Genomic DNA, 57671 nt, shown 5'->3' on the forward strand with positions numbered 1-57671 from the left:
CAGCGGTCAACACGAACTCGACGGAAGAGCGTCCCGAAAACGACATCCTGAAACCGTAGCAACTTAACGCCAGGATTTCCGGCGCACGACACTAGGTGTTCTGTCCCGGGAGGTTGTGGACTGGCGCGACTTGGGCACGCGGTGGGAACGGTGCCCGACAAGAGATTTAGAAAACAAGAAAGGCCCCGGTCATTGACCCAGGCCTTCATCGTGGAGCGGGTGACGAGAATCGAACTCGCGCTCTGAGCTTGGGAAGCTCATGTTCTACCATTAAACTACACCCGCGTAACGTACTGGCTGACCAGCGACGCATCGTCCCACACTGTACCCCATCGCAGACCCCCCGAGGTGTGACCCCGGGCGTGGGTCGTGGTGGGGGTTCGGTCGGGTGGGGAGTGGATGAGGGTGTGACGGGCGGGAGTTGGGGGCGTAGCGTGGGTGGTCGGAGTGCCGCGTGCGTCGGCGTCTGGTTCATCCCCTAATGTGGCTTTCTCGTCCACGGCTTGATGGGGAAGGGACTTGATGGACTCCTTGGAGCGCACCGTCGTCCGCTGTGCCGAAGGGCACGTTTTCGCTACCGCCTCGTTCCCGATGCAGCAGCTCGGGCCCGGGCGGATCGGTCCGGGGCGGCTTATCCGCTGTCCTCGTTGTGCGCGGTTGCGACATGCCGTGCCTGTGGGGTTCGAGGAGCGGTAGAGAAGCGGCGGGAGAGCGAGCGACAGGCGCGCGGGCGGCCCGATGAGGGTGGGTCCGCGCGTTCTGCGTATCCTCGGTGGGTGCTTCTCTCAGACAAGGACATCCGGGCCGAGATCGACGCCGGACGCGTACGTATTGATCCTTTCGATGCGTCGATGGTGCAGCCGTCGAGCATCGATGTGAGGCTCGACCGCTATTTCCGGGTGTTCGAGAACCACCGCTATCCGCACATCGATCCGGCCGTCGAGCAGGCCGATCTGACCCGTACCGTCGAGCCGGACGGGGACGAGGCGTTCATCCTGCACCCCGGTGAGTTCGTGCTCGCCTCGACGTACGAGGTCATCTCGCTGCCCGACGATCTCGCGTCGCGGCTGGAGGGCAAGAGTTCGCTCGGCCGGCTCGGGCTGGTGACGCACTCGACGGCCGGGTTCATCGACCCGGGGTTCTCCGGGCACGTGACCCTGGAGCTGTCGAATCTGGCGACGCTGCCGATCAAGCTGTGGCCGGGGATGAAGATCGGTCAGCTGTGCTTGTTCCGGCTGAGTTCACCGTCGGAGTTCCCGTACGGCTCCGAGCGGTACGGGTCGCGGTACCAGGGGCAGCGGGGGCCGACCGCGTCGCGGTCGTACATGAACTTTCACCGGACCCAGGTGTGATGCCCGATGAGCGATGACGTGCGGGAGAACCTGACGTACGACGGCTTCGGACATGCCGTGCGGGAGTTGGCGCAGGCCGTGGCCGACGACGGGTACGAGCCGGATGTGGTGCTGAGCATCGCGCGCGGCGGGGTCTTCGTCGCCGGTGGGCTGGCGTACGCGCTGGACTGCAAGAACATTCACCTGGTGAACGTGGAGTTCTATACGGGTGTGGGCACCACGCTGGAAATGCCCGTCATGCTGGCGCCGGTGCCGAATGTGATTGATTTCTCGGACAAGAAGGTCCTCATCGCCGACGATGTCGCCGATACCGGGAAGACGCTGAAGCTGGTGCGCGACTTCTGTATCGATCATGTCGCCGAGGTGCGCTCGGCCGTGATCTACGAGAAGTCGCATTCGCTCGTGAAGTGCGAGTACGTGTGGAAGAAGACCGATCGTTGGATCAACTTCCCGTGGAGCGTGGAGAAGCCGGTCGTGCGGCGCGGTGGGCAGGTTCTCGACGCCTGAGGGGTGTCCGAGAGGACCCCTGACGTACGCCTGACGGATGCCTGGAGGCAGGCGGAGTGCGACAGAACCCCCGGGGCCCCTTTGGTGGCCGCGGGGGTTCTCGTTCTTTCTAGATCGTGCCCAGTTTGAGGATCGAGACCAGGGCGAGCAGCTGGATCGCCGACGCGCCCAGCGCCTTCGGCCACGGCAGGTCGTGGGACTTGCTCACCATCGAGGTGAACAGGGCCGCGGCCGCCAGCCAGGTGAGCCAGCCCAGGATCTGGACCAGGGAGTTCTCGCCGCCCAGGAAGAGCGCGAAGATCAGGCGCGGGGCGTCCGTGATCGACATGATCAGCATGGAGAGGCCCACGGTCGGCTGCCACGCGCCGTCGCCGCCGAGCTGGCGGGCGAGGGTGTGGGTGACCGCGCCGAGCACCAGACCGCCGAGCACGAAGCCGACGCCGGTGATGATGACGTAGGGGATGGCGTTGCCGACCGGTGCGTTGATCGCGTCGTCGCGGGCCTGGTCGAAGCCGAACAGGGCCAGCAGGCCGTAGAGGAACGTGACGACGAGCGCCGGGCCCCAGACGGGGTAGTCGCGCATCTGCCAGAACGTCGGGCCGGGGCGCGTCACGATGCCGCTCAGCAGCTGCTTCCAGTGCAGGCGCGGGCCTGCGGGCTGGGCGGGGGCCTGGCCGGCGCGGTAGGTGTTGCCGTCGCCGTACGGGTCCTCGTTGATGCTGAAGGCCTGCGTGTGACCGGGGCTGTTCGCGTACGGGTCGCCCTGGTGCTGCTGCTGGGGGTGGTGGGGCTGCGGGTACGGGTCGGCGAAGTACTCGGGCTCGTCGGCCCCGCCGCCGTTGTAGGCGCCCGCGTTGTAGCCACCGCCGTTGTAGCCGCCGCCTTGGGGCGGGGCGCCGTTGCCTCCGGTCTGCGGCCATTGCTGCTGTCCGTACGGCGGTGGTGCCTGATTGCCGTACGGCTGCTGCCGCTGTCGTTGTTGCGCTTGCTGCGGGGTGCGGTTGTCCCGGCCGCGTCCGATCCTGAATCCAGCCACGCAATCGAACGTACCTGGTCCGCACGGGTCGGGTGGGCGGGGCGGGGGAACTGGGCCGCCTTTGCCGCCTACCTGTGACATCCCCTAAGGGAACCCTGGGGGGTTGTCCTCAGCCCGCCGTGAACAGAGCGCTGGTGAACGTGATCAGTGGGCGGTCCGGGGTGGCCGCCGGGTACAGCGCGATCAGGTCCGCCGTCTCGCCCCGGTGTGTGCGGACCACCGTGTCCGGCTTCTTGTCGCCGTCGAAGTCCGCGTACCGCTGGAGAAGGGTCGTTTCTGCACGGGACGTGGCGGGGCTGCCTGCCGTCTTGCGCAGGGGCGCCGCCGGGAGCGCGCCGGACGGCGCCTCGTAGCGGTACGCGCCGCCCGGGCGCCCCGGTCCGTCCGGGCTGCCGAGCAGCAGCGTGCCCTTGCCGCTGGTGCCGGGCTCATGGGCGCGGGCCGTGTACACCAGGTCGTCGTACCCGTCGTCGTTCGTGTCCGTCCGGGGCTCGGGGGCGGACAGCGCCGGGCCCGCGCCGGGAATGGTGCCGCCGGCGGCGCGCGGGCGGCCGTCCCGGGTGAACGGGCCCCGCAGGAAGCTGAACCGGCCCGCGCTCGCTGTCACGGCCAGGTCCGGCTTCCCGTCGCCGTCGAAGTCGCCGCAGACGGGGTGGTCCGGCCAGGCGTCGCCGAAGCGGGCCCGGTCCGGGATCCGCAGGGTGACCGCCTTGCCGGTGAGGCCCGCCGGGGAACCGAAGAGGATCTGCAGCGGTACCGGCGGGCGGCCGATGCCGTTGTACGGGGGGTCGGTGGCCACGATCAGATCGGTGAAGCCGTCCTGGTCCAGGTCGCACGACGCCTCGGCGTCGAACGCCGACGGGAGGGTGTCGCCGATCTTGGCGGCGTTCGTGCGGGCGCTGAGCAGCTGGCGTACCGAGGGGTCGAGGCCGCGGGTGGCGGAGCCGTACACGATGCCGATGCCGGCGTCGTCGTCGTGGCTGTCGGCCGCCGGTTTCACCAGGTCGTCCAGGACGAGGTCGCGGTGGCCGTCGCCGTTGAAGTCGTCCGGGGTGTGGCTGCCGGTGCCGTGCGGGACCGCGTGGCGCTCGGCGCCCGCCAGGCCGGCCAGGGCGGTGGGAGGGGCGTCGCCGTTCTTGGGGGCCGAGGAGGCGGGGGAGCCGCCGCAGGCCGTCAGCAGGAGTACGCAGAGGCCGCCGGCCGCCGCGGTCGTCGCCGCGCCGGTCGTCCGTCCGGTCCGCGCCGTCGTTCTCGCCCTTGCGATGCGTATCCGCACGGGATACCTCCGATGCGTATCCCCGCAGGAATACCTCGTACGTCCTGGCCGTCCCGGCCGTCTCTTCCACCCCGGCCGCCCCACATGATGCGTCACCGGAGCCGTAAAGCAGAAGCGGCCGGTCCTGCCCCCGAGGCAGGTCCGGCCGCTTGTGCAACGCGGTGGCGCGGTTCCGGTTACCGGCTACTTCACCGGTTCCGGCTCCGGCGCGTCCGCCGTTTCCGGCTCGCCCGCCGGGTCGGACGGGGTCTTCACGGAGTCGAGCAGCAGCTGCGACACGTCGACGACCTGGATGGACTCCTTGGCCTTGCCGTCGTTCTTCTTGCCGTTGACCGAGTCGGTCAGCATGACGAGGCAGAACGGGCACGCGGTGGAGACGATGTCCGGGTTGAGGGAGAGGGCTTCGTCGACGCGCTCGTTGTTGATGCGCTTGCCGATCCGCTCCTCCATCCACATCCGGGCACCGCCGGCGCCGCAGCAGAAGCCGCGCTCCTTGTGGCGGTGCATCTCCTCGCTCCGCAGGCCCGGGACCTTCGCGATGATCTCGCGCGGGGGCGTGTAGATCTTGTTGTGCCGGCCCAGGTAGCAGGGGTCGTGGTACGTGATCAGGCCCTCGACCGGGGTCACCGGGATCAGCTTGCCCTCGTCGACGAGGTGCTGGAGCAGCTGCGTGTGGTGGATGACCTCGTACTCGCCGCCGAGCTGCGGGTACTCGTTCGCGATGGTGTTGAAGCAGTGCGGGCAGGTGGCGACGATCTTCTTCGCCGACTTCGCCTTCTTCGTCGAGTCGTCCTCGTCGTCCTCGCCGAACGCCATGTTCAGCATCGCGACGTTCTCCTGGCCGAGCTGCTGGAACAGCGGCTCGTTGCCCAGACGGCGGGCCGAGTCACCCGTGCACTTCTCGTCGCCGCCCATGATCGCGAACTTGACGCCCGCGATGTGGAGGAGCTCCGCGAAGGCCTTCGTCGTCTTCTTGGCGCGGTCCTCCAGGGCGCCGGCGCAGCCGACCCAGTAGAGGTAGTCGATCTCCGAGAGGTCCTCGACGTCCTTGCCGACGATCGGGACCTCGAAGTCGACCTCCTTGGTCCACTCGACGCGCTGCTTCTTGGCAAGCCCCCAGGGGTTGCCCTTCTTCTCCAGGTTCTTGAGCATCGTGCCCGCCTCGGACGGGAACGCGGACTCGATCATCACCTGGTAGCGGCGCATGTCGACGATGTGGTCGATGTGCTCGATGTCGACCGGGCACTGCTCCACGCACGCACCGCAGGTGGTGCAGGACCAGAGGACGTCCGGGTCGATGACGCCGTTCTCCTCGACCGTGCCGATCAGCGGGCGCTCGGCCTCCGCGAGGGCCGCCGCCGGGACGTCCTTGAGCTGCTCCTCCGTGGCCTTCTCGTTGCCCTCCATGTCCTTGCCGCCGCCGGCCAGCAGGTACGGGGCCTTGGCGTGCGCGTGGTCGCGCAGCGACATGATCAGGAGCTTCGGGGAGAGCGGCTTGCCCGTGTTCCAGGCGGGGCACTGCGACTGGCAGCGGCCGCACTCCGTACACGTGGAGAAGTCGAGGATGCCCTTCCAGGAGAACTGCTCGACCTGGGAGACACCGAAGACGGCGTCCTCCGCGGGGTCCTCCCAGTCGATCTCCTGGCCGCCCGAGGTCATCGGCTGGAGCGCGCCGAGTGCGACCTCGCCGTCGGCGTTCCGCTTGAACCAGATGTTCGGGAAGCCGAGGAAGCGGTGCCAGGCGACACCCATGTTGGTGTTGAGCGAGACCGTGATCATCCAGATCAGCGAGGTGCCGATCTTGATCATGGCGACGAAGTAGATGAGGTTCTGCAGCGTGCCGAGCGCGAGTCCCTTGAAGGCGAGGACCAGCGGGTACGAGACGAAGTACGCGGCCTCGTAGCCGCCGACGTGGTGGATCGCGCCCTCGAGACCGCGCAGGGTCAGGATCGCCAGGCCGATGACGAGGATGACGTACTCGACGAAGTACGCCTGCCAGGCCTTCGAGCCCGCGAACCGGGACTTGCGCCCGGCGCGCGAGGGGAGGTTCAGCAGCCGGATGGCGATCAGCACGAGGATGCCGACCGTCGTCATCAGGCCGATGAACTCGATGTAGAGCTCGAACGGCAGCCACTCGCCGATGATCGGCAGCACCCAGTCGGCCTTGAAGAGCTGTCCGTACGCCTGGAGCAGCGTCGGCGGCAGCGTCAGGAAGCCGATCGCGACGAACCAGTGCGCGAAGCCCACGATGCCCCACCGGTTCATCCGGGTGTGGCCGAGGAACTCCTTGACCAGGGTGATCGTGCGCTGCTTGGGGTCGTCGGTGCGGCTGCCTGCCGGTACCGGCTGTCCGAGGCGGACGAACCGGTAGATCTGCGCGACCGCTCGGGCGATGAGCGCAACGCCGACGACGGTCAGCACCAGCGACACGATGATCGCGGCGAGTTGCATTTGGGGGCTCCTCGGGCCTGCGAGGGTGGGATCCAGCGATGATCGCTGATTACTCAGATGCTTACTAAGCAGTAACTTAATCAGTCTGTGCTGACACTATCCACTTATTCCGCCGTCCTGTAGCCGGGCAGGCGGTGATCTGTGTCGCTCAGGTCAGCCTTGCCGTGCCGGACGAGGCTCCGGGCCGCGCGGCGCAGGGGTGCGCCGACCGCTTCCGCGAGGATCGCCAGGTCCAGGCCCGGCCGGTGGTGCTCGGCGTAGTGCTGGTCGAGGAGGTCCGGCTCGTCCCACGGCATCGCCGAGCGGTGGCGGATCTGGGCCAGGCCGGTCAGGCCGGGCTTCAGTTCCCGCCGCCAGTCTCTCGCACCGGCCGGCCGGCCCCGTACGTCGCCCGGGGTGAGCGGGACCGGGCCGACGAGGGAGAGCTCGCCCCGTACAACATGGGGGAGCCGGGAGATCACGTGCAGCCGCAGTCGGCGGGTGCGCAGCGACCGCAGGACGAAGGGCCTGCCGCCCGCCCCCACCCGGGCCGACTGCGTCAGTACGCCCCCCGAGCCGCGTTGGGCGAGGAGGGTCAGGGCGGCCGCGGCGAGCAGGGGGGCGGCCAGGAGCAGGAGGGCCGAGCCGAGCACCAGGTCCAGGGCGCGCTTCGCGGTGGGGCGGGGGAGGGTCGCCGGCGCAAAGGCCCGCAGGGCCTTCCGGGCGGCCGGGAGGCGGGGGGAGCGCGGCGGCTGCCAGGTGCGCCTTGCGGGTCCTGGTCGCCGCCGCGGCCCGTGACGCTGCCCTTGCCACTGCGTCTGCATCGTGCGCACCTGCCTGGGTCGGCTGACGGGGTCGGCGGATCGTGTGCCGGTTTTGCGCGGCTCACGGCATTTTGTGACAGAACGATCCCATGAGGCGATGATGGGGAGGGGTGTGTGACCCATGGGGGTGGGCAGGTGTCGCCCGTACGCGGGCCGGATACGCCGCTGATCGCCTGTATGTGACGTGTGTCCGCCGTCATATGGCGTGGCGTTTCCCCTGATGGCGAGGGGGGTGTGCACGATAGTTGAGTCGACTCGACTCAGGTCTGTTGACTCCGGGGCGGGTGTCATGCATCCTTGAGTCAGATCCACTCAAGTAGTCAGTTGGAGGAATTGAAATGGCACGTGCGGTCGGCATCGACCTGGGCACGACTAACTCCGTCGTCAGCGTTCTCGAAGGCGGCGAGCCCACCGTCATCACCAACGCCGAAGGCGCCAGGACCACGCCGTCCGTCGTCGCCTTCGCGAAGAACGGCGAGGTTCTGGTCGGCGAGGTCGCCAAGCGCCAGGCAGTGACGAACGTCGACAGGACCATCCGCTCCGTCAAGCGCCACATGGGCACTGACTGGAAGATCGACCTGGACGGCAAGACCTTCAACCCGCAGCAGATGAGCGCCTTCATCCTGCAGAAGCTGAAGCGCGACGCCGAGTCGTACCTGGGCGAGAAGGTCACCGACGCGGTGATCACCGTCCCGGCGTACTTCAACGACTCCGAGCGTCAGGCCACGAAGGAGGCCGGCGAGATCGCGGGCCTGAACGTCCTGCGTATCGTCAACGAGCCGACGGCCGCCGCGCTGGCGTACGGGCTCGACAAGGACGACCAGACGATCCTCGTCTTCGACCTCGGTGGCGGCACCTTCGACGTGTCGCTCCTGGAGATCGGCGACGGCGTCGTCGAGGTGAAGGCCACCAACGGTGACAACCAGCTCGGTGGTGACGACTGGGACCAGCGTGTCGTCGACTACCTGGTGAAGCAGTTCGCCAACGGGCACGGCGTGGACCTGTCCAAGGACAAGATGGCTCTCCAGCGTCTCCGCGAGGCCGCGGAGAAGGCGAAGATCGAGCTCTCGTCCTCGACCGAGACCACGATCAACCTGCCGTACATCACGGCGTCGGCCGAGGGCCCGCTGCACCTGGACGAGAAGCTCACGCGCTCGCAGTTCCAGCAGCTGACCGCCGACCTCCTGGACCGCTGCAAGAACCCGTTCCACAACGTCATCAAGGACGCGGGCATCCAGCTCTCCGAGATCGACCACGTCGTTCTCGTCGGTGGCTCGACCCGCATGCCGGCCGTCGCCGAGCTCGTCAAGGAGCTCACGGGCGGCCAGGACGCCAACAAGAGCGTGAACCCGGACGAGGTCGTCGCCATCGGTGCCTCGCTCCAGGCCGGTGTCCTCAAGGGTGAGGTCAAGGACGTCCTGCTCCTCGACGTCACGCCGCTGTCCCTCGGTATCGAGACCAAGGGAGGGATCATGACCAAGCTCATCGAGCGCAACACCACGATCCCGACCAAGCGTTCCGAGATCTTCACGACGGCCGAGGACAACCAGCCGTCCGTGCAGATCCAGGTCTACCAGGGCGAGCGCGAGATCGCGGCGTACAACAAGAAGCTCGGGATGTTCGAGCTGACCGGTCTGCCGCCGGCCCCGCGCGGTGTGCCGCAGATCGAGGTCGCGTTCGACATCGACGCCAACGGCATCATGCACGTCGCTGCCAAGGACCTCGGCACCGGCAAGGAGCAGAAGATGACCGTCACCGGTGGCTCTTCGCTGCCGAAGGACGAGGTCAACCGGATGCGCGAAGAGGCCGAGCAGTACGCGGACGAGGACCACCGTCGTCGCGAGGCCGCCGAGTCCCGTAACCAGGGTGAGCAGCTCGTCTACCAGACGGAGAAGTTCCTCAAGGACAACGAGGACAAGGTCCCCGGTGACGTGAAGACGGAGGTGGAGGCCGCGCTCACCGAGCTGAAGGAGAAGCTCAAGGGCGAGGACACCGCCGAGATCCGTACGGCCACCGAGAAGGTCGCGGCCGTCTCCCAGAAGCTGGGCCAGGCGATGTACGCCAACGCCCAGTCCGAGGGCGGCCCGCAGGGCGACCCGCAGCCGGGTGCCGAGCAGGCCAAGGCTGATGACGATGTGGTCGACGCCGAGATCGTCGACGACGAGAAGGACTCCAAGGGCGGTGCGGCGTGACCGAGGAGACTCCGGGCTTCGAGGAGAAGCCCGACGTCCCCTCCGGCGCCACCCCTGACGACGCCGAGCCGAAGGACGCCACCCCCTCCGCGGAGGAGGCGGCGTCCCCGGCCGGGGACGCGAACCAGACAGCAGGTCTGACCGCTCAGCTGGACCAGGTCCGCACCGCGCTCTCCGAGCGCACGGGCGACCTCCAGCGGCTCCAGGCCGAGTACCAGAACTACCGCCGCCGCGTTGAGCGGGACCGGGTCACGGTCAAGGAGATCGCAGTCGCGGGTCTCCTGTCCGAGCTCCTGCCCGTGCTCGACGATGTCGGCCGGGCCCGCGAGCACGGTGAGCTCCTGGGCGGGTTCAAGTCGGTGGCCGAATCGCTGGAGACGGTCGTCGCCAAGCTCGGACTGCAGCAGTTCGGCAAGGAGGGCGAGCCCTTCGACCCGACGATCCACGAGGCCCTGATGCACAGTTACGCGCCGGACGTCACCGAGACGACCTGCGTGGCGATCCTGCAGCCCGGGTACCGGATCGGCGAGCGCACCATCCGCCCCGCGCGGGTGGCGGTGGCCGAACCCCAGCCCGGGGCGGCAACCGGGGCGACCGGGGCCGCGAAGGAAGAGAAGAGTGACGACGAGGAGAGCGGTGGCGGCGAGGAGGTCTGACATTCCGTCCGACCACCTGGCAGCACACCGCCCACCCACCCGTCCGGCCACCCGGCCGGTCGTCCGGAAGGAGGGACGTCGATGAGTACGAAGGACTTCGTCGAGAAGGACTACTACAAGGTTCTCGGCGTCCCGAAGGACGCCACCGACGCCGAGATCAAGAAGGCGTACCGGAAGCTCGCCCGCGAGTTCCACCCGGACGCCAACAAGGGCGACAACAAGGCGGAGGAGCGCTTCAAGGAGATCTCCGAGGCGAACGACGTCCTCGGTGACACCAAGAAGCGCAAGGAGTACGACGAGGCGCGCGCCCTCTTCGGCAACGGTGGCTTCCGCGCCGGACCCGGCGGGGCCCAGGGCAACTTCAACTTCGACCTGGGGGACCTCTTCGGAGGTACCCCGGGCGGGGGCCAGGGCGGCGCCGGCGGTTTCGGCGGCGGCGGCGGCCTGGGCGACGTCTTCGGCGGCCTCTTCAACCGGGGCGGTGGCACCGGTACACGGGTGCAGCCGCGCCGCGGCCAGGACATCGAGTCCGAGGTGACGCTCAGCTTCACCGAGGCGGTCGACGGGGCCACGGTCCCGCTCAGGATGTCCAGCCAGGCGCCCTGCAAGGCGTGCTCCGGCACCGGCGACAAGAACGGCACCCCCAGGGTCTGCCCGACCTGCGTCGGCACCGGCCAGGTCTCGCGCGGCAGCGGCGGCGGATTCTCGCTCACCGATCCCTGCGTGGACTGCAAGGGCCGGGGCCTCATCGCCCAGGACCCCTGCGAGGTCTGCAAGGGCAGCGGCCGGGCGAAGTCGTCGCGCACCATGCAGGTCAGGATTCCGGCGGGCGTCCTCGACGGCCAGCGGATCCGGCTGCGCGGCAAGGGAGCCCCGGGCGAGCGCGGCGGACCGGCCGGCGACCTCTATGTCGTCGTCCACGTCGACGCCCACCCGGTCTTCGGCCGCAAGGGCGACAACCTCACGGTCACCGTGCCCGTCACCTTCACGGAGGCGGCGCTCGGCGGCGAGGTGAAGGTCCCCACGCTCGGCGGACCGCCGGTCACCCTGAAGCTTCCGGCCGGTACGCCGGGCGGGCGCACCATGCGGGCCCGCGGCAAGGGCGCGGTCCGCAAGGACGGCACCCGCGGCGACCTGCTGGTCACCGTCGAGGTGACGGTCCCCACCGACCTGGGCCCCGAGGCCCGGGACGCCCTGGAGACCTACCGAAAGGCGACCGCGGACCAGGACCCGCGGGCGGAGCTGTTCCAGGCAGCGAAGGGAGCTTGAGGTGGACGGCCGGAGACGTAATCCGTACCAACTGACCGATGAATCCCCGGTGTACGTGATCTCGATCGCGGCCCAGCTCTCGGGCCTGCATCCCCAGACACTGCGCCAGTACGACCGCCTCGGCCTGGTCTCGCCCGACCGCACGGCCGGACGCGGACGGCGCTACTCGGCCCGCGACATCGAGCTGCTGCGCACCGTGCAGCAGCTGTCGCAGGACGAGGGCATCAACCTGGCCGGCATCAAGCGCATCATCGAGCTGGAGAACCAGGTCGCGGCCCTCCAGCAGCACGTCGCCGAGCTCTCGGCAGCCGTGGACGGAGCGGCGGCGGCGTTGCAGCAGCGCGAGGCGCAGGTGCATGCCTCGTACCGCCGCGACCTGGTGCCGTACCAGGATGTGCAGCAGACCAGCGCGTTGGTGGTCTGGCGGCCGAAGCGGCCGAAGGACTGAACGGGACCCCTGTCCCGTACGAGGAGCCCGTCACCCCGGAACGCCGGGGGTGGCGGGCTCCTCTGTCACGTGCGGCGGCACGGGCCCCTGTGCCGTGCGCGGCGGTACGGGTTCGGCGATTCCGGACTGGACGAGGAGGGCGCCGAGGTGGGTGCGGCTCGTGGCGTCGAGTGTCTGCATGAGCTTGGCGATGTGGGCGCGGCAGGTCCGGACGCTGAAGCCGAGCTTCCGTGCCACGGCCTCGTCGTGGTGTCCCTGAATGAGGAGGCGGGCGATGCTGAGCTGCACTGCGGTGACGGGAGTGCCCGGGGCGGCGGTCTGAAGTTGCTCGGTGATCGGAGTGGCCTGGGCCCACAGTACCTCGTACACCTGCACCAGGTAGCGGACCAGCGCCGGATGCCGGATCTGGAGAGCCACGTCGCGGTCGGCCGTCGCGGGAATGAACGCTACGGCGTTGTCGAAGATGATGAGCCGGTCGATGGTCTGTTCCATGGTTCTGACCTGCACCTGCCCTGGCGGCATGTGCTCCAGATATGCCTTGACGGGGACGCTGTAGCGCGCTGGGTGCTGGTATATGTGGCGAAGCCGGGCCCCCCTGCTGACAGCTGAGAGGCCATTGGCCAGACCCTGCTTGATCTGGTCGGGCGATCGGTGACCGCCCGGCTGAGCTGTCAGGACTTCCGTATCTGCGACGGCGGCCGCTTCCTGGAGGGCGGAGTCGATCAGCCTCTTGCCTTCCAGCGCGGTGATGGACAGGTTGGGGTCCTCGCTCGCGATGGCCGCCAGGGGTGCCAGCGAGTCGACCAGTGCCGCGCTGCGGCGTACCTGCTCGTAAACGTTGCGTGTGATGGGCTGCAGCAGATGGGCGAGCGCGGCTGAAGGCGTGGCAGGGCACAGCATCGTCGGATCACGTGGGTCCGGGTGAAGCAGGGCCATCTCCATGAGGCAGGGAGCCGGTGAGATCTCGGCTCGTGGGAGGCGCCCGCGTCGCAGGGATTCGGAGTAGAGGCGGATTGCCGGCTCGCACAGTTCGGAGTTGCTGTGCGGGTGATTTGGTATGCCCGTTTCCGTGCCCATCTGGACCCCCCCATTCTTTGCAGTGCAACAAGATGACGGTGGTGAAACCATAGCGACCGGGAGAGTGTTGGGCTGTCGGGGGAGCCGGGAACTTCCCCGGTTGATTCAGGGCACGGCCATGCTCTCCCCATTGCATGGCTGTGCTCCCGGCTCGGGGGGTGGGGATCTTCGGGTGCCGGCCGGTCAGGAATCCTGTTCCAGGATTCCTGACCGGGCGATCAGATATCCGAGTTGAGTCCGGCTCTTGCTGCCGAGGGCAGTGTTCAGTTTGGCTATATGGGTCCGGCAGGTACGCACGTTCATGCCGAGGCGCCGAGCTATCGAGTCGTCGACGTGTCCCTCTACGAGGAGTTGGGCGATGGAGCGCTGGACACCGCTTATGCCTTCGGGGGTGGGGTCGTACCGTACGTCTTCGAGGAGGGGGGTAGCTCGCTGCCAGAGCTGCTCGAAGACCCTGATGAGGTACGCGACCAGCCCGGGATGGCGCAACTCCAGTGCCACTTCCGCATCTTCCTGGGCGGGGATGAAGGCCACCGTGTGGTCGAAGACCAGCATGCGCTCGACAAGTTCTTCGAGGGTGCGGATCTCCACCTTGCCCTCTGCCAGACGCTCGGCGTAGGCGTACGTCCCGTGATGGTGCCGGACGGTGTGCTGATAGAGCGTGCGGATGCTGACGCCGCGGTCGATCACGGCCTGGCCGCGTTCGACGCCCTTGCTGAGGATGAGCTCGCTGCGACCGCCACCCGGCTGGATGGTGAGGACTTCGCTGGTGCATTCGGCCGTCGCGACATCGATGGCGGCATTGATTCTGGCATTGCCTTCCAGCACGGTGATGGCGTGCGTGGTCGGTGCGTCCTGGGCGCTGATGTCCATGAACGGTTCGAAGGATTCGGCCAGTTCGAGGGAGCGTCGGCGTCGGTCCTGGATCTCTCGCTCGATGGGGTGAAGGCGCTGCGCGAGTGCGGCCGACGGAGGTACGGGGCGGAGCCACTCGGGGTCGTCGGGGTCCGGGTGCAGTAGGGCGAAGTCCATCAGACAGGGTGCGGGCGCCACGTCTGAACGAGGTATGCGTCCGGAGCGCAGCGCACTTGCGTAAAGGCGCTGCCCTGCTTCGCAAAGGTCGGTGATCCCATGAGGATGTCCCGTATTCGGTCTACTTGTGGCCATATCTCCACCCCCCATGTTCTTGAACCAGCAGGAACATGATGCATCGACCCGGTGGTGTTCGGGTCCCTGGGTGAGACATCGTCTTACGTGCGGGGGAGATGACCCATCAAGTGAGGACGAAGCCGAAATGTATAAGCGAATGCTTCGCTCGGTGCTTGCCACTGCGTTTGCGGGGGCCTTGGCCTACGGCGTGCTGGGTGCCACTGACATTACTTGGGAAGTCGCGCCCGACACGGCATCGAGTCATGTCGCAGCTGCCCCTGTCGGTGACATCACGTGGGGCGGCGTAGGGCCGGAGGACGCAAAGGGTGACATCACCTGGGGTTTCACGTCGACTTCAGCGGGCGTCTGACATGACCACCCCGCCGGACGACCGGACCTTCCGGCGTGAGATGGCAACCGCCTACCGCTCAGGGTGGCATTTCATCGACCTCGTCACGGCACTGCCCCACCGTGGTGATTCGTTGATGGTCACTCTGTTCGGTGATCCGGTCGTCGTCGCCCGTGAGGACGACGGGGAGCTGCGCGCCTACCGGTGCCTGCGCAAGCCGCGCGGGGCGCCGCAGCCCGTGCGGTGCGCCATTCGGTACGACATGATTTTCGTGAACCTCGCGCAGCGTGACCACCAGCTGTTCGAACCTGAAGCCATTTCCGCCACCCCCCGCAGTGCCTGAGCGATCCCCCGTCGTTCCACGTCGCTCAGACACTCCCCCACACAACGGCGCCACCGTGACCTGAACACGGTGGCGCCGTTGTGCTTCTCCCGGAGACATTCCGGTCGGAGCGGTACAGAAGGTGTCGAAATCGGCATCTGTGCGGATGGGGGCGCGGGCCTCCATGCTCCGCCCTCCCATTCCCAGGGGCGTTCATGAGCGGACACAGCAGACACGGCGGACACGGCGGGCGCGAGGCCGAAGAACTGCCGGGGCGGCGCGGAGGCGACGGTGACGGCGCCTACCTCGACAAGACGTCGCTCCACCGCGAGGTGGAGGTCTCCTTCGATGACGCGGTGCACTGGAAGGTTCTTCTGACGGTGTGGCTGAGGGCCGCCGGCGTGGCGTTCGGCGTCCTCCTCCTCTTCGGCTTCATCGCGCTCATCGCCCTGGCCGGCGATCCGGGGAGCGGTCTCGGGATCATGGGGGTCGGTCTGCAGATCGCCATGATCGCTTTCGTCGCCGTCTTCCTGGCGTCGAAGGTCTCCGAGCCGATCGGTGAGTGGCGGGTCCTGCTGGCCGACCGGGGAGTGCACGCCGAGTCGGCGTACACCGAGATCGCGCGGGTCGTGCAGGAGCGCCGGCTGCCGGTCGTCCCGGTGTTCCGGCGCATCCGCTCCGGGGGGCAGGACCCCCGCGTGACCCACCGGATGGCGCTCCGGGACGGGAGCTACGTCGCGTACCTCTCGGTGTTCGCGTACGGCACCGGGCTCTACGTGGGCTGGGTGATGTGGCGCGACCGGCGGGGCACCGAGCTCGTCGGGCGGTTCGTCTCCGACTTCGTCAGGGGCTTCGACGGCACCGACATGGAGAAGGTCATGATGCGGACCGAGCCGCCGCGCGCCCTGCGGGAGGCGTTGCACGCCGCCGCCCGGGAAGGGGTGCGCGCGGTCGTGGACGGATGCGCGGCAGCTCCCGGAGCGGCCTTCCCGCACGGTCTCCCGCAGATCGAGGAGGACGTCGCCGCGCCCGTCCCGGTCCAGGCGCAGGAGCCGACGCCGATGGCGCCGCCGCCCGTGCCGCGCCGCCGGCCCTGGGCGGAGGGCGGCAGCTGACGGTGTGCGGTGGGCTCAGCCGTGGCCGAGTGCCCGGTCCAGGGTGATCTCGATGACGACCCGGTCCGGGTTGGGTGACGGCGTGCGCTCGTAGCGCTCCATGTGGCGGCGTACCGCGGTCTCGACCCTGTCCTGCTCCGTGCGCACCCTGGCGACGCCCTCCAGGGTGGCCCAGCGGCGCCGGTGCACCTGACAGGCCGCGACGCGGGCGCCGTCCGGGCCCGCGGCCAGGATGTGGGCGACCTTGCGGCTGTTCCTGTTGGTGATGATGCGGGCGAGGCCGGCCTCGGGGTCGTACGTCACGCACACCGGCACCACGTGCGGGGTGCCGTCGGGGCGGGGTGTGGTGAGCGTGCACAGGTGGGATTCGCGCCAGAACGCGAGGTACTCCGGGCCGGGGTTGCGTACGTCGACTGCCATGGGGCCAGCGTAGGCAGCGGTCGTACTGCGGTGGCGGGCGGCCGGGGCGGCCGGTTCACTCGGATGGGAAGAAGGTCGAAGAGGGGCCCTTGGGACCGTCCGTTTTTGCCTTGAGTGGAATAGACTCAACTTTATGCACGTTGATCGTGTCAGTAGTGAGGACGGACCAGTCACCGCAAGGAGGAGAGAGCGCACGTGGACGCCGAGCTGACCAACAGGAGCCGGGACGCCATCAACGCGGCCACCAGCAGGGCCGTGAAGGACGGGCACCCCGATCTGACCCCGGGGCACCTGCTGCTCGCGCTGCTCGCGGGTGAGGACAACGAGAACCTCGTCGATCTGCTGGCCGCCGTCGAGGCGGACCAGGTCGCCGTACGTACCGAGACCGAGCAGCTCCTGGGCGCGCAGCCCAGCGTGACCGGCTCGACCGTCGCGCCGCCGCAGCCCAACCGTGAGCTGCTCGCCGTCATCAACGACGCCGCCCGGCGGGCGAAGGAGCTCGGCGACGACTACATCTCCACCGAGCACCTGCTCATCGGCATCGCCGCCGAGGGCGGCCGCGCCGGTGAGATCCTCGACGGACAGGGCGCCGGCGCGAAGAGGCTGCTGGACGCATTCGAGAAGAGCAGGGGAGGGCGCCGGGTGAGCACACCGGACCCGGAGGGCCAGTACAAGGCCCTGGAGAAATTCGGTACGGACTTCACCGCGGCCGCACGCGAGGGCAAGCTCGACCCGGTCATCGGCCGGGACCAGGAGATCCGTCGCGTCGTCCAGGTGCTTTCGCGCCGCACCAAGAACAACCCCGTGCTCATCGGTGAGCCCGGCGTCGGCAAGACCGCCGTCGTCGAAGGGCTCGCCCAGCGCATCATCAAGGGCGACGTCCCCGAGTCCCTCAAGAACAAGCGCCTCGTCTCACTGGACCTCGGCGCCATGGTCGCGGGCGCGAAGTACCGCGGTGAGTTCGAGGAGCGCCTGAAGACCGTCCTCTCCGAGATCAAGGAGAGCGACGGCCAGATCATCACGTTCATCGACGAGCTGCACACCGTCGTCGGCGCGGGCGCCGGAGGCGACTCCGCCATGGACGCGGGCAACATGCTCAAGCCCATGCTGGCCCGCGGCGAACTGCGGATGGTCGGCGCCACCACGCTCGACGAGTACCGCGAGCGGATCGAGAAGGACCCCGCCCTGGAGCGCCGCTTCCAGCAGGTGCTGGTGGCGGAGCCGTCCGTCGAGGACACCATCGCGATCCTGCGCGGGCTCAAGGGCCGCTACGAGGCCCACCACAAGGTGCAGATCGCGGACGCCTCCCTGGTCGCCGCCGCGACCCTCTCCGACCGCTACATCACCTCGCGCTTCCTTCCCGACAAGGCGATCGACCTCGTCGACGAGGCGGCCTCCCGGCTGCGCATGGAGATCGACTCCTCGCCCGTCGAGATCGACGAACTCCAGCGCGCCGTCGACCGGTTGCACATGGAGGAGCTGGCTCTCAACAACGAGACCGACCCCGCGTCCAAGCAGCGGCTGGAGAAGCTGCGCCGCGACCTCGCCGACAAGGAGGAGGAGCTGCGCGGCCTCAACGCCCGCTGGGACAAGGAGAAGCAGGGCCTGGAGCGCGTCGGCGACCTGAAGGAGCGCCTCGATGAACTGCACGGCCAGGCCGAACGGGCCCAGCGCGACGGCGACTTCGACACCGCGTCCAAGCTGCTGTACGGGGAGATCCCCGGCCTGGAGCGGGAGCTGGCCGAGGCCGCCGAGGCCGAGCAGGAGGCCGCGAAGGAGCCCAAGGAGACCCTGGTCAAGGACGAGGTCGGGCCGGACGACATCGCCGATGTCGTCGGCGCCTGGACCGGGATCCCGGCCGGCCGTCTGCTGGAGGGCGAGACGCAGAAGCTGCTGCGCATGGAGGAGGAGCTGGGCCGGCGCCTCATCGGGCAGACCGAGGCCGTGCGGGCCGTCTCGGACGCGGTACGCCGTACCCGGGCCGGTATCGCCGACCCCGACCGGCCCACCGGATCGTTCCTCTTCCTCGGCCCCACCGGTGTCGGCAAGACCGAGCTGGCGAAGGCGCTCGCGGACTTCCTCTTCGACGACGAGCGGGCCATGGTCCGCATCGACATGAGCGAGTACGGCGAGAAGCACAGCGTGGCCCGGCTGGTCGGCGCCCCGCCCGGGTACGTCGGCTACGAGGAGGGCGGCCAGCTCACGGAGGCGGTCCGCCGCCGCCCGTACAGCGTCGTCCTGCTGGACGAGGTGGAGAAGGCACACCCCGAGGTCTTCGACATCCTGCTCCAGGTCCTCGACGACGGCCGGCTCACCGACGGACAGGGCCGGACGGTGGACTTCCGCAACACCATCCTGATCCTGACGTCGAACCTCGGCAGCCAGTACCTGGTCGACCCGTTGACCAAGCCCGAGGAGAAGAAGCAGCAGGTCATGAACGTCGTACGGGCCTCGTTCAAGCCGGAGTTCCTCAACCGGCTCGACGACCTGGTGGTCTTCTCCGCCCTGTCCGGCGACGAACTCGCCCACATCGCGGGGCTCCAGATCGACCGGCTGGCCAAGCGGCTGGCGGACCGGCGTCTCACCCTCGACGTCACCCCGGCCGCCCTGGCCTGGCTGGCCGAGGAGGGCAACGACCCGGCCTACGGTGCCCGGCCGCTGCGCCGCCTCATCCAGACGGCGATCGGTGACCGGCTCGCCAAGGAGATCCTCTCGGGCGAGATCACGGACGGCGACACGGTCCGCGTCGACCGGGTCGGCGACGGCCTGATCGTCGGCGCGGCGACCTGATCGTCGGCGCGGCGACCTGACCGGAGCACATGTGGCGTAACGGCGGCCCCGCTCCCCACCGGCTGGATATCAGCTTGTGGCGGATCGGGGCCGTCCGGGCTTGCCATGCCCCGCCCGGCATGGGAGAGGATGGCAGCCAACCGCACGAAGGGAAATTACGGTGAGCATCGATCCGTCCTCGATTCCTAACTTCGGGGGCCAGCCCGAACCGCAGGCGGCAGGACCGGAGGGCCCCGTCGTCCCTGACCAGGACCTCGTCAAGCAGCTCCTGGAGCAGATGGAGCTGAAGTACGTCGTCGACGACGAGGGCGACCTCGCGGCGCCGTGGGAAGACTTCCGCACGTACTTCATGTTCCGTGGCGAGGGCGAGCAGCAGGTCTTCTCGGTCCGTACGTTCTACGACCGCCCGCACGACACGGACCAGCGCCCGGTCCTCCTCGACGCGATCGACGACTGGAACCGCCGCACCCTGTGGCCCAAGGTCTACACGCACACCCACGAGCCCGAGGAGGGCTCCGAGGACACCGGCACCTCGGTCCGGCTGATCGGTGAGGCGCAGATGCTCATCGGCACCGGCGTCAACCTGGAGCACTTCGTCTCCTCGACGGTCAGCTGGGTGCGCGCCTCCATCGAGTTCGACAAGTGGCTGCTGGAGCGCCTCGGCCTCGCACCGGCCGAGTCGAAGGCCGAAGGCACGGAGCAGGACGCTCCCGAGGCCTGAGCCACGCACGACGCCCGCACGGCGCGGGGGCGGTCCCGGCGGACCGCCCCCGCGCCGTGCTGTGTCACAGGCCCTTGAGCCGCTGCGCCGCGTCCCTCAGTACCTCGGTGCGTTTGCAGAACGTGAAGCGGACGAAGGGCGCGCCCTGATCGCGGTGGTCGTAGAAGACCGCGTTCGGGACGGCCACGACCCCGCACCGCTCCGGCAGCGCCCGGCAGAACGCGATGCCGTCGCCGCTGCTGTCGAGGGGGCGGATGTCGGTCGTGACGAAGTACGTGCCGGCCGGGCGGTAGACCCCGAATCCGGCCTCGGCGAGCCCGTCGCACAGCAGGTCCCGCTTGGCGCGCATGTCGGCGCGGAACTCGTCGAAGTATGAGCCCGGCAGGCGCAGGGCCTCGGCGACGGCGTACTGGAGCGGCCCTGCGGAGACGTAGGTCAGATACTGCTTCGCCGAGCGCACCGCCGCCACCAGCTCGGGGCTCGCGGTGATCCAGCCGACGCCTCGTTCGTATCCCCATTCGCGTGTCATGCAACGGGCGCACCATGGGCAACTCCAGCACCAACGTCGTCAGTGAGCCGGCGGCGTTCTACTGCCGCATGTCCCGGGCGGACGCTGACGAGGCGGACCGGCGTCGACCGGCAGGACGCGTCTGCCGCGAGATCGCCGAACGGCGTGGCCTCGACATCGATTCCGCACACGTCTTCGTCGGCAACAGCCGCTCCGCTCGGAGCCGTAAGCGGAAGCGGCCGGGATGTGACCGCCTGCTGGAGGACGCCCGGAACCGTCCGACTCGTTGTCAGGGGTAGGTGATGACCCTTCAGGATGATTGAAGCGATTCACTGAATTCGAGATCGCGTCACCCGAATCTGTTCAGTCCGTTGTCAACACGGAGTGGCGGGCCCATAGTGACGCTGAACCGATTCATTCTCTCCTGAGGAGCGTCTGTGCGTCAGCTGATCGCTGCCGTGGTCGCTGCATCAGTCCTCGTCGCGGCGGCACCCGCGATGGCGACGGCAGCGAGTCCACCCGCCGCCCCCGCCCCCGCCCCCGTCCTCGCCCCGAGCGTCGGCGACCTGACGACCAACACCCTGGACGACCCGCTCGGCATAGCGCTGACGGCACCGACCCTCGGCTGGCAGCTCGACTCCGAGCGCCGCAGCGTCACGCAGCGGGCCTACCAGATACGAGTCGCCTCTTCGGCCGGCCGGCTCGCTGACCCCGACGTGTGGGACAGCGGCAAGGTCACCTCCCGCGAGTCGGTCGACGTCCGCTACGGCGGCCCCGCGCTGAAGCCGCGTACCGACTACGCCTGGTCCGTCCGGGTGTGGGACGACCGGGGCACCGCCTCCGCCTGGAGCGAGCCGGCCCGGTTCGGTACCGGTCTGGGCGACCGGCCGTGGACCGCCGCGTGGATCGGCGCGGACAGGCCGGCGCTGAGCACCGAATGGACCGACTACACGATCGACTTCACCGCCTCCGGCATCAGCGGTGCGCTCGGCGTCTACTTCCGCGGTCAGGACACCGAGAACGCGTACATGTGGCAGATCAGCGACGAGGCGGACGCGCTGCGCCCGCACGTGAAGCGCAGCAGTGGCTACTCCGTCCTCCCGGCGACACCCTTCCCGGCCGGGTTCGACTTCGCCGCCGAGCACGACTACGCGATCGCCGTCGACGGCGGCACGATCACCACCACCGTCGACGGCAAGCAGCTCGACCGGCGCACCGACGCCACGCTCACCGGCCCCGGCACCGTGGGCTTCCGTACCAGCGGCACGGAGCGCGGACTGGTCCGCGACGTCACGGTCACCAGCGAGGACGGCACGGTTCTCGTCGACACCGACTTCCCGGCCGGCGACCGCACCTTTGCCTCCGGCACCGTGACCGCCGACGGCCTGCGCGTCGACAGCGCGGGCGGCGAGGCATGGCTGCGCCGCGACCAGGCGGTCCCGCTGCTGCGCAAGGAGTTCGACCTCGGTGACAAGGAGGTCGCCCGGGCGCGCGTCTACGCGTCGGCACGCGGCGTCTACGAGCTGCGGCTCAACGGCGAGCGGGTGGGTGACGCCGAACTCGCACCGGGCTGGACGGCGTACGACAAGCGCATCGACTACCAGACCCATGATGTGACCGAGCAGGTGCGCGGCGGGGCCAATGTGCTCGGCGCCGAGGTCGCACCGGGCTGGTACTCCGGCAAGGTCGCGATGTTCGGCACCGACGTCTACGGCAAGGACACGTCGGTGATCGCCGAGATGCTGGTCGAGTTCACCGACGGCACCAGCACCGTCGTCCGCACCGACGACACATGGACCACCGCCGACGGCCCGACCCGGGAGGCCGACCTGCTCGACGGCGAGTCCTATGACGCGCGGGTGGCGAAGGAGGTCGCCGGCTGGGACGCGCCCGGCTTCGACGACGCGGGCTGGAACGCGGTGGACGTCCGCGACGAGCCCACCGGCGTACTCGAACCGCAGACCGCGGTCGACGTGCGGGTCACCGAAGAACTGAAGACGGCGAAGCGGATCGACTCGCCGGCCGAAGGCGTCCACCTCTACGACCTCGGGCAGAACATGGTCGGCCACGTACGCCTGACCCTCAAGGGCGCGCCCGGCCGAACGGTGAAGATCCGGCACGGTGAGGTCCTCAACCCCGACGGCACGCTCTACACCGCGAACCTGCGCAGCGCGAAGGCGACCGACTACTACACCTTCGCCACGGACGAGCCGGAGACGTTCGAGCCGTCGTTCACCTTCCACGGGTTCCGGTACGTCGAGATCTCCGGTGTCGACGAGGCTCCCGCGGCCGAGAACGTGGTCGGTGTCGTCGTCGGCACCGACGGCGACCTCACCAGCACCCTGGACACCAGCTCCGACCTGGTCGACCAGCTGCACAGCAACATCGTCTGGGGCATGCGCGGCAACTTCCTTTCGGTACCGACCGACACCCCGGCGCGTGACGAGCGGATGGGCTGGACCGGCGACATCAACGTCTTCGCCCGTACCGCCGTCTACGACATGGACGCGCGGTCCTTCCTGACCAAGTGGCTGCAGGACCTGCGCGACACCCAGCGGGCCAACGGTTCGCTGCCCGGCGTCGCACCGGTGGTGCCGGGCCGCTTCGACGGCGGCTACGAGTCGGCCGGCTGGATGGACGCCGGTGTGCACGTGCCGTGGACGCTGTGGCAGGCGTACGGCGACACCGAGGCCATCCGTGAGAACTACGACATGATGAAGCGGTACGTCGACTTCCTCGACGCCGACTCCACCGGCCATATCCGCTCCGCGGGCGGCTATCTCGACTGGCTCAACCTCGACGACCCGACCCCGGCCGACGTGCTGGACACCGCGTTCGTCGCCAAGAGCACCCGTGAGTTCGCGCAGATGGCGGCCGCCATCGGCAGGGACGGTGACGCGGCGGCGTACCAGCAGCGCTACGAGGCGATCCGGTCGGCCTACCAGGCGGCGTTCATCGGCGCCGACGGCACCGTCAAGGGCGACAGCCAGACCTCGTACATCCTGACGCTGACCAACGACCTGGTGCCCGCCGGCCGGCGCGACGCTGTCGTTGACCAGTTCGTCCAGACCCTGGAGCGCCGCGACTACCACCTGTCGACCGGCTTCCTCGGCGTGGACGGACTGCTCCCGGCGCTCACCGAGGCGGGCCGCTCCGACATCGCCTACCGCCTGCTGCAGCAGAAGGACTACCCGTCCTGGGGCTATGAGATCGGGAAGGGCGCGACCACGGTCTGGGAGCGGTGGAACTCCATCAACCCCGACGGCTCCTTCAACGACGTGGGGATGAACTCGTTCAACCACTACGCGTACGGCGCGGTCGGCGAGTGGATGTACCGGACCATGGCGGGCGTCTCGGCGGCCGAGCCGGGCTACCGCAAGGTGCTCATCGCCCCCGAGCCCGGTGAGGGCGTCGACCGCGTCGACTTCAGACACGAGACGCCGTACGGCACGGTGCGCAGCGCGTGGGACACGACCGCCGGGCCGATGAAGCTCGACGTCACCGTGCCGGCGAACACCACCGCCCAGGTGCGCATCCCGGCGGCGAACCGCTGGGCGGTCACCGAGGGCGGCACGCCGATCGGCGAGGTCGACGGCGTGACGTACGTCGAGCAGGCCGACGGGGACGTCGTACTGGAGGTCGGCTCGGGGAAGTACGCGTTCGCGGTCGACCCGGTGCTCGGGGACCTGGGATCCGCCCGGGCGCAGGGAGCGTCGTTCTCCGACGATGTCGACGCGCTCCAGGTGCGCGGCCTCGGCGCCATCGCCAAGCGTCATCTGCAGGTGCGCACCGGGCTGATGCGGGCAGAGCTCGCAGCCGCGTGGCGCCTGCAGGGCCAGGGCGTGGACGAGCGGCTGACCGCTGCCGCGGCGCACCGTGCGCTGGCCGGCACGGCGGACCTCGACCGGTGGACGCGGACGTACGCCGAGCGGGGCACGATCAACAGGACGGCGGCAGGAGCGCTGCGCGATTCGCTGGCCGGCATCGAGCGGAGTCTCTCGCGGGCCTCCTCGCGCCTGGTCGGGGCCGTGGCCACGCTGGCCGTGCCGGCTGACGAGGTCCTTCCCGGCGAGGTCGTCCGCGTGAAGGTGGTGCTGAACAACGCCGGCAAGCGTCCGCTGGCAGGCGTCGATTCGTCTCTGCGGGCACCCGCCGGCTGGACGGTGAAGTCCGCAGGCCCGCACAAGCCCACCGCGGGTGCGGGCAGCACACTCGAGCACGCCTACGACGTCACGGTCTCCAAGGACGCGGCGGCCTCCACGGCCGACCTCACCGGCTCGGTGTCCTACCAGTACGGCGGTGGTACAGCGACGCTACCGCTGTCGGCGGGGCTGTTGGTCGCCCCGGGCGTCGCCATCGGCAGCGTCTCGACCTCGCCCGACCCGGTCGGCGCCGGCGAGGAGGCCACCGTCAGCACCGTTCTGACCAATCGCACCGACGTGGCGCAGTCCGGCAAGCTCACCCTCGGCCTCCCGGACGGGTGGTCCACGACGGACCCGGTCGCCTACCACCTGGACCCGGGAGAGGAGACGACCGTCGAGGCCGCGGTGACGGTGCCGCTCACCGTCGTCGGGCGGGCGGCCACGGTCAGCGTGGCGACCGGCCCGACCGCGGCGGAGCGGGCGACCGGCACGATCGCGGTCGCGCTGCGCACCCCGCCCACGGAGTCCACCGATCGCGTCGACCTCGGCGACGGCGCGTCGGAGTCCGCTCACGGGCTGACGGCGTCGCAGCACTCGGGGACGAGTGTCGAGGCCGGGCTGACGCGGCGCTACACCCACTCCTCCTACCCGGGTGGCTGGTTCGAGTTCGATGCCGCCGTACCGTCCGACGGTCGCTTCGTGGTCCGCATCGTCGAGACCTTCGACGGGGCTCGGCGCAAGACCTACGACGTCAAGATGGACGGTGAGGTCGCGCACAGCGTCGACCTGACGCAAAGCGAGGAGGGTCAGAGCACCATCGTCCACCAATTCGTGGTGGCCCCCTCGGCGAGCACGTCGGACGGCACCGTGCGGTTCCGGTTCCAGGACACCGGCGCCGACTACGACCCCTCGATCGCCGACGTCTGGGTGCTGCCGGTGGGCTGAAAGCCGCTGGTGGCCGCGGTCGTGCGTCGCACCTGACGCTGTCGCCGGTTTCTCGCCCGGAGCGCGACCATGTCGGTTGAGGTACCCCGAGGCACTCGGGGTACCTCAACCCGCTCGCCCGAGCGACTTCGCCCACCCGCAAGAGGTACTGGGCTCAGAGCGCCGCCACCACAGACAGTCCTCCTCCCAGGCGCGGGAGGAGAAGGCGGCGCAATGGCGAGGTGACGACGAACGCAACGACCGGCCCCGCCACGGCCGTCAGCGCGCGAATGCGTTCCGGAGCCGCTGCGCCGCGTCCCTCAGTACCTCGGTGCGTTTGCAGAACGTGAAGCGGACGAAGGGCGCGCCCTGATCGCGGTGGTCGTAGAAGACCGCGTTCGGGACGGCCACGACCCCGCACCGCTCCGGCAGCGCCCGGCAGAACGCGATGCCGTCGCCGCTGCTGTCGAGGGGGCGGATGTCGGTCGTGACGAAGTACGTGCCGGCCGGGCGGTAGACCCCGAATCCGGCCTCGGCGAGCCCGTCGCACAGCAGGTCCCGCTTGGCGCGCATGTCGGCGCGGAACTCGTCGAAGTATGAGTCCGGCAGGCGCAGGGCCTCGGCGACGGCGTACTGGAGCGGCCCGCCGGAGACGTAGGTCAGATACTGCTTCGCCGAACGCACCGCCGCCACCAGCTCGGGGCTCGCGGTGATCCAGCCGATCTTCCAGCCGGTGAAGGAGAACGTCTTGCCTGCCGAGCTGATGGTGACCGTCCGCTCGCGCATCCCGGGGAAGCCGGCGAGCGGCAGGTGTTCGCCCTCGAAGACCAGGTGCTCGTAGACCTCGTCGGTGACGACGAGGAGATCGCGTTCGCACGCCAGCTCGGCGATCGCGCCGAGCTCCTCGCGGGTCAGGACGGTGCCGGTGGGGTTGTGCGGGGTGTTGAGCAGCAGCAGCCGGGTGCGGGGGGTGACGGCCGCGCGCAGTTCGTCGAGGTCCAGCCGGCAGGTGCCGGTGGACGGCTCGGGGTGCAGGGTCACGGGGACCCGGGTGGCGCCCGCCATGGCGATGCAGGCGGCGTACGAGTCGTAGTACGGCTCCAGCGCGACGACCTCGTCCCCCGGCTCCAGGAGCGCCAGCAGTGAGGCGGCGATGGCCTCGGTGGCGCCCGCGGTGACGAGGACCTCGGTGTCGGGGTCGTACGCGAGGCCGTAGCGGTGCTGCTGGTGGGCGGTGATCGCGGTACGCAGCTCGGGGACGCCCGGCCCCGGCGGGTACTGGTTGCCGTGCCCGGCGCGCAGCGCACGGACGGCGGCCTCACGGATCTCCTCGGGGCCGTCGGTGTCGGGGAAGCCCTGGCCGAGGTTGATGGCGCCGGTGCGGACGGCCAGCGCGGACATCTCCGCGAAGATCGTCGTGCCGAACCCGGCGAGGCGGCGGTTGAGCAGCGGTCGTCCCTGTGTCATGACCGCCATCCTGCGCGGAAGCTCTGGAGTTGCTCAAGTCTGCTTTGGCCGTACGGAGGCGGGGGCATCCCCCTGGCACGCAGGAATCGGTACGGAGCGGGGACGATCGCTTCGGGGGACGGAAGGGCGTGAGGTCCGTGAAGGGTGTGCTCATCGGGGTGATCGTGGTCGCGGGGGTCGTGCTCCTGGTCGTGATGATGTCGAGCGCCGGAAGCCGCGGGAAGCCACTGGGCCGGGGCAAGCGGCGCGGGGCGGCCGGCGTCGGCGGCGGTGCGGGCGGCGGCAGCTGGTGGGCCGGGGACGGGGGCGGCGATTCGGGGAGCCACTCCGGCGGCCACTCCGGAGGTCACTCGGGTGGTCATTCCGGTGGCCATTCGTGTGGCGGGAGTTCCTCGTGCGGCGGCGGTTCGTCGTGCGGTGGCGGGGGCGGATGCGGCGGAGGCAGCTGACACGGGGCAGCTGGTCCGCGGCCGGGCAGCACGAGCCGGCCCGGTGCCCGGCGGGACGACGGGGAGATCCTCGGACCCTCTAAGTCCCGCCGGACACCTTTTTGTTGGGCTGTACGGCGCGTCCCTGGTGAACACCTGAACCGACAGGCCCCCGAGGGGATGGAAACCACGCCAAGTTGGGCAAAAACGCTGCGAGTGCCGCGTAGTTCGTGATTCCCTCGGTTGAGAGAACATTCAGCCCTCGGACCCCAGTTGGACCTGATCGGGCGCTGCCCCCCTCCCACGTGCACTACGTCGGGGCGCCCCCTGTCCACGTGTCCATGTGTGTTTTGCGGAGCCGACCCATGCTCACGACCCTTCATACGGCCTATTCCGACACCCGTGCCGCCGATCTCGCCTGGGCGCTGGGGCGTGAACCGCTCCCGGCGCTGGCCGTCCTCGACCTCCAGCTCGCCGGCGCGCAACTGCAACTGCGCCTGCTCGGCGCCTCCCACCAGGTGCTTCTGGAGGAGGAGCAGGGCACCTGCTCCGAAACCGTCGCCTGTATCCCCGGCAGCAGCACCCCACTGCCCTTAGGCGTCTCCAAACGGCTGGGGAACTGGGAGTACGAGTTCGCGGCACGCGTCGAGACCCTCGGCGCGGGCTCCTTCGCAGGGCGCGCGCAGGAACTGCTGGCACTCGTCGCCGACCACCCCCATGGGCTGGCCGGGACGTTCCCGGGGAGCCCGCACGCCTTCACCGCCATGCTCGCCCAGCGGACCGAGGGTCAGGTGCGGTGGCGCACCTGGCACGCGTACCCGCAGGAGGGCCGGCTGGTGGTGACGCGGACCCGGGTGGGTGTGCGGATGCCAGCAGCGGCGGCGCTGTGACCGGCGCCAACTCCTTTGAGGATGCGCCGATTACACCCTTGTGGGTGACAAGCGGCGACGTTTCAGTGACGTAGCGTTCGCGGCATGATCGACCAGCAGGTGACGCTGCGAGGGGGCGCGGCGCGGCTTCCCGTGCGACCGAGGACCGGCAGGTACCTCGTGCTGGCCACCGTGTTCATCTGCGCCGCCTGCGGGCTGGTGTACGAACTCGAACTGGTCGCGCTCGCCTCCTATCTGATCGGTGACTCCGTCACCCAGGCGTCCGTCGTGCTGTCCGTGATGGTGTTCGCCATGGGCATCGGCTCGCTGCTCGCGAAACGTTTACGCAGTCACGCCGCGGTCGGCTTCGGGCTGATCGAGGCGGCGCTCGCCCTGGTCGGAGGCTTCTCCGCACTGGTGCTCTACGCGTCGTTCGCCTGGATCGGGGAGTCGCGGTTCGCGCTCGTCGGGTTCTCGCTGGCGATCGGGATCCTGATCGGTGCGGAGATCCCGCTCCTGATGATGCTGATCCAGCGGGTGGACCGGCAGGACGCGGGCGGGGCGGTGGCCGATCTCTTCGCCGCCGACTACGTGGGCGCGCTGGTCGGCGGGCTGGCCTTTCCGTTCCTGCTGCTGCCGATGCTCGGGCAGCTCACGGGTGCGCTGTTCACCGGGGCGGTCAACGCGGCGGCGGGCGGGGCGCTGGTCCTGTGGGTGTTCCGGCGGGATCTCACGTCCCGCTCCCGTTGGCTGCTGATCACGGCCAACGTGACGGTGATCGCCGTGCTCGCCACGGCCGCGTTGCTGGCGGACGACTTCGAGCGGGCGGCGCGGCGGGCGGTGTACGGGGACCAGGTGCGGGTCGCGGTACAGACCGAGGTGCAGGAAGTCGTCCTGACCGGCGGGGGCCGGAGCTCCCTCGACCTCTATCTGGACGGGCGGCTGCGGGTCAGCTCCCGCGACGAGTACCGCTACCACGAGGCGCTCGTGCACCCGGCGATGAACGGGCCGCACGCCCGGGTGCTGATCCTGGGCGGCGGTGACGGCCTGGCGGCCCGCGAGGTGCTGCGCTACCCGGACGTGCGGAGCGTGACCGTGGTGGAGCTGGACCCGGCTGTCACCCGGTTGGCCCGTACCGACCACGCGCTGTCCGCGCTGAACGCGCACGCCTTCCGCGATCCGCGGCTGACGGCCGTGACCGGGGACGCGTTCAGCTGGCTGCGGACGGCGCGTGACCGCTACGACGTGGTGGTCGCGGACCTGCCCGACCCGGGGATCTCAGCCAGTACGAAGCTCTATTCGGCGGAGTTCTACGGACTGGTCGCCCGCGCCCTGGCACCGGGCGGGCGGCTGGTGGTGCACGGGGGACCGGCGGTGAGCCGGCCGCGCACGTACTGGACGGTCGAGGCGTCGATACGGACGGCGGGACTGCACACCCGCCCCTACCGGGTCAGCGGGCGGTACGCCGGATTCGCGGCCGGCCCCGACCGGGCCACGGGCGGGACGGGGCCGGTGCGCGGATGGGGGTTCGTGCTGGCCGGCGCCGCCGCGGCGCCCGCCCTCGGCCTGGACCCCGGGGCGCCGCCGCTGCGGTCCCTGACGGCCCCCGTGCTGCGGGACGCGGGACGGCGGGCCGAGGCCGGGCGGCTGAGGGGGCAGGCGCCGTCGACGCTGGTGCATCCGCGGTACTGGGAGGAGCGGTGAGCGGCGCGTGCCGGGGCTGTGGCGACGGCCGCCGGGCACGCGGAAGCGCTGACGTGGCGGCCGGGGCTGAGTAGGCTCGGTTTCCATGGAGCATGAGGTGTTCGTTCCGGTTCCGGTCCCGGCCCTTCGGCGGACGCTGGGCGATCCCGCCCGGGTCGCGCGCTGTGTGCCGGGGCTCCAGCAGGACGCCGACACGTCCGCGGGCCCGCTGTCCGGCCGGCTCAAGGTCCGGGCCGGCGGCCACACCATCACCTACCGGGGCGCGCTGCGGCTCACCCCGCTGGCGGGCGGGGATGCCGCGTACGGCGTGTCCGTGGCGGGCGAGGGGGCGGAGGCGCGCGGCAGCGGTGCGGCGAAGCTGGCCCTGACCGTCCGCCTCGCCGCACATGACGGCGGTACGGCGATCACGTTCGAGGGCACGGTGAGCGGTGACGGCCGGCTGCTGGAGCTGGACCCGGCGGCCGCGCTGTCGGCGGCCCACCGTCTGCTGGACCGCTTCGCGCAGCAGCTGGTGACGGAGTCCCTCGCCGAGCACGCGGGGGCGCAGGAGCCCACGGACGGGGCCGCTGACGACGCGGGCGAGCCCGCCGCGGCCGTCGCCGCGGAGGAGCAGGCCGTCGGGGAAGCGGTGGAGCAGGCCATCGAGGAGGCCGCCGAGGAGGCGGACACCTCGCGTGCCGATCAGGCGACTTCCCCGCACGACGGGTCCTCGGACGCGGGCGAGGCGCCGGGTGGGGAGCAGCCGGGCGGGGAGCAGCCGCCGGACCAGGCCTCGGTCTTCGACACCCCGGTGCCGCCGTCGGCGATGGATCCGGTGGCCGGGATCGAGTTCACCGTTCCGGACGGGCCGCCCGCCGAGGCCGCGCATGCCCGGCGCACCATGATCGGCCGCAGCGCCGAGGAGGTCGACCACGCTCCGCCGCGCGGCCGGTACGCCCCTGTGCCGTCACCCGATTCGACCGGTGCGGGCGCCACGCTCCGCTGGGTGGCCCCCGCGGCGGCGCTCGCCCTCGCTTCCGCGGTGGTGGTGGGCCGGGCGCTGCGGCGCCGGAGGTAGCGGCGCCAGTAGGGTCGTCGTGTGAGCAGCAGCGAGAAGGACGTCCGGCTGTCCGTCGGCGACGCAGAGTTGACCGTGAACCCCGCCAACGGCTGCCGTATCAGCAGTCTGCGGATCGGCGGTACCGAACTGCTGCGGCAGGGGGAGCGGTACGGCTGCTTCCCGATGGTGCCGTGGTGCGGCCGGACCGAGAACGGGCAGTTCCACAACGGCGGAGTGCTGCATCAGCTGCCGCTGACCGCCCCGCCGCACGCCATCCACGGCACCGGCCGTGACACCGCCTGGCGCACGGCGCGGGAGAGCGGGACGGAAGCCGCTTTCTACTACGACCTGACCGATCCCTGGCCGTACCCGGGGCGGGTGACCCAGACCTTCGAACTCACCGAGTCCTCGCTGACATTGGCGTTCGGCGTCGAGACGTACGGGGACTCGTTCCCGGCACAGGCCGGCTGGCATCCGTGGTTCCGGCGGAACCTCGGCAGTGGCGAGGACGTCCGGATCGACTTCGACGCCGCGTGGCAGGAGGAACGGGGCGAGAACCACCTGCCGACCGGCCGCCGGATCCCTCCCCTGGCCGGACCGTGGGACGACTGCTTCGGGATGCCCGACGGCGTCGATGTGACCCTCACCTGGCCGGAGCAGCTGGAGCTCAGGGTGAAGAGCCGCACCGAGTGGGTCGTGGTCTACGACGAGCAGGACGAGGCGGTCTGCGTGGAGCCGCAGTCCGGCCCGCCGAACGGGCTGAACACCGCGCCCCGCTACGTCACCCCGATCGAGCCCCTGGAGATCGCGACGACCTGGAGCTGGCGCACGCTCTGAGCGCGGTGGCCCGGAGGCCTGCGCAGGTGCTGAGTACGGGCGGCGGCCGGGCGCCCTATTCTCATAGCCATGACTGACGTACGTGCTGAGCTGTTGCAGCAGATCAAGGACAAGGCCGTGGTTCACGGCAAGGTGACGCTTTCCTCCGGTCTCGAGGCCGACTGGTACATCGATCTGCGCCGCATCACGCTGGACGGCAAGGCCGCTCCGATGGTCGGTCAGGTCATGCTCGACGCCACGGCGGAGCTGAACTACGACTGTGTGGGCGGGCTGACGCTGGGTGCCGACCCGGTCGCCACCTCGATGCTGCACGCCGCCGCCGCCCGCGGGCAGGAACTGGACGCGTTCGTGGTGCGCAAGGCGCAGAAGGCCCACGGCATGCAGCGCCGGATCGAGGGCACGGAGGTCAAGGGCCGCCGCTGCCTGGTCGTCGAGGACACCTCGACGACCGGCGGCTCGCCGCTGACCGCCGTCGAGGCGGTGCGTGAGGCGGGCGGCGAGGTCGTCGCCGTCGCCGTGATCGTGGAGCGCGGTGCCGCTCCGGCCATCGCCGAGGCGGGTCTCCCGTATGTGCACGTCTACTCGGTTCCGGACCTCGACCTGTCCTGACGCTGCTCTGACCTGCGGTTTCCCTCAAGGGGGGTCGGTTTCACGTGAAACCGACCCCCCTTGTCGCATCTGTGCAGCGAGAGCCCGGGAACGCTGGGGGAGTACGCCGGGTGGAGCCGGGACGAGAGTCTGGGAAGATGGGGGCGACGATGACGTCGCCCCCAGGTCAGGGAACCAGCAACGCACACCCGCACATCCCAAGGAGCGGACAGATGCCCATCGCAACCCCCGAGGTCTACGCCGAGATGCTCGACCGGGCGAAGGCAGGCAAGTTCGCCTACCCGGCCATCAATGTGACGTCGACGCAGACCCTGCACGCTGCGCTGCGCGGTTTCGCTGAGGCCGAGAGCGACGGCATCGTCCAGATCTCCACCGGTGGGGCGGAGTTCCTGGGCGGCCAGTACAACAAGGACATGGTCACGGGCGCTGTCGCCCTCGCCGAGTTCGCGCACATCGTCGCCGCCAAGTACGACGTCACGGTCGCGCTGCACACCGACCACTGCCCCAAGGACAAGCTGGACACGTACGTCCGTCCGCTGATCGACATCTCCGCGGAGCGTGTCGCCAAGGGTCTGAACCCGCTGTTCCAGTCCCACATGTGGGACGGCTCGGCCGAGACGCTGGCCGACAACCTGGCCATCGGCCAGGAGCTGCTGGCCAAGGCCGCCGCCGCCAAGATCATCCTTGAGGTCGAGATCACCCCGACCGGTGGCGAGGAGGACGGCGTCACCCACGAGATCAACGACGAGCTCTACACGACCGTCGACGACGCGCTGCGCACCGCCGAGGCGCTCGGTCTGGGCGAGAAGGGCCGCTACCTGCTGGCCGCGTCCTTCGGCAACGTGCACGGCGTCTACAAGCCGGGCAACGTCGTGCTCCGCCCCGAGCTCCTCAAGGACCTCCAGGAGGGCGTCGCCGGCAAGTACAGCAAGCCGGCCGGCAGCCAGCCGTTCGACTTCGTCTTCCACGGCGGCTCCGGCTCCACCGCCGAGGAGATCGCCACCGCGCTGGAGAACGGCGTCGTGAAGATGAACCTCGACACCGACACCCAGTACGCCTTCACCCGCCCGATCGTGGACCACGTGTTCCGCAACTACGACGGCGTCCTGAAGGTCGACGGCGAGGTCGGCAACAAGAAGGTCTACGACCCGCGCAGCTGGGGCAAGTCCGCCGAGGGCGGCATGGCCAAGCGCGTCACGGAGGCCTGCGCCAACCTGCGGTCCACCGGCACCAAGCTGAAGTAGCAGGCAAGTCCGTACGGATGTCTGCGTGGGCCCGGTACCCCCTTCGGGGTGCCGGGCCCATGGCATGTCCGTACCCGGCAGGAACGATGTGAGGGAACAGCTGTGAGTACGTCCTACGACTTCGACACCGTCACCGACCGACGCGGCACGTGGAGCGTGCAGTGGGACGGGGTCGCGGACCGGTTCGGGGTGGACGGACTGCTGCCGTTCACCATCTCGGACATGGACTTCGAGACGGCCCCCGAGGTGCTGGCCGCCCTGCGGGCCCGGCTCGACCACGGCGTGTTCGGTTACACCGACTGGCGGCTGGGTGACTTCCGCCCGGCGGTGGCCCACTGGTTCGCGACCCGGTACGGCACCACGATCGACACCGGCCGGCTGGTGTACGGGCCGTCCGTGCTCAGCCAGTTGTCGCAGCTGCTCCAGATGTGGACGGCCGAGGGGGACGGCGTGGTCGTCCACACTCCGACGTACGACGGCTTCCGCAAGGCGGTCACCGGGCTCGGCCGCGAGCTGCGCGGCGTCGGCCTCGGGGACACAGCCGCGCTGGAGCGGGAGCTCGCGCGGGGGGACAGCAGGGTTCTCGTGGTCTGTTCGCCGCACAACCCGTCGGGGCGCGTGTGGACGGAGGCGGAGCTCGCGGAGATGGCCTCGCTCGCGGCACGGCACGGGGTCGCCGTGATCAGCGACGAGATCCATGCGGACTTCGTGCACGACGGGCGGGTCCACGTGCCGTGGACTCGGGTGGGGGGTGACGGGCGCTGGGCGCTCATCACCTCGGCCTCGAAGGCGTTCAACTTCCCGGCGCTGACCGGTTCGTACGGGATCATCGGCCGTGCGGAGGACCGGACGGAGTTCCTGCGCCGGATGGAGACCGCGGAGGGTCTCGCCTCGCCGGCGGTCCTCTCGCTCACCGCGCACATCGCCGCGTACCGGGACGGCGGGGCGTGGCTGGACGCGGCGCGCACGTATATCGCCGGGAACCTGGCGCTGGTCGCGGAGCGGCTGAACACGGCGTTCCCCCGCCTGGACTGGGAGCCGCCGCAGGCCGGGTACCTGGCCTGGATCGACCTGCGACGGGCGGGCGTCGAGGACGACGAGGCGCTCCAGCGTGTGCTGGTCGAGCGGGAGCGGGTCGCGGTGATGCCGGGGAGCGTATACGGGGCGGAGGGCTTCGTACGGCTGAACGTGGGGTGTGCGCGGAGCAAGGTGGTGGCGGGGGTGGAGGCGTTGATCCGGGGGGTGGAGGCGGTGCGGGGCGCCGTGTAGCGGCGGGGTGGGGTGCGGTGCCGCGGGGTGGGGTGCGGGCCGTTTGGGGGGGGGGGGGGGGGGGGGGGGGGGGGGGGGGCGCCCGGGCGGGCGCCGGGGGGGGGGGGGGGGGGGGGGGGGGGGGGGGGGCGGGGGGGGGGGGGGCGGGCCGTTTCGGGGGCGCTGCCCCCGGACCCCCGCTCCTCAATCGCCGGAGGGGCTTGGTTTTGCCGGGCCGCGGTTTGAACGGGTCGGAGGGCTGAGTCTGTCCGGCCGGGGCTTGAACGGGCCGTAGCGGCTTGATTGCGGGATGCTGAGGCCATGGCGGAGAGCTCAGCAGGTCCCGGCGGCATCCGTGTCGCCTCCTCCACCGGCCGCTGGGTGGTTCTCACGACCGTGCTCGGGTCGAGCATGGCCATGCTCGACTCCACCGTCATCAACGTGGCCCTGCCCCGCATCGGTGAGGACCTCGGCACCGGCCTCGCCGCACTCCAGTGGACCGTCAACGCCTACATGCTGACCCTCGCCGGGCTGATCCTCCTCGGGGGCGCGCTCGGCGACCGGTACGGCCGACGGCGGGTCTTCGTCGTCGGCGTGGTGTGGTTCGCCGCCGCCTCGCTGCTGTGCGGCATCGCGCCGAACGCCGACGTGCTCATCGCCGCCCGTGCTCTCCAGGGAGTGGGCGGCGCCCTGCTCACCCCGGGGTCGCTGGCCCTCATCCAGGCGAGCTTCCACCCGGACGACCGGGCCCGCGCGGTCGGGCTGTGGTCGGGGCTCGGCGGGGTCGGCGCCGCCGTCGGGCCGTTCGTCGGCGGGTGGCTCGTCGACGGGCCGGGCTGGCGGTGGGTGTTCCTGCTCAACCTGCCGCTCGCCGCGATCTGTGTGCCCGTCGCCCTGCGCCACGTACCGGAGTCCCGGGACCCGTACGAGCACGGCCGCTTCGACATCCTGGGGGCGGCTCTCGCCGCCCTCGCGCTCGCGCTGGTGACGTACGCGCTGATCGAGGCGCCGGGGCAGGGGGCCTCCCCGGCCGTGATCGGTGCGGCGGTGGGCGGGGTGCTGCTCGGCTCCCTGTTCGTGCAGGTCGAGCGGCGGCGGCCGGACCCCATGCTGCCGCCGTCGGTGTTCGCTTCCCGGCAGTTCACCGCCGTCAATATCGTCACCCTCTGCGTGTACGCGGCGCTCGGCGGCTTCTTCTTCCTCTCCGCCATCCAGCTCCAGGTCGTGGCGGGGTACTCCGCGCTCGGCGCCGGCACCGCCCTGCTGCCGACCACCGTCCTGATGCTGCTGTTCTCGGCTCGGTCCGGCGAACTGAGCCGGCGCATCGGCCCCCGCATCCCGCTCACCGCCGGTCCGCTGATCGCCGCCACCGGAACGCTGCTGATGCTGCGCGTGGGACCGGGGTCCAGTTCCGTGACCGGGTACCTGACCGACGTGCTCCCCGCCGTCGCGGTCCTCGGCGTCGGCCTGGTCACCCTCGTGGCGCCCCTCACCGCGACCGTCCTGGCCTCCGTGGACACCGCCCGGGCCGGCCTGGCCAGCGGGGTCAACAACGCCGCCGCCCGCGCCGCCGGACTGATCGCGGTGGCCGCCCTGCCCCTGCTCGCCGGGATGGGGCCGGAGGCCTACCGGGACGCCGGGGAGTTCGCCGCGGCCTTCCGGCGGGCCATGCCGATGTGTGCGGGGCTGCTGGTCCTCGGCGCCCTCATCGCGTGGGCGACCGTGCGTACGCCGCCGGCCGCCGTGAAGGAGACCGCGCAGCCGGAGTGCACGGTGCACTGCGGCGTCACGAGCCCCCCGCTGGAACCCGCCCCGGACAGGTCCTAGACGTTTCACGGCATTGTGCGCACCGATGCTCCGGGCGGCGCCGGTGCCAGGCACACTTGAACCCATGTCGATCCACGAGAACCTGCTCGGGGGCCCTGCCCCGACCCATCTGCCCGACGACCCGGAGCCGCGCGAACTGCTTGCCGCCGGTACCGCGCCCGCCGACGTCGCGGCGAAGTACCCGACCTCCTCGCTGGCCTGGGCACAGCTCGCCGACGAGGCGTTCGAGGGCGGCCGGGTCATCGAGTCGTACGCCTACGCCCGCACCGGCTACCACCGCGGCCTGGACTCCCTGCGCCGGGCCGGCTGGAAGGGCCACGGCCCCGTACCGTTCGAGCACGAGCCGAACCGTGGCTTCCTGCGCGCCCTGCACGCCCTCGCGCGCGCCGCGCAGTCGATCGGTGAGCAGGAAGAGTACGAGCGCTGCTCCACGTTCCTCCGCGACTCCTCGCCGACCGCCGCCGAGACGCTCGGCTAGCCGAAGCGCACCCCTGCCGGGCCCCGTGGACGCTCACCGTCCGCGGGGCCTTCGCGCTGTCGCGGCTGCGGGCCTCCGCGCTGTCGCGGCCTGCGGGTCTCCGCTTAGGATGCGGGCAGGGGACCGGAGCTCCACCACCTCACGGTGGGGGCGGACCGCTACCCGGAAGCTCGTGTCGAGGAGACAGCAATGTCGACGATCCACCCCGACCCCGAAGCCACCGGTGCGCAGACCCCGCACCTCGACTTCGCGGGAACGACTCCGTACGAGGACTACGTCCAGGCGGATGTCCTGACCCACCTCCAGCACCTCCGCTCGGACGACCCCGGCGAGATGGTCTTCCTGGTCACCACCCAGGTCATGGAGCTGTGGTTCACCGTCATCGTCCATGAGTGGGAGACCGCCGCGCACGCGATGCGCGAGGACCGGCTGGACGTCGCGCAGGACGCGCTGAAGCGGTCCCTGCGTGAGCTGGAGGCGCTGAACGCTTCCTGGACGCCGCTCGCCCAGCTCACCCCCGCCCAGTTCAACTCCTACCGGTCCTCGCTCGGCGAGGGCTCCGGCTTCCAGTCGGCCATGTACCGGCGGATGGAGTTCCTGCTCGGCGACAAGTCCGCGTCCATGCTCGTGCCGCACCGGGGCGCTCCCCGTGTCCACGCGGAGCTGGAGAAGGCGCTGGGTGAGCCCGGGCTGTACGACGAGGCGCTCGCCCTGCTCGCCCGGCGCGGCTACGCCGTGCCCCAGGAGGTGCTCGGCCGCGACCTCACCCTGAAGTACGAGCCGTCGCCGGAGGTCGAGGCCGCGTGGGCGGAGATCTACGCCAACCCCGACCAGAACGACGAACTGGTCCGGCTCGGCGAGGTGCTCACCGACGTCGGCGAGCTCGTCTGGCGATGGCGCAACGACCACCTCGTCGCCACCCGGCGGGCCATGGGCTCCAAGACCGGGACGGGCGGCTCCGCCGGGGTCGCCTGGCTGGAGAAGCGGGCCACGAAGAACGTGTTCCCCGAGCTCTGGACGGCCCGCAGCCATGTCTGATCTCCAGGAGCGCGCACAGGCGCTCGACGCGGCGGACGAACTGGCACCGTTGCGGAAGCTCTTCACCCTCGACGACACCGTCTACCTGGACGGCAACTCCCTGGGTGCGCTGCCCCGCCACGTACCCGCCCGGCTGCAGGAGGTCCTCACCCGCGAGTGGGGCGAGCTGCGCATCCGGTCCTGGGACGAGAGCGGCTGGTGGACCGCGCCGGAGCGGATCGGTGACCGCATCGCCCCGATCGTCGGGGCGGCCGCGGGACAGATCGTCGTCGGCGACTCGACGAGCGTGAACGTCTTCAAGGCCGTCGTCGCCGCGAGCCGGCTGGCACCGGAGGGCCGCGACGAGATCCTGGTCGACGCCGCCACGTTCCCCACCGACGGGTACATCGCCGAGTCGGCGGCCCGGATGACCGGCCACCGGATCGTTCCGGTCGCCCCCGCCGACGTGCCGGGCGCGCTCGGTCCGCGTACCGCCGCCGTGCTGCTCAACCACGTCGACTACCGCTCCGGCCGGCTCCACGACCTGCCCGGCCTGACCGCCGCGGTGCACGCCGCGGATGCGATCGCCGTCTGGGACCTCTGCCACAGCGCGGGCGCGCTGCCCGTCGGGCTGGACGCCCACGGGGTGGACCTGGCGGTCGGCTGCACGTACAAGTACCTCAACGGCGGCCCCGGTTCGCCCGCGTACCTGTACGTCGCCGAGCGGCATCAGGCGGCCTTCGACTCGCCCCTGCCGGGGTGGACGTCGCATGCCGACCCGTTCGCGATGACGCCCGGGTACGCGCCCGCGGACGGCGCCGTACGGGGCCGGGTCGGGACACCGGACATCCTGTCCATGCTGGCGCTGGAGGCGTCCCTCGACGTCTGGGACGGGGTCGGGATCGACGCGGTGCGTGCCAAGTCCCTGGCGCTGACGGACTTCTTCCTGGAGTGCGTCGCCGCGTACGCCCCCGAGGGCCGGGTCACCTCGGTCACCCCGGACGCCCACGCGGAACGCGGCAGCCAGGTCGCGCTGCGGTGCGAGGACGCCGAGCCCGTGATGGGCGCGCTCATCGCGCGCGGTGTCGTCGGGGACCTGCGGCGGCCGGATGTGCTGCGGTTCGGCTTCACCCCGCTGTACGTGGGATTCGCCGACGCGGAACGCGCGGCGCGGGTGCTCGCGGACGTGTTGACCGGTTCCGCCGCTCCGGCGGCGTAGGCTGCCGGGTCAGTCCGGCGACCGGCTCGCCCCGGTCGCCGGACGGATCCCGGACCTGCCGTGGGCGCAGCACAAGGGGTGCGACGACAGCCGACGGCCAGAGGGTTGCACCGAGATGCTTTGCGACGTCGACGGTGAGGGCGAGTACGGGGGCGACCGCGCCGGCCACATACGGGCCTCGCGCGAGGTCCTCGACGACGTGGTGCACCGCCCGGAGGATCTTCGTGCGCTGTGCGACATCGGCTTTCCACAGCGCCCCTTCTGGATGGCCCCGGTCCTCGCCGCGGACGGCTGCGCGGTCGAGGGAGGCCGCCCCATCGTGGACCTCGATGACGAGGTAGTGATCATCGAGGAGGAGTTCGGCAACATTCTGCTCTTCGGCGCGGTTCAGGGCTGGTACCTCTTCCTCGGCCTCGATGACGGCACGGTGCACGCCCTTCCTGGTGAGATGGAGCTCTTCGAGGGGGACCTGCGCCCGGTGCACACGGACCTCTCGTCCCTCCGGCACCTGCTGGAACTGCTGCACCAACGGGTGCTGAAGGTGGGTCGGGGGGAGGCCGGCGGCGACCCGAGCGCGCCGTACGCCGAGCTCGCCCGCTTCGCCGGAGGGATCCAGGACGAGTTCGCCCGCGTCGACCCGGTGGTCTTCTGCGAGGAGGAGGCCAGGGAGAGCCCCTGGGTCTACTTCTTCGGAGATCTCCGGGACGGGCTGTACGGCACGTACTATTCCCGGCCCGGCCGGGTCTGACGCCGGACCCGTCGCCGGCGGCGGAGAGGGGAGCCTCCGTACTGATACCGTCCCCGCAGGTCAAGCCAGTTGGGCATGTCACAGGGACGGTTGGAGCAGCATGTCGGATTCTGCCGCGCGTGATCAGGCCGCGCGTGATCAGGCCGCGCGTGATCAGGACGCAGCCGAGACCGAGTCGGCGTTCTCGCATCCGGTGGTCGCCCCCGATGTCTGTGCCGCCTACGGCAGTCACCCGGACCAGGTGATCGACTTCTACGCCCCGCGCGACGGGCGTGCCGGTGCCCCCGTCGTGGTCGTCCTGCACGGCGGGGCGTGGCGGGCGCCGTACGACCGGCTCCATGTGTCGCCGTTCGCGGACTTCCTGGCCCGGCGCGGCTTCGCCGTCGCCAGTGTCGAGTACCGGCGCGGCAGCGAGCTTCCGCAGCAGCGGGGCTCCGGACCCGTCGCCGGGCGCTGGCCGGAGACCTTCGACGACGTCGCGGCGGCGATGGACGCGATGCCGGACCTGCTGGCGCTCCACATGCCTGCGGCGGACGCCCGGCGGATCGTCGTCACCGGGCACTCCGCGGGCGGGCAGCTGGCGCTGTGGGCCGCCGCCCGGCACGTCCTGCCGGAGGGGTCGCCGTGGCGGTTGCCGCGCGAGCCCGCGCTGCGCGGAGTCGTCGCGCTCGCTCCGATCGCGGACTTCGCCACGGCCGTCGGGCTCGATGTCTGCTCCGGCGCGGTCGGGCAGTTCCTGGGGCGCGCGGAGGACTTCGCCGAGCGCAGCGCGCACGCCGACCCGGCCCTGCTCCTGCCCACCGGCATCGCGACGGCGGTGGTGCAGGGCACCACCGACCTGACCGTGCCGCAGGCCGTCTCGGAGGCGTTCGTCGACGCGGCGGCGAAGGAGGGCGAGACGGTGGGGCTGACGCTGCTGCCGGACGTCGGACACTTCCCGCTGATCGACCCGGCGGCCGACGCGTGCGCGGTGGTCGCCGAGGAGATCGCCCAGCTGGCCTGGTGAAATCCGCGGCACGCGGACGGGGGACCCGAGTAGTACTTGCGACGGACGGTTCAGGATCCGTATCACTGCTGATGACCGGGGGCGCCGCGCCCCCTACCGTGGAAGCGTGACCCAGACCAAGACCAGAAGCCCGGAGCTCCGGGTGGCCGAAGAGGCGATAGGCGGCCTGCGCCAGGACCTCATCCACGATGCGTTCGCCTACCGTCCGCTGGGGCCGATGCGGACCGACGGGGCGCTGACCCGGCGGCTGCCGGGGCGGCTCAGGGCGCGGGCCGCGTGGACTCCGCACGCGGTGGTCCTGGCGGCCGCGCTGCTCGCTTTCATGATGGGCTTCTCCACCACCGGCAACGCCGGAGTGCTCGTGTCGGGGCTGCTGCCCGCCGCCTGCGTCGGGATGACGCTGGTGCGGCCGGTCGGGGCGTTCTGGATGTCGCTGGCGCTCATGCCGGTGAGTATGGTCGCCAGCGCCTCCGACGGGCCCTGGATGCCGAGCACGTTCTTCGCGCACCTGGTGGTGCTGGTCGTCGTCGCGGCGAGGACCAAGCCGCGCACCGCGGCCTGGATGTGGGGCCTGACCGTGCTGTTCGGCACGCTCCTGGAGAACGTCGGCGGATGGAACTCAGGGCCGTCCACACCCGCCATGGCGGTGGCATCCGCGTTCGCGCTGCTCCTGGTATGCGTGGTCCAGATCCGCCGTGAGGCGGAGCGCGAGGTCACCGTGCAGCGCACCGTCACCGCCGTCGAACGCGACCGGCGCACCCTCCTGGAGGAGCGCACCACCATCGCCCGCGAACTGCACGACGTGGTGGCCCACCACATGTCGGTCGTCGCCATCCAGGCCGAGGCCGCCCCCTACCGGGTGGAGAACCCGCCGCCCGAGCTGGAGCAGGCCTTCGTCACGATCCGGGAGAACGCCGTCGCGGCCCTCACCGAACTGCGCCGGGTCCTCGGCGTCGTACGGGCCGAGGACTACGAGGCGCCGGACGCCCCGCAGCCCACCCTGGCCGAACTGGACGGGCTGCTCGCCAATGTCGGCGAGGCCGGACTGCCGGCGGAGAAGACCGTGACCGGTGCGGTGCGCGAACTGCCGCAGGGCGTCGAGCTCTCGGCGTACCGGATCATTCAGGAAGCCCTCAGCAACAGCCTGCGGCACGCACCCGGCGCCACCGCCAAGGTCGAGATCGGCTATGTGCTGGGCGGTCTCGGGCTGCGCGTCGTCAACGGTCCGCCGACCGGTCCGGTGAAGCCCTCGCCCGGCGCCGGGCACGGGATCACGGGCATGCGGGAGAGGGTGGCGATGCTGAACGGTGAGATGACGGCCGAGACGACCACGGAAGGCGGTTACGAGGTCACCGCCTTCATCCCCGTGCAGGCCGCCCCGTCCGAGGCCCCCGTCGAGGAGCAGTCATGACGGCCTCCGCAGCGGTGCCGATCCGGGTGCTGATCGTCGACGACCAGATGATGGTCCGTGAGGGCTTCTCGGTCCTCCTCAACGCGATGCCGGGCATCGAGGTCGTCGGTGAGGCCGTCAACGGGCGCCAGGCCGTCGCCCAGGTCGCGGCGCTCCGTCCCGACGTGGTGCTGATGGACATCCGCATGCCGGAGCTCAACGGCATCGAGGCGACCCGTGAGATCGTCGCCGCCGACGCGGACGCGAAGGTGCTGGTGCTCACCACCTTCGACCTCGACGAGTACGTCTACCAGGCGCTGCGCGCCGGTGCGGCGGGCTTCCTCCTCAAGGACGCCTCGGCCCGGCAACTCGCCGACGGTGTGCGGGTGGTGGCCTCCGGCGAGGCGCTACTCGCCCCGACGGTCACCAAGCGCCTGATCACCGAGTTCTCCAAGCTGGCGGCGGCCCCGCGGCCGCCGGCCCTCGCCCAGATCGGCGATCTCACGGAGCGCGAGACGGAGGTGCTCGTCCTGATCGCCCAGGGCCTGTCGAACGCGGAGATCGCCTCGCACCTGGTGGTCGCCGAGTCCACCATCAAGACGCATGTGAGCCGCATCCTGGTGAAGCTGGGCCTGCGCGACCGCACCCAGGCGGCCGTCTTCGCCTACGAGGCCCGGCTGGTCACGCCGTCCTGAGGGGCCGCCCGGTTGACGGTCCCAGGCCTGCCCCCAGGGCAGGGCTGGCCCGGGCGCGGGAGGCCGGTTAGCGTCGGGCCATGGACCAGTCCACGCGCTCCGACTCAGGCTCTGCCGCCCCGTTCGATCCCTGGTCGGCGGCGTTCGTCGCCGACCCGTACCCCGCCTACGCCGAGCTGCGTGCCACCGGCCGGGCGCACTACTTCGAGCCGACCGACCAGTGGCTCGTCCCGCACTACGCCGACGTGTCGGCGCTGCTGCGCGACCGGCGGCTGGGCCGGACGTATCTGCACCGGTTCACGCACGAGGAGTTCGGCCGGACGCCGCCGCCCGCCGCGCACGAGCCCTTCGAGACGCTCAACGGGCAGGGTCTGCTGGACCTCGAACCGCCGGACCACACCCGGATCCGGCGGCTCGTCTCCAAGGCGTTCACCCCGCGCACCGTCGAACAGCTCGTCCCGACCGTCCAGCGGCTGGCCACCGGACTCGTCGACGACTTCGTCCAGCAGGGCGGGGGAGATCTGCTGACGGCGGTCGCGGAGCCCCTGCCGGTCGCCGTGATCGCGGAGATGCTCGGCATCCCGGAGTCCGACCGTGCGCCGCTGCGGCCCTGGTCGGCGGCGATCTGCGGAATGTTCGAGCTCAACCCGTCCGAGGAGACGGCCCGCGCCGCTGTCCGTGCCTCGCTCGACTTCTCCGCGTATCTGCGCGAGCTGATCGCTGAGCGGCGCGGGAGCCCGGGTACGGATCTGATCTCCGCGCTCATCGCCGCCCATGACGAGGGCGAGCGGCTGACCGAGCAGGAGATGGTCTCCACGTGCGTGCTGCTGCTGAACGCGGGACACGAGGCGACCGTCAACACCACCGTGAACGGCTGGTGGACTCTGCTGCGCCACCCGGAACAGCTGGCCGCGCTGCGTGCGGACCACGGGCTGCTGCCCACCGCGGTGGAGGAGCTGATGCGCTACGACACCCCGTTGCAGATGTTCGAACGCTGGGTGCTCGACGACATCGAGATCGACGGAACGGTCATTCCGCGCGGATCGGAGGTGGCCCTGCTGTTCGGCTCGGCCAATCGCGACCCGGCCCGCTTCACGGACCCGGACTTGCTGGACCTCTCCCGGCAGGAGAACCCGCACATCACCTTCGGTGCGGGCATCCACTTCTGCCTCGGGGCGCCACTGGCCCGGGTGGAACTGGTCTCCTCCTTCGGTGAGTTGCTGCGCAAGGCGCCCGGCATGCGGCTGGTCTCCGAACCGGAATGGAACCCGGGCTACGTGATCCGGGGCGTGAAGGAACTGCGCGTCGAGCTCTGACGCGCGGGCGGGGACGGGGTGGGGGGCCGGGGCCCCACCCCCGCATCCCCTCAGGTCAGCATGTCGCGCCGACGCAGCGCCGCCAGGCCGCCCGCCACCAGCACCACCGCGGACGCGGTGAGCAGCACCACCGGCCCCCACTCCATGCCCGCCGCCCCCGGAAGCTTCGGCAGGTGGGTGAACGGCGATATGTCCATCACCGGCTGCGGCAGATCCAGGGCAGGGCCGATCCAGCCCAGCGCCAGGCAGAGACCGACCAGGCCCCAGCCCGCCGCTGCGGCCTTCGGCAGCCCCCCGTACAGCAGGACCGTCACCCCGCCCAGCAGCCAGACGGCGGGCAGTTGCACCAGTGAGGCGCCCAGCACGGCGGGGAGTTCGTGTCCGTAGCCCACCGCCAGGCCGAGGCCGCCGACCGTCATGATCAGGGCCGCGCCGCCGAAGGCGATGAGCAGGTGGCCGGCCGCCCAGCCCGTCCGGCCGACCCCGCCCGCGAGCACCGGTTCCGCGCGCCCGGCCGTCTCCTCGCCGTGCAACCGCAGTACCGAGGAGACGATGTACAGCGCCGCCACCGTGCCGAGGACGGAGACCATCGAGGCGAGGAACGCGTCCGTGAGGCCGGATTGCCCGCCCATCCGCTCGAAGATCTCCTTGGTCTTCGCGTTGTCCCCGACGAGGTCGGCCGCACCGCCGGTCAGCCCGCCGAAGACGACGCCGACCGCGGCGAACGACGCCGTCCACCCCAGGAGCGCACCGCGCTGGAGGCGCACCGCCAGGCCGAAGGCGGTGCAGATCCGGCCCCGGGCGGGTCCCGGCCGGGTTGCCAGGAAGCTCATGCCGACATCACGCCGCCCGGTCAGCGCGTACGCCACGGCGCACTGCACGGCCACGGCCGCGGCGATCAGGAGAAGCACCCACCACCGCTCGTCCGCGTACGGCCGGACGTTTTCCGCCCAGCCGAGCGGGGAGAGCCAGGTGAGGACCGACGAGCCGTCGTCCGTCGCGGAGTCGCCCGCCGCCTTCAGCACGAACGCGGCGCCTGTCACCGCCGCCGTCAGCCCCTTCGCGAGCCGCGCGCTCTCCGTGAACTGCGCGGCGATGGCGGCCGTGCAGGCGAACAGCGCACCGACACCGGCGACGGCCGAGGCGAGCGCCACCGCTCCGGCGCCGCCGCCTGCCCCCGATCCGGCCGTCCCCGCCACGATCACCAGGCCCAGCGCGGCGTTGGCGATGAGGGCGGCGAGCAGCGCGGCGGTGAGCGGCGCCCGGCGCCCCACCATGGCGGCGGAGAGCATCTCCTGACGGCCGGTCTCCTCTTCCTCCCGGGTGTGGCGCACGACGACGACCAGGCTCATCACCGCGGCCAGCGCCGCGCCGAAGGCGATCATGCGCCAGCTGACGAGCGCGCCGACGGAGTCGCCGAACACCGGCCCGTACATCGCGCGCAGCGAGCTGTTGCCGTTCATCGAAGCGGCGAGTTCGGCGCGCTGGGCTGCCGTGTCGTACAGGGAGGCGATGGACTGCCCGACGGAGGAGAACGCCCCGCCCAGCACGAGCACCCAGACCGGCATGATGATGCGGTCGCGCCGCAGGGCGAGCCGCAGCAGGGGCCAGGTCCCCGCGAGTTGCCCGGTCCCGGCCCGGCGCCCCGTGCCGGCCGCGGCTGTCATGGTCACGGCAGTCATCGCGCCGCCACCCCGGCGTCCTGTTGCATGTCCTGCTCCGCGTCCGCCGTGTAGTGCCGGAGGAAGAGCTCCTCCAGGGTGGGCGGCGTACTGATCAGGGACCGGACTCCGGATGCGGAGAGCGACTTGATGACGGCGTCCAGCTTGTCCGTGTCGACCTGGAGCGAGACCTGTCGCCCCCTGATGTCGAGATCGTGCACCCCGGGCAGTTGCGCCAGGCCGTTGGGGGAGTCCACCAGTTCGGCGGTGATGTTCGTGCGCGTGAGGTGGCGCATGCCGGCCAGGGAGCCGGTCTCCACCGTCCGGCCCTGCCGGATGATGCTGACCCGGTCGCAGAGGGACTCGACCTCGCTGAGGATGTGGCTGGAGAGCAGCACCGTCCGCCCGCGGTCGCGCGCTTCGGCGACGCAGCTCTGGAAGACCTCCTCCATCAGCGGGTCGAGCCCGCTGGTCGGTTCGTCCAGGACCAGCAGGTCCACGTCGGAGGCGAACGCGGCGACCAGGGCCACCTTCTGACGGTTGCCCTTCGAGTACGTCCGCCCCTTCTTCGTCGGGTCGAGCTCGAACCGTGCGACGAGGTCGGCGCGCCGGGCGTCGTCGAGGCCGCCGCGCAGCCGCCCGTACAGATCGATCACCTCGCCGCCGGAGAGATTGCGCCACAGCGTGACGTCCCCGGGCACGTAGGCGACGTGCCGGTGCAGCTCCACCGCGTCGCTCCAGGGGTCGCGGCCGAGCAGCTGGGCGGCGCCGGAATCGGCCCGCAACAGGCCCAGCAGGACCCGGATGGTGGTGGACTTACCCGACCCGTTCGGCCCGAGGAAGCCGTGCACCTCACCGGACTCGACGGTCAGGTCGAGCCCGTCCAGCGCGTGTGTCCGGCCGAACGATTTGTGCAGTCCGGCCACGGTGATTGCCTTCGTCATGATTCTGAACGTACGCTACTTTCACAAACTTGTGAAGTTAAGGAAGCGTATAAACTCGGATGAGTGACAGGGCCCGGGGACAGGGAGAACGAGGGACCGATGAGCAGCGAGACCGCAGGGCACGCACGCGAACCGCAAGGTGCCGCGCAGGAGCGCGAGGCGAGGGACGCGGAGGCGGTCTCACGGTTCGTCGAGCGGTTCGCGTCCGAGATGACCGAGGCGGGGATGCAGCGGATGGCGTCCCGTGTCTTCGCCGCACTGCTCGCCGACGACGATGCGTCCATGACCTCGGCCGAGCTCGCCCTGGCCCTGCAGATCAGCCCCGCCGCCGTGTCCGGCGCGATCAACTACCTCACCCAGGTCAGCATGGTCGGCCGCGAACGCGAACCCGGCTCGCGCCGCGACCGCTACCGGCTGCACAACGAGATCTGGTACACCACCTTCGCCAGTCGCGACCGGGTGCTCACCCGCTGGGAGCAGACCCTCAGGGACGGTGCGCGCACGCTGGGCGAGCACACGCCGGCGGGCGCCCGGATCGCCGAGACGGCGGCGTTCTTCGAGTTCATGCAGTCGGAGCTGGGCGCGATGATGGACCGCTGGGAGGCTCACCGGAAGACCCTGGACCTGCCGGCGGCCGAGGGAGCGCGGGACGCCTGAACGGGCGCCGCACAGGGCTCACGAGAGGCCTGACGGGGGTAGGGGAGGGTCGCGGACGCCACCCCGATACGGATCCGCTACCCGTCCACCGGCAGCATCAGCCCCCAGGCCCCCGCCCGCACCGTCCACGTCCGGGTCCGCACCGGGCCGCCGACCTGTATGTCCGCCCGGTAGCGGAAGTCCGCGCCCGAGACCGTGACGGCCTTGGCCTCCGTGGTCATCGGGGCACCGCCCGGTGCGTGGATCGTCACCTCGGCGATGCCGTCGTTCCCGCAGCCCGAGGTCACCGTCACCGATTCGACCGGGCGGCCCAGATCGCTCAGCACGACACCGTCCGCCTCGATGCGCAGCCGGTGCGTGGCCGGCGCGACGGGCGGCGTCGAGGGTGCGGGCCGCACCAGGGTGCGGACCAGTGACCGGCAGGTGTCCCAGACCGCGGTGACGCCCGTAGGGGCCGGCTGCGTGCCCGGGGCGCCGGTCGGGGCCGGGATCCGCAGGGCGTCCAGGACGACGCCGTCGCTGTCGTCCACCAGTAGGTCCAGCCGTCGCACCGCGCCGTCCAGCGCCGTACGGGCCGCCGCCACCGCGCCCATCGGCACGCCGAGCGAATGCGCGAGTTCCAGTGCCGCCGCGGCCCCGACCGGGACGAGCGAGAGGGCGCTCATGGCTGGTTCTCGCTCCCGGTGGAGCAGTGCCACCGCACGCCGCAGCGCCCGGTCGTCGCCTATCACCACCGGCCTTCGGGCACCCCTGCGCGACAGGGCACGGGCGAACTCCGCGGGCCCGTCCGGAAGGCAGATCTTTGCGTGCGAACCGGCGCTCAGCACGTCTTTTGCGATGCGGACGGACTCGCCGTCCGTCCGGCGGGCGACCGGATCGATCACCACCAGCAGATGGGGCGCACCGTTACCGGGGGGCTGGGCAGCCGACACCTCGGTCCTTCCTCGGGTAGCATCTTGGTGCAAGAGCCCCTTGCGCTATTGCGCCAGGGGCTTCGTCTATTCCGGGGCACCCGGTTCGACGGTTCAGGCCTTGTCGTACAAAGTCGTACGGCATGTACGGCGTTTACGTACGCCCCCTGACCTTGGACATGCCCCGCCCGGAAGGGGTGTACGCCTGTGCCCGCACTTGTGCTGCTCGGTGCTCAGTGGGGTGACGAGGGCAAGGGGAAGGCCACCGACCTCCTCGGTGGATCCGTGGACTATGTGGTGCGCTACCAAGGCGGCAACAATGCCGGCCACACGGTGGTCGTCGGTGACCAGAAGTACGCACTTCATCTCCTCCCCTCCGGAATCCTTTCACCGGGGTGTACCCCGGTCATCGGTAACGGTGTCGTCGTCGACCCTGCGGTCCTGCTCTCCGAGCTGAGTGGGCTGAACGACCGCGGCGTGGACACGTCCAAGCTGCTGATCAGCGGTAACGCTCATTTGATCACCCCGTACAACGTCACCGTCGACAAGGTGACGGAACGGTTCCTCGGCAAGCGCAAGATCGGTACGACCGGGCGCGGCATCGGCCCGACGTACGCGGACAAGATCAACCGGGTCGGTATCCGCGTCCAGGACCTCTACGACGAGTCGATCCTGGAGCAGAAGGTCGAGGCGGCCCTGGAGCAGAAGAACCAGCTTCTGGCCAAGGTCTTCAACCGGCGCGCCATCGAGGCCGGCAAGGTCGTCGAGGACATGCTCCAGTACGCGGAGCAGATCAAGCCCTTCGTCGCCGACACGACGCTGATCCTGAACAACGCCATCGACGAGGGCAAGGTCGTCCTCTTCGAGGGCGGCCAGGGCACCCTGCTCGACGTCGACCACGGCACGTATCCCTTCGTCACCTCGTCGAACCCGACCGCGGGCGGCGCCTGCACCGGTTCCGGCGTGGGCCCGACGAAGATCAGCCGGGTCATCGGCATCCTCAAGGCGTACACCACCCGCGTCGGCGCCGGGCCGTTCCCCACGGAGCTGCTCGACGAGGACGGCGAGGCGCTGCGCAGGATCGGTGGCGAGCGCGGTGTCACCACCGGCCGTGACCGCCGCTGCGGCTGGTTCGACGCCCCGATCGCGCGGTACGCGACCCGGGTCAACGGCCTGACCGACTTCTTCCTCACCAAGCTCGACGTGCTGACGGGCTGGGAGCAGATCCCGGTGTGTGTGGCGTACGAGATCGACGGCAAGCGCGTCGAGGAGCTCCCGTACAACCAGACGGACTTCCACCACGCGAAGCCCATCTACGAGATGCTGCCGGGCTGGTCCGAGGACATCACCAAGGCGAAGACCTTCGGTGACCTGCCGAAGAACGCGCAGGCGTACGTGAAGGCGCTGGAGGAGATGTCCGGCGCCCCGATCTCCGCGATCGGTGTCGGCCCGGGCCGCACCGAGACCATCGAGATCAACTCCTTCCTGTAGGCGTACGGGAGCGGAAGAGGGCCGGGGCGGCGTATGCGCCCCGGCCCTCCCGCATGCCCGCCCTCAGTCCTCGGCGCTCAGTCCGCCCTCAGTCCTCAGTCCTCGGTGCTCAGTCCTCAGTCCTCCCCGCAGATCCGTAGTCCCTCCGGTGTCGCGCACGGCAGGTGGCCGTGGGTGCGGATGACGTCCTGGCCGCTGCCCCGGCTGAGGTAGGAGAGGAAACTGGAGGCCAGCGAGTCGGCGGGCGGGCTGCCGTAGGTGTACGCGTACTCGATCTCCCGGTACGGGTAGCTGCTCGTGCCGATCGTGTCGACGGACGGGGCGGCGCCGTCGATGGAGATCTGGTGCGCCCCGGCGGGTTTGGTGCCCGAACGCAGTTCGCTGTAGCCGATCGCGCCGTCGAGCCGGCCGACCTCGGCCAGGACCTGGTCGGTGGAGTCGAGTTCGCAGCGGATGACCGGGGCCTCGGGGTCGTCCTTCGTGGTGCAGTCGCGGGAGGACTGGGCGGGTTCGTTGCGGCCCAGGACCCGGCGTTGGAAGACCTCGCGGGTACCGGAGTTGGCGTCCCGGCTGACCAGGAGTACGGGAAGGTCCGGGCCGCCGAGCTCCTCCCAATTGCGGATGTCGCCGCGGTAGATGGCGCGGATCGTGTCACGGGTGAGGTGCTTCAGTGGGACCTTGTCGTTCACGACGAGGCGGAAGAGCGAGACGGCGACGCGGTTCTCGCGCAGCTGCGGGAAGCCGCTCGGCTTGGGGCCGTCGGAGAGGGCCACGAGGGCGGGCGAGCCGGACTTCCCGGCCTCGGCGCCCCGTTCGGCCAGTTCCCTTATCCCGGCGGTGCTGCCGTGCGGGTCCACGGTGACGGTGGCCCCGTCGCACGCCTTGCCGTACTTCTCCGCCAGTTCGTCCAGGACGGGCTCGAAGGCGGTGGAGCCGGTCACGGTCAGCTCGCCGCGGGCGCAGCCGATCGGGGGCGGGGTGTCGTCGCGCACCAGGATGATCGAGGCCAGGGTGATGACGCAGACGGTCAGGGCCACGGTGATGAACCGGGCTGCCGTGCCGAACAGCGGGGGCTTCTCGTCCGGGCGGGCGGCGGTGTTCGTCCGGACCTCGCCGTCCCGGATGCCACCGGTGATGCGGATGGGGCTGCCGACGCGTGAACCGGTGAGCAGGACCAGGAGTTTGAAGTGCTCGCCCCGGTTGAGCGGGACGCGTGGCAGGCGGATGAGGGAACCGCTGCCGCGGAGCCCGGCGGACGGGGTGAAGTGGTCCATGAGGTGGTCGGCGCCGGGGGAGTGGGTGACGGCGATGCCGCGCACTCGCCGTTCGGTGAACTCCACCACGAGTCCGTGGAGTTGCTCGTCCGGTCCGGTGTAGTCGCCGCGGGCGATGGACTGCGAGCCGTCGTTCTCGATGCGGAGCAGGACGAGGGTGGCGTCGGCCATGCCCGGGGTCTCGTCGAAGAGACCGAGCCGTACGTTGGCCCGTGCCTGACCGGCGTCGCTGCCGATCGGCGTGTCCATCTGGACTCGGTAGCCGACGCGTTTGCGCCGCGGTACGCGACGTTCGTACCAGAGCACGCCCACGGAGGCGAGGACGCCCAGCACCGCGGTGAGTACGGCCACGACGTTCTCGGCGCTGAACCACTCCACGGTCCGTCCCCCTGGCTGTCGTACGCGTGTACGGGTGCGGGTCACCGTATGTATCGGGAGGCGCGGGCGGTGGTGAGTACGGGGTCCTGTCGCCAGGTGTTCGCCTGCCGTTCGGGCAGGGGGTGGTTGGTCCAGACCTTGACAGGTCCAGACCAATCGGGGTTGGGTGTCGGGATGCCCGGGCGGCATGCCGGAGCCTGTCGGGGCGACCCGTCGAAGGAGTGAGCAGCGCTGAACCGCATCAAGAGCCTTCTGACCACGCTGGGCGCCATCGTCGCGACGGTGGCGTTCCTCCCCGCCCCTGCGAGTGCCGCCCCCGCGAGTGCCGTGCCCGCGAGCGCCGCCCCCTCGAGTACTGCTTCCGTGAGCACCGTCCCCGCGAGCAGCACCGGCGCGGGCGCCGCGTGCGCGCCCCTCTGGGACTCCTCGACCGCCTACACGGCCGGTGGCACCGTCGCGCATCACGGCCGCAACTGGACGGCGAAGTGGTGGACGAGGAACGAGAATCCGGGCGCCACCACCGCCTGGTCCGACCTCGGCGCCTGTACGGGCGGGGGCTCCGACTTCGTCATCAGCGAGGCGGAGTTCGGCGCGATCTTTCCGGACCGCGCCCCCTTCTACACGTACCAGGGCCTGATCGACGCCCTGCACGCCTACCCGCGCTTCGCGAACACCGGGACCGAGGAGACCAGGAGCCGGGAGGCCGCCGCCTTCCTGACGCACGCCGACTTCGAGTCGGTCGGTCTCCAGTACGTGAAGGAGATCAACGAGGCCAACTACTGGATCAAGTGCGACTACAGCCGGCCGTTCGGCTGTCCGGCGGGGCAGTCCGCGTACTACGGGCGCGGTCCGATCATGTTCAGCTGGAACTTCAACTACAAGGCGGCCGGTGACGCGCTCGGCCTCGACCTGCTGAACAACCCGTGGCTGGTGGAGCAGGATCCGTCGGTCGCATGGCAGACCGCGCTCTGGTACTGGAACACCCAGAACGGGCCCGGCACCATGACTTCGCACGACGCGATGGTCGGCGGCGCGGGCTTCGGGGAGACGATCCGGTCGCTCAACGGTTCCCTGGAGTGCGACGGCGGCAACCCGGCGTCGGTGCGGGCGCGGGTGGCCGCGTACGAACGGATCACCGGCCTCATCGGCACGAACCCCGGTGCACGGCTCACCTGTTGACGAACGGGTGGGTGAAGGTATCCCGATTCTGGTCTAGACCTTGACAGGTCCAGACCAACAGCGCTTGAGTGTCAGCACCCCCCATGGCGGCGCACCGATGAGTCCGGTGCGCCGCGCCGAAGGAGTGCTCGCATGATCAAACGCATCATGGGCCTGCTCGCCGCGCTGGTCGCGGTCGTCGCGACGGTCGTCATCCTTCCCGCCACCACCGCCTCGGCGGCCGCGTGCGCGGCTGCCTGGAACTCCTCCTCCGTCTACACGAGCGGAGGCGCCGCCTCGTACAACGGGCACAACTGGACCGCCAAGTGGTGGACCCAGAACGAGAAGCCCGGCAGCTCCGACGTCTGGGCCGACCAGGGCGGCTGCGGAGGCGGCGGTACGGACCCGGGTGATCCGGGCTCGTCCGACGGCTTCGTCGTCAGCGAGGCGCAGTTCAACCAGATGTTCCCGGGCCGCAGTTCCTTCTACACGTACAGTGGCCTGACCGCCGCACTGAGCGCCTACCCGGGCTTCGCCAACACCGGCAGTGACACGGTGAAGAAGCAGGAGGCCGCGGCTTTCCTCGCCAATGTCAGCCATGAGACGGGCGGCCTGGTGTACGTGGTCGAGCAGAACACGGCCAACTACCCGCACTACTGCGACACCAGCCAGTCCTACGGCTGCCCCGCCGGCACGGCCGCGTACTACGGCCGTGGACCGATCCAGCTCAGCTGGAACTTCAACTACAAGGCGGCCGGTGACGCGCTCGGCATCGACCTGCTGGGCAATCCCTACCTGGTCGAGCAGGACGCGGCCGTGGCCTGGAAGACCGGCCTCTGGTACTGGAACACCCAGAACGGCCCCGGCACCATGACGGCCCACAACGCCATGGTGAACAGCGCCGGATTCGGCGAGACGATCCGCTCCATCAACGGCTCCATCGAGTGCAACGGCGGCAACCCCGCCCAGGTCCAGAGCCGGATCGACAAGTACCAGGCCTTCGTGCAGATCCTCGGCACCACGGCCGGATCCAACCTCAGCTGCTGACCGGCTGAACTCCCGGAGAGCGGGGGGTGCGCCGGGCCCGACAGCCCGGCGCGCCCCCCGTTCCGTGTGGTCATCCGCTGCCGGCGAGGTCCAGCGCCCGGAACGCCAGCCACAGGTCGTAGCGGGCGCTGGGGGTCCGCAGGAGCGAGCGCTGGAGCACGGTCTCCAGCCGGGTCAGCCGTTTGCGCGCGCCGGGTACGGAGATGTTCAGTGCCTCGGCTGCCGGGCCGAGTTGGGCCTCGTGCTCCAGCCAGGTGCGCAGGGTGGTGTGCGCAGACGTGGGGCCACCGGCCGCACCTCGGTCGCCCAGCGGCCGCAGTTGCTGCATCGCCCAGGAGCGGACGGCCGGCGTGCGCAGGATCCGGTCCAGCGTGGGTACGGGACCCGGCGAGCCGCCGGCCGGCCGGGGCAGGGCCGGCGTGGCACGGATGGACAGGGCCAGGTCGAGCACGGACTGGTCGGCGACCTTGTTCAGGTCCAGCTCCAGCAGCTCGCCGATCAGCCGCAGCCGCGCGGCCAGTGTGTTGCGGTGGATCTTCAGGTGCTCGGTCGCGTGCGAGGAGAACGCCAGCCAGGAGGCGAGGGTCGCCGCGAGTTCCTGGCTGCCCGGGTCCTGGCCGCGGCGCGGCAGATAGGCGAGCAGCGGGCCCAGCAGCGCGTCCGCCCACCGGGCACCCTCGGCACCGGCCACCAGGGAGAGTCCGGGAGCGGAGCCGAAGTGGGCGTGCCGCTCCGGCAGCCCGCGGGCGACGGCGAGCGCGTGGAACGCCTGGCGGTACGCGGTCGCCGTGTCGGCCAGCGTCACGTCCTCGCTGATGCCGACGACGCAGTCGTTCACCACCGCGGCGACCCGTGGTCCGAGCCGTCCGTCCGCCTGCCCGGGCCTCGCGGGCACGACGAGTATCAGATGGCGTGCGTACACCGGGCACCGCACGATCCAGGACCGCCCGCCGGAGAGGTCCGTACAGATGCGGGCCACCTCGTCCCGGTCGCGGCCCGAGCACTCGACGACACAGACCCGGACCGGGTCCGGCAGGCTGGGCTTCAGGGCGCCGGCGCCCTGGTGCGCGATCGACAACTGGCCGGTCATCAGCAGGTGCAGCACCGCTTCCCTGCCGCGGGACTCCGCGAGATCGACGCGACGGCGCTTGCGCTCGACGGTCTCGGCGGCCCAGCACATGGCCAGCGGCAGGGCCGCGTCGGCGAGGAGGGTGGACAGCCCCTCGGGCAGCGGACGCCGGCCGACCACGGCGAGTACCGGTGCGGCAACGTCCGGTGGCGCGTCCAGTGAGTACAGCAGTGCGGTGTGCGCGCCCTTGTCGAAGGAGGAGGAACGGGCGCCGAGCGCCGTCAACTCCCTGGCGCACTCGGCGGCGAGAGCGGCCGAGCCCACGCCCGTCGGATCGGGGGCCCGGGCGACGCCGTGCAGAACGGTGCCGTCGCCGCCGAGCAGCCCCGCCCAGCCGTCCGCGCGCCCCGAGACCCAGCGCAGCAGCTCCTGCGAGCCGCCCGACCGCGCCAGACCGTGCATCCGTATGACGTCGTCCGCCCGCCTGCGCGCGTGCACTTCTCCGCCGCTCCCGTCCCCGTCCCCTGTTCCTGCTCTTGCTCCTGCCAGAACTGCTCCTGCCAGAAACAACCGCTCCTGCCAGGAAGCGGAGTGCAGCGTACCGGTTCGGCTGTGCGAACTGATACCTCTGCCCCGCCACACAGTGCGAACTGAATCTTCCCCTCACCTACCCCGCAACCTAGAGTCCGAACGCGGTTGCGGGCCTTTCGGGGGAGAGGCGCGGGGGACGACGGCATCGGCTCACGGGGGTGGCCGCTGTCGTCGGCCGCAACCGCCCTTTCACCGCATTGTCAGTGGTGCCCCTTAACGTCGGAGACCGGAGTCGGCCGGCGCGTGAGGAGAGGTCACCACCATGGAGTTCCGGATCGAACGAGGCGAGCTCGCGGACGCCGTGGCCTGGGCGGCGCGGGTGCTGCCGACGAGGTCGCCCGTGCCGGTGCTGGGCGGGCTGCTGCTGGAGGCGGCGGACGGTCGGCTCCGCATCTCCGGCCTCGACTACGAGGCGTCCGCCCGCATCGAGGTGTCGGCCGAGACGGTGCGGCCGGGCAGGGTGCTGGTCATGGGCCGCCGGCTGCTGGACGTGTGCCGGGTGCTGCCCGAGGGGGCCGTGGAGTGCGCGGTCGAGGGGTCCCGGTTCACGGTGACGGGCAGCGGCGCCGGTTTCGGCCTGTCGGTCCTGCCGCTCGACGACTATCCGGCGCTGCCGCCGCTGCCGGAGGTGCTCGGGGCGGTGGACGGCCAGGAGTTCGCGGATGCCGTCGCCGATGTGGCGGTGGCCGCGGGACGGGACGACACCCTGCCGACGCTCACCGGGATCCGGCTGGGGCTCGACGGGGACCGGATCACGCTGGCGGCCACGGACCGGTACCGCTTCGCGGTCCGCCGGCTCGCGTGGAAGCCCGAGGGGGCGGACGTTGCGGCGGACGTGGTCGTCTCGGCCCGCAGACTCACCGAGATCGCCCGTTCCTTCGGCCGGGCGGGCATGGTCAGCCTCGCGCTGGACGGCGGCTCGGCCGGTTTCGAGCGGGAGGGGATGCGTACGACGGTCCGGCTCCTGGACGGCCGACTGCCGCGCCACGACAAGCTGTTCGCGATGACCGACCCCGTCACGGCGGTGACCGACCGCGAGCCGCTGGTCGAGGCCGTGAAGCGGGTCTCGGTGGTGGCGGACGGGGACAGCCCGCTGCAACTCGCCTTCCGCAGCGACTCGGTGCTTCTCCAGGCGGGGTACGAGGACGACGTGGCGTCCCAGCGGCTGCCCGCGGGCCTCTCGGGCACGGACGAGCTGGCGGTCGCCTTCAACCCTTCCTATCTGATGGACGCGTTGGCGTCGTTCGACACCCCGGTCGTCCGGTTCCACCTGATGGGCCCCGGGCAGCGCGCCATGGTCACCGGGCACGCGACGCGCGAGGACGCGACGGACCCTGCGGAAGGGGCCCATCAGCACCTGCTCATGTCGGTCAAGCCGCTGGTGTAGGGAGCGCGGGAGCAGGGGCGGGCGGCAGTGCGCACGGTGCCCGGCCGGACCCGCGAAGGGCGTCATCGGTTACGGCATCGGGATGGCGCTCACCCTCACTTCCGCCGGGCTGCTGCTCTCCGGCGGTGGGAACAGGGTCGCCGCCCTGGCCGAGCGCCGGCTGCCCTCGCTGCGGCGCTTCATCCCGTACACGAGTGTCCTGACCGCGGTGGCCGTCCTGGCCGTCGGCGTCGGCCTCGTGTGGCGAGGGCTGGTCTGACGCGCGGCCCGGTCCGGTTCAGCCGGATTTCGTGTACGTGAGCTTCTCGCCGGAGTCCGTGTTCACGCGGCTCAGGGTGCCGTCCGGGAGCAGGGTGAGGGTGGTGGAGCCGCCCGGGGTGCAGGACGTCGTCGGTTCGCCCTCCGTCACCGTGGACGGGCCGAGACTGACGGGTGCGCCCTCGGACGGTTCGGCC

Annotated in this window: 47 protein-coding genes, 1 tRNA gene and 1 pseudogene (1 of these 49 running past the window's edge); 33 read left to right on the forward strand and 16 right to left on the reverse strand. The window is 70.6% G+C overall.

Annotation, left to right across the window (positions count from 1 at the left end):
* Positions 1 to 211: 211 nt before the first annotated feature.
* Positions 212 to 285: transfer RNA gene (locus ACIBJG_RS24795), tRNA-Gly, on the reverse strand.
* 491 nt (positions 286 to 776) lie between these two features.
* Between ACIBJG_RS24795 and dcd the strand changes: the two genes are divergently transcribed.
* Complete coding sequence (gene dcd / locus ACIBJG_RS24800; protein WP_399310508.1) at positions 777 to 1352, forward strand: dCTP deaminase; 576 nt, start codon at positions 777 to 779, stop codon at positions 1350 to 1352.
* 6 nt (positions 1353 to 1358) lie between these two features.
* Positions 1359 to 1859, forward strand: coding sequence for a phosphoribosyltransferase (locus tag ACIBJG_RS24805; RefSeq protein ID WP_399310510.1), 501 nt, complete (start codon positions 1359 to 1361; stop codon positions 1857 to 1859).
* 109 nt (positions 1860 to 1968) lie between these two features.
* Here the strand turns inward: ACIBJG_RS24805 and ACIBJG_RS24810 are convergent, their stop codons facing one another.
* From ACIBJG_RS24810 to ACIBJG_RS24825, 4 genes are all read right to left on the reverse strand, one after another.
* The gene (locus ACIBJG_RS24810) at positions 1969 to 2895 is read right to left on the reverse strand and encodes a Yip1 family protein (protein ID WP_399310511.1); all 927 of its coding nucleotides are present in this window, start codon (positions 2893 to 2895) and stop codon (positions 1969 to 1971) included.
* Between the two features lie 109 nt (positions 2896 to 3004).
* Positions 3005 to 4171 (reverse strand): FG-GAP repeat domain-containing protein, encoded by a 1167-nt coding sequence (locus ACIBJG_RS24815; protein ID WP_399310513.1) that lies wholly within the window; start codon positions 4169 to 4171, stop codon positions 3005 to 3007.
* Positions 4172 to 4354: 183 nt separating this feature from the next.
* Positions 4355 to 6622 carry a (Fe-S)-binding protein gene (locus ACIBJG_RS24820; RefSeq protein ID WP_399310515.1) on the reverse strand — a complete coding sequence of 756 codons (2268 nt, stop codon included), beginning with the start codon at positions 6620 to 6622 and terminating at the stop codon, positions 4355 to 4357.
* A gap of 104 nt (positions 6623 to 6726) precedes the next feature.
* On the reverse strand, positions 6727 to 7425 hold the full coding sequence (locus tag ACIBJG_RS24825; protein WP_399310517.1) for a sugar transferase: 699 nt from the start codon (positions 7423 to 7425) through the stop codon (positions 6727 to 6729).
* A gap of 338 nt (positions 7426 to 7763) precedes the next feature.
* Between ACIBJG_RS24825 and dnaK the strand changes: the two genes are divergently transcribed.
* The 4 genes from dnaK to ACIBJG_RS24845 all read left to right on the forward strand — a co-directional run bounded on the left by dnaK (position 7764) and on the right by ACIBJG_RS24845 (position 11990).
* Complete coding sequence (dnaK, locus tag ACIBJG_RS24830; RefSeq protein WP_399310520.1) at positions 7764 to 9617, forward strand: molecular chaperone DnaK; 1854 nt, start codon at positions 7764 to 7766, stop codon at positions 9615 to 9617.
* Complete coding sequence (gene grpE / locus ACIBJG_RS24835) at positions 9614 to 10273, forward strand: nucleotide exchange factor GrpE (protein ID WP_399310522.1); 660 nt, start codon at positions 9614 to 9616, stop codon at positions 10271 to 10273. The genes dnaK and grpE overlap by 4 nt, the downstream gene beginning before the upstream one ends.
* An 81-nt stretch (positions 10274 to 10354) precedes the next feature.
* A complete protein-coding gene (gene dnaJ / locus ACIBJG_RS24840; RefSeq protein WP_399310524.1) occupies positions 10355 to 11542 on the forward strand; it encodes a molecular chaperone DnaJ in 1188 nt (395 codons plus the stop codon).
* 1 nt (position 11543) lies between these two features.
* Positions 11544 to 11990: a heat shock protein transcriptional repressor HspR gene (locus ACIBJG_RS24845; protein WP_399310526.1), complete on the forward strand. Its 447-nt coding sequence runs from the start codon at positions 11544 to 11546 to the stop codon at positions 11988 to 11990.
* Positions 11991 to 12020: 30 nt separating this feature from the next.
* On the opposite strand, the gene ACIBJG_RS24850 is transcribed toward ACIBJG_RS24845, so the two are convergent.
* Both ACIBJG_RS24850 and ACIBJG_RS24855 read right to left on the reverse strand, forming a co-directional pair.
* Complete coding sequence (locus ACIBJG_RS24850; protein WP_399310528.1) at positions 12021 to 13067, reverse strand: LuxR C-terminal-related transcriptional regulator; 1047 nt, start codon at positions 13065 to 13067, stop codon at positions 12021 to 12023.
* Positions 13068 to 13250: 183 nt separating this feature from the next.
* Positions 13251 to 14099: a helix-turn-helix transcriptional regulator gene (locus ACIBJG_RS24855; protein WP_399310530.1), complete on the reverse strand. Its 849-nt coding sequence runs from the start codon at positions 14097 to 14099 to the stop codon at positions 13251 to 13253.
* A 488-nt stretch (positions 14100 to 14587) separates the two neighbouring features.
* Between ACIBJG_RS24855 and ACIBJG_RS24860 the strand changes: the two genes are divergently transcribed.
* Positions 14588 to 14908: a (2Fe-2S)-binding protein gene (locus ACIBJG_RS24860; protein ID WP_136314816.1), complete on the forward strand. Its 321-nt coding sequence runs from the start codon at positions 14588 to 14590 to the stop codon at positions 14906 to 14908.
* A gap of 194 nt (positions 14909 to 15102) precedes the next feature.
* Positions 15103 to 16002, forward strand: a complete 900-nt coding sequence (locus ACIBJG_RS24865) for a hypothetical protein (protein ID WP_399310532.1) — start codon at positions 15103 to 15105, stop codon at positions 16000 to 16002.
* 15 nt (positions 16003 to 16017) lie between these two features.
* On the opposite strand, the gene ACIBJG_RS24870 is transcribed toward ACIBJG_RS24865, so the two are convergent.
* Positions 16018 to 16422: a pyridoxamine 5'-phosphate oxidase family protein gene (locus ACIBJG_RS24870; RefSeq protein ID WP_399310534.1), complete on the reverse strand. Its 405-nt coding sequence runs from the start codon at positions 16420 to 16422 to the stop codon at positions 16018 to 16020.
* A 195-nt stretch (positions 16423 to 16617) separates the two neighbouring features.
* Between ACIBJG_RS24870 and clpB the strand changes: the two genes are divergently transcribed.
* Together clpB and ACIBJG_RS24880 are read left to right on the forward strand one after the other, a co-directional pair.
* On the forward strand, positions 16618 to 19212 hold the full coding sequence (clpB, locus tag ACIBJG_RS24875; protein ID WP_399310536.1) for an ATP-dependent chaperone ClpB: 2595 nt from the start codon (positions 16618 to 16620) through the stop codon (positions 19210 to 19212).
* 160 nt (positions 19213 to 19372) lie between these two features.
* Entirely contained in the window at positions 19373 to 19933 is a 561-nt protein-coding gene (locus ACIBJG_RS24880) for a YbjN domain-containing protein (protein ID WP_399310538.1), read from the forward strand.
* A gap of 64 nt (positions 19934 to 19997) precedes the next feature.
* Here ACIBJG_RS24880 and ACIBJG_RS24885 read toward each other — a convergent pair.
* A pseudogene (locus tag ACIBJG_RS24885) lies at positions 19998 to 20432 on the reverse strand (aminotransferase class I/II-fold pyridoxal phosphate-dependent enzyme); the annotation flags it as partial.
* 446 nt (positions 20433 to 20878) lie between these two features.
* Between ACIBJG_RS24885 and ACIBJG_RS24890 the strand changes: the two are divergent.
* Positions 20879 to 25528 (forward strand): family 78 glycoside hydrolase catalytic domain, encoded by a 4650-nt coding sequence (locus tag ACIBJG_RS24890; protein WP_399310540.1) that lies wholly within the window; start codon positions 20879 to 20881, stop codon positions 25526 to 25528.
* 258 nt (positions 25529 to 25786) lie between these two features.
* On the opposite strand, the gene ACIBJG_RS24895 is transcribed toward ACIBJG_RS24890, so the two are convergent.
* Positions 25787 to 26974: a pyridoxal phosphate-dependent aminotransferase gene (locus ACIBJG_RS24895; RefSeq protein ID WP_399310541.1), complete on the reverse strand. Its 1188-nt coding sequence runs from the start codon at positions 26972 to 26974 to the stop codon at positions 25787 to 25789.
* A 793-nt stretch (positions 26975 to 27767) separates the two neighbouring features.
* Between ACIBJG_RS24895 and ACIBJG_RS24900 the strand changes: the two genes are divergently transcribed.
* From ACIBJG_RS24900 to ACIBJG_RS24975, 16 genes are all read left to right on the forward strand, one after another.
* Positions 27768 to 28292, forward strand: a complete 525-nt coding sequence (locus ACIBJG_RS24900) for a DUF2617 family protein (RefSeq protein WP_399310543.1) — start codon at positions 27768 to 27770, stop codon at positions 28290 to 28292.
* Positions 28293 to 28376: 84 nt separating this feature from the next.
* A complete protein-coding gene (locus ACIBJG_RS24905) occupies positions 28377 to 29975 on the forward strand; it encodes a polyamine aminopropyltransferase (RefSeq protein WP_399310545.1) in 1599 nt (532 codons plus the stop codon).
* An 85-nt stretch (positions 29976 to 30060) separates the two neighbouring features.
* The gene (locus ACIBJG_RS24910) at positions 30061 to 31032 is read left to right on the forward strand and encodes an SRPBCC domain-containing protein (protein ID WP_399310546.1); all 972 of its coding nucleotides are present in this window, start codon (positions 30061 to 30063) and stop codon (positions 31030 to 31032) included.
* 21 nt (positions 31033 to 31053) lie between these two features.
* Positions 31054 to 31851, forward strand: a complete 798-nt coding sequence (locus ACIBJG_RS24915; protein ID WP_399310547.1) for an aldose 1-epimerase — start codon at positions 31054 to 31056, stop codon at positions 31849 to 31851.
* Positions 31852 to 31920: 69 nt separating this feature from the next.
* Positions 31921 to 32460, forward strand: coding sequence for an orotate phosphoribosyltransferase (gene pyrE, locus ACIBJG_RS24920; protein WP_399310549.1), 540 nt, complete (start codon positions 31921 to 31923; stop codon positions 32458 to 32460).
* Positions 32461 to 32672: 212 nt separating this feature from the next.
* On the forward strand, positions 32673 to 33704 hold the full coding sequence (fbaA, locus tag ACIBJG_RS24925) for a class II fructose-bisphosphate aldolase (protein ID WP_399310550.1): 1032 nt from the start codon (positions 32673 to 32675) through the stop codon (positions 33702 to 33704).
* A 102-nt stretch (positions 33705 to 33806) separates the two neighbouring features.
* On the forward strand, positions 33807 to 34973 hold the full coding sequence (locus ACIBJG_RS24930; RefSeq protein ID WP_399310551.1) for a MalY/PatB family protein: 1167 nt from the start codon (positions 33807 to 33809) through the stop codon (positions 34971 to 34973).
* Positions 34974 to 35273: 300 nt separating this feature from the next.
* Positions 35274 to 36779, forward strand: coding sequence for an MFS transporter (locus tag ACIBJG_RS24935; protein ID WP_399310552.1), 1506 nt, complete (start codon positions 35274 to 35276; stop codon positions 36777 to 36779).
* 64 nt (positions 36780 to 36843) lie between these two features.
* Positions 36844 to 37257 carry a DUF3151 domain-containing protein gene (locus ACIBJG_RS24940; RefSeq protein ID WP_399310553.1) on the forward strand — a complete coding sequence of 138 codons (414 nt, stop codon included), beginning with the start codon at positions 36844 to 36846 and terminating at the stop codon, positions 37255 to 37257.
* A 189-nt stretch (positions 37258 to 37446) separates the two neighbouring features.
* Positions 37447 to 38295 (forward strand): tryptophan 2,3-dioxygenase family protein, encoded by an 849-nt coding sequence (locus tag ACIBJG_RS24945; protein WP_399310555.1) that lies wholly within the window; start codon positions 37447 to 37449, stop codon positions 38293 to 38295.
* Positions 38288 to 39493 carry a kynureninase gene (kynU, locus tag ACIBJG_RS24950; RefSeq protein ID WP_399310557.1) on the forward strand — a complete coding sequence of 402 codons (1206 nt, stop codon included), beginning with the start codon at positions 38288 to 38290 and terminating at the stop codon, positions 39491 to 39493. The genes ACIBJG_RS24945 and kynU overlap by 8 nt, the downstream gene beginning before the upstream one ends.
* 115 nt (positions 39494 to 39608) lie before the next feature.
* Positions 39609 to 40241 (forward strand): SUKH-4 family immunity protein, encoded by a 633-nt coding sequence (locus ACIBJG_RS24955; protein WP_399310559.1) that lies wholly within the window; start codon positions 39609 to 39611, stop codon positions 40239 to 40241.
* Between the two features lie 100 nt (positions 40242 to 40341).
* Positions 40342 to 41247 (forward strand): alpha/beta hydrolase family protein, encoded by a 906-nt coding sequence (locus tag ACIBJG_RS24960; RefSeq protein WP_399310560.1) that lies wholly within the window; start codon positions 40342 to 40344, stop codon positions 41245 to 41247.
* Between the two features lie 106 nt (positions 41248 to 41353).
* The gene (locus tag ACIBJG_RS24965) at positions 41354 to 42658 is read left to right on the forward strand and encodes a sensor histidine kinase (protein ID WP_399310562.1); all 1305 of its coding nucleotides are present in this window, start codon (positions 41354 to 41356) and stop codon (positions 42656 to 42658) included.
* Positions 42655 to 43332: a response regulator gene (locus tag ACIBJG_RS24970; RefSeq protein WP_399310564.1), complete on the forward strand. Its 678-nt coding sequence runs from the start codon at positions 42655 to 42657 to the stop codon at positions 43330 to 43332. Before ACIBJG_RS24965 ends, ACIBJG_RS24970 begins: the two co-directional genes overlap by 4 nt.
* Positions 43333 to 43412: 80 nt before the next feature.
* The gene (locus tag ACIBJG_RS24975; RefSeq protein WP_399310566.1) at positions 43413 to 44648 is read left to right on the forward strand and encodes a cytochrome P450; all 1236 of its coding nucleotides are present in this window, start codon (positions 43413 to 43415) and stop codon (positions 44646 to 44648) included.
* A gap of 50 nt (positions 44649 to 44698) precedes the next feature.
* Here the strand turns inward: ACIBJG_RS24975 and ACIBJG_RS24980 are convergent, their stop codons facing one another.
* A complete protein-coding gene (locus ACIBJG_RS24980) occupies positions 44699 to 46330 on the reverse strand; it encodes an ABC transporter permease (protein ID WP_399310568.1) in 1632 nt (543 codons plus the stop codon).
* The gene (locus ACIBJG_RS24985; RefSeq protein WP_399310569.1) at positions 46327 to 47253 is read right to left on the reverse strand and encodes an ATP-binding cassette domain-containing protein; all 927 of its coding nucleotides are present in this window, start codon (positions 47251 to 47253) and stop codon (positions 46327 to 46329) included. The genes ACIBJG_RS24980 and ACIBJG_RS24985 overlap by 4 nt, the downstream gene beginning before the upstream one ends.
* A gap of 99 nt (positions 47254 to 47352) precedes the next feature.
* Between ACIBJG_RS24985 and ACIBJG_RS24990 the strand changes: the two genes are divergently transcribed.
* On the forward strand, positions 47353 to 47910 hold the full coding sequence (locus ACIBJG_RS24990) for a GbsR/MarR family transcriptional regulator (protein WP_399310571.1): 558 nt from the start codon (positions 47353 to 47355) through the stop codon (positions 47908 to 47910).
* A 77-nt stretch (positions 47911 to 47987) separates the two neighbouring features.
* On the opposite strand, the gene ACIBJG_RS24995 is transcribed toward ACIBJG_RS24990, so the two are convergent.
* Entirely contained in the window at positions 47988 to 48842 is an 855-nt protein-coding gene (locus tag ACIBJG_RS24995) for a diacylglycerol kinase (RefSeq protein ID WP_399310572.1), read from the reverse strand.
* A 186-nt stretch (positions 48843 to 49028) separates the two neighbouring features.
* Between ACIBJG_RS24995 and ACIBJG_RS25000 the strand changes: the two genes are divergently transcribed.
* The gene (locus ACIBJG_RS25000; protein WP_399310574.1) at positions 49029 to 50312 is read left to right on the forward strand and encodes an adenylosuccinate synthase; all 1284 of its coding nucleotides are present in this window, start codon (positions 49029 to 49031) and stop codon (positions 50310 to 50312) included.
* Between the two features lie 116 nt (positions 50313 to 50428).
* Here ACIBJG_RS25000 and ACIBJG_RS25005 read toward each other — a convergent pair whose 3' ends face one another.
* Positions 50429 to 51964 carry a substrate-binding domain-containing protein gene (locus ACIBJG_RS25005; RefSeq protein ID WP_399310576.1) on the reverse strand — a complete coding sequence of 512 codons (1536 nt, stop codon included), beginning with the start codon at positions 51962 to 51964 and terminating at the stop codon, positions 50429 to 50431.
* A gap of 231 nt (positions 51965 to 52195) precedes the next feature.
* Here ACIBJG_RS25005 and ACIBJG_RS25010 point away from each other — a divergent pair, with 231 nt between their 5' ends.
* Positions 52196 to 53143, forward strand: coding sequence for a glycoside hydrolase family 19 protein (locus ACIBJG_RS25010; RefSeq protein WP_399310801.1), 948 nt, complete (start codon positions 52196 to 52198; stop codon positions 53141 to 53143).
* Between the two features lie 132 nt (positions 53144 to 53275).
* Complete coding sequence (locus ACIBJG_RS25015) at positions 53276 to 54169, forward strand: glycoside hydrolase family 19 protein (RefSeq protein WP_399310577.1); 894 nt, start codon at positions 53276 to 53278, stop codon at positions 54167 to 54169.
* 70 nt (positions 54170 to 54239) lie between these two features.
* Here ACIBJG_RS25015 and ACIBJG_RS25020 read toward each other — a convergent pair whose 3' ends face one another.
* A complete protein-coding gene (locus tag ACIBJG_RS25020; RefSeq protein WP_399310802.1) occupies positions 54240 to 55700 on the reverse strand; it encodes a helix-turn-helix domain-containing protein in 1461 nt (486 codons plus the stop codon).
* A 391-nt stretch (positions 55701 to 56091) separates the two neighbouring features.
* Between ACIBJG_RS25020 and dnaN the strand changes: the two genes are divergently transcribed.
* Both dnaN and ACIBJG_RS25030 read left to right on the forward strand, forming a co-directional pair.
* On the forward strand, positions 56092 to 57216 hold the full coding sequence (dnaN, locus tag ACIBJG_RS25025) for a DNA polymerase III subunit beta (RefSeq protein ID WP_399310579.1): 1125 nt from the start codon (positions 56092 to 56094) through the stop codon (positions 57214 to 57216).
* Positions 57217 to 57298: 82 nt separating this feature from the next.
* Positions 57299 to 57475: a hypothetical protein gene (locus ACIBJG_RS25030; RefSeq protein WP_399310580.1), complete on the forward strand. Its 177-nt coding sequence runs from the start codon at positions 57299 to 57301 to the stop codon at positions 57473 to 57475.
* 18 nt (positions 57476 to 57493) lie between these two features.
* Here the strand turns inward: ACIBJG_RS25030 and ACIBJG_RS25035 are convergent, their stop codons facing one another.
* Positions 57494 to 57671: the end of a serine/threonine-protein kinase gene (locus ACIBJG_RS25035; RefSeq protein WP_399310582.1), read on the reverse strand. The gene runs 1883 nt beyond the window's last position; 178 of the gene's 2061 nt are visible here — the last part of the coding sequence; its start codon lies beyond the right edge, outside the window — the gene reads right to left on this strand; it ends in the stop codon at positions 57494 to 57496.

Source organism: Streptomyces sp. NPDC050422, from assembly GCF_044458665.1.
Lineage (GTDB): Bacteria > Actinomycetota > Actinomycetes > Streptomycetales > Streptomycetaceae > Streptomyces.

Excerpts from the sequence above, each read along its gene's own strand:
- ACIBJG_RS24805 (WP_399310510.1), top strand. The coding sequence starts at position 1,359 with ATGAGCGATGACGTGCGGGAGAACCTGACGTACGACGGCTTCGGACAT.
- ACIBJG_RS24820 (WP_399310515.1), bottom strand. The coding sequence starts at position 6,622 with ATGCAACTCGCCGCGATCATCGTGTCGCTGGTGCTGACCGTCGTCGGC.
- ACIBJG_RS24825 (WP_399310517.1), bottom strand. The coding sequence starts at position 7,425 with ATGCAGACGCAGTGGCAAGGGCAGCGTCACGGGCCGCGGCGGCGACCA.
- dnaK (WP_399310520.1), top strand. The coding sequence starts at position 7,764 with ATGGCACGTGCGGTCGGCATCGACCTGGGCACGACTAACTCCGTCGTC.
- dnaJ (WP_399310524.1), top strand. The coding sequence starts at position 10,355 with ATGAGTACGAAGGACTTCGTCGAGAAGGACTACTACAAGGTTCTCGGC.
- ACIBJG_RS24850 (WP_399310528.1), bottom strand. The coding sequence starts at position 13,067 with ATGGGCACGGAAACGGGCATACCAAATCACCCGCACAGCAACTCCGAA.
- ACIBJG_RS24855 (WP_399310530.1), bottom strand. The coding sequence starts at position 14,099 with ATGGACTTCGCCCTACTGCACCCGGACCCCGACGACCCCGAGTGGCTC.
- ACIBJG_RS24860 (WP_136314816.1), top strand. The coding sequence starts at position 14,588 with ATGACCACCCCGCCGGACGACCGGACCTTCCGGCGTGAGATGGCAACC.
- ACIBJG_RS24865 (WP_399310532.1), top strand. The coding sequence starts at position 15,103 with ATGAGCGGACACAGCAGACACGGCGGACACGGCGGGCGCGAGGCCGAA.
- ACIBJG_RS24870 (WP_399310534.1), bottom strand. The coding sequence starts at position 16,422 with ATGGCAGTCGACGTACGCAACCCCGGCCCGGAGTACCTCGCGTTCTGG.
- ACIBJG_RS24895 (WP_399310541.1), bottom strand. The coding sequence starts at position 26,974 with ATGACACAGGGACGACCGCTGCTCAACCGCCGCCTCGCCGGGTTCGGC.
- ACIBJG_RS24900 (WP_399310543.1), top strand. The coding sequence starts at position 27,768 with ATGCTCACGACCCTTCATACGGCCTATTCCGACACCCGTGCCGCCGAT.
- ACIBJG_RS24905 (WP_399310545.1), top strand. The coding sequence starts at position 28,377 with ATGATCGACCAGCAGGTGACGCTGCGAGGGGGCGCGGCGCGGCTTCCC.
- ACIBJG_RS24910 (WP_399310546.1), top strand. The coding sequence starts at position 30,061 with ATGGAGCATGAGGTGTTCGTTCCGGTTCCGGTCCCGGCCCTTCGGCGG.
- pyrE (WP_399310549.1), top strand. The coding sequence starts at position 31,921 with ATGACTGACGTACGTGCTGAGCTGTTGCAGCAGATCAAGGACAAGGCC.
- fbaA (WP_399310550.1), top strand. The coding sequence starts at position 32,673 with ATGCCCATCGCAACCCCCGAGGTCTACGCCGAGATGCTCGACCGGGCG.
- ACIBJG_RS24935 (WP_399310552.1), top strand. The coding sequence starts at position 35,274 with ATGGCGGAGAGCTCAGCAGGTCCCGGCGGCATCCGTGTCGCCTCCTCC.
- ACIBJG_RS24940 (WP_399310553.1), top strand. The coding sequence starts at position 36,844 with ATGTCGATCCACGAGAACCTGCTCGGGGGCCCTGCCCCGACCCATCTG.
- ACIBJG_RS24945 (WP_399310555.1), top strand. The coding sequence starts at position 37,447 with ATGTCGACGATCCACCCCGACCCCGAAGCCACCGGTGCGCAGACCCCG.
- kynU (WP_399310557.1), top strand. The coding sequence starts at position 38,288 with ATGTCTGATCTCCAGGAGCGCGCACAGGCGCTCGACGCGGCGGACGAA.
- ACIBJG_RS24955 (WP_399310559.1), top strand. The coding sequence starts at position 39,609 with ATGCTTTGCGACGTCGACGGTGAGGGCGAGTACGGGGGCGACCGCGCC.
- ACIBJG_RS24960 (WP_399310560.1), top strand. The coding sequence starts at position 40,342 with ATGTCGGATTCTGCCGCGCGTGATCAGGCCGCGCGTGATCAGGCCGCG.
- ACIBJG_RS24970 (WP_399310564.1), top strand. The coding sequence starts at position 42,655 with ATGACGGCCTCCGCAGCGGTGCCGATCCGGGTGCTGATCGTCGACGAC.
- ACIBJG_RS24975 (WP_399310566.1), top strand. The coding sequence starts at position 43,413 with ATGGACCAGTCCACGCGCTCCGACTCAGGCTCTGCCGCCCCGTTCGAT.
- ACIBJG_RS24980 (WP_399310568.1), bottom strand. The coding sequence starts at position 46,330 with ATGACTGCCGTGACCATGACAGCCGCGGCCGGCACGGGGCGCCGGGCC.
- ACIBJG_RS24985 (WP_399310569.1), bottom strand. The coding sequence starts at position 47,253 with ATGACGAAGGCAATCACCGTGGCCGGACTGCACAAATCGTTCGGCCGG.
- ACIBJG_RS24990 (WP_399310571.1), top strand. The coding sequence starts at position 47,353 with ATGAGCAGCGAGACCGCAGGGCACGCACGCGAACCGCAAGGTGCCGCG.
- ACIBJG_RS25015 (WP_399310577.1), top strand. The coding sequence starts at position 53,276 with ATGATCAAACGCATCATGGGCCTGCTCGCCGCGCTGGTCGCGGTCGTC.
- ACIBJG_RS25020 (WP_399310802.1), bottom strand. The coding sequence starts at position 55,700 with ATGCACGGTCTGGCGCGGTCGGGCGGCTCGCAGGAGCTGCTGCGCTGG.
- dnaN (WP_399310579.1), top strand. The coding sequence starts at position 56,092 with ATGGAGTTCCGGATCGAACGAGGCGAGCTCGCGGACGCCGTGGCCTGG.
- ACIBJG_RS25030 (WP_399310580.1), top strand. The coding sequence starts at position 57,299 with ATGGCGCTCACCCTCACTTCCGCCGGGCTGCTGCTCTCCGGCGGTGGG.